60 protein-coding genes, 1 other RNA gene and 1 pseudogene (1 of these 62 running past the window's edge) are annotated in these 57,351 nt (G+C 41.0%); 45 read left to right on the forward strand and 17 right to left on the reverse strand.

Annotated elements, in window-relative coordinates; genetic code table 11:
* Positions 1-14 precede the first annotated feature (14 nt).
* The 10 genes from B7E06_RS11005 (at position 15) to B7E06_RS11045 (ending at position 7,282) form a co-directional block, all read left to right on the forward strand.
* Positions 15-578: an SLOG family protein gene (locus tag B7E06_RS11005; RefSeq protein ID WP_082234029.1), complete on the forward strand. Its 564-nt coding sequence runs from the start codon at positions 15-17 to the stop codon at positions 576-578.
* Between the two features lie 36 nt (positions 579-614).
* A complete protein-coding gene (gene gpsB, locus B7E06_RS11010) occupies positions 615-947 on the forward strand; it encodes a cell division regulator GpsB (RefSeq protein ID WP_082234030.1) in 333 nt (110 codons plus the stop codon).
* Between the two features lie 78 nt (positions 948-1,025).
* Positions 1,026-1,410, forward strand: an RNA gene (rnpB, locus tag B7E06_RS11015) — RNase P RNA component class B.
* Between the two features lie 103 nt (positions 1,411-1,513).
* Complete coding sequence (locus B7E06_RS11020; protein ID WP_082234031.1) at positions 1,514-2,650, forward strand: THUMP domain-containing class I SAM-dependent RNA methyltransferase; 1,137 nt, start codon at positions 1,514-1,516, stop codon at positions 2,648-2,650.
* A 14-nt stretch (positions 2,651-2,664) separates the two neighbouring features.
* A complete protein-coding gene (locus B7E06_RS11025; RefSeq protein ID WP_082234032.1) occupies positions 2,665-4,155 on the forward strand; it encodes a carboxypeptidase M32 in 1,491 nt (496 codons plus the stop codon).
* Between the two features lie 102 nt (positions 4,156-4,257).
* Positions 4,258-5,025, forward strand: a complete 768-nt coding sequence (locus tag B7E06_RS11030) for an SDR family NAD(P)-dependent oxidoreductase (RefSeq protein WP_082234033.1) — start codon at positions 4,258-4,260, stop codon at positions 5,023-5,025.
* Between the two features lie 59 nt (positions 5,026-5,084).
* Positions 5,085-6,167, forward strand: coding sequence for a type III polyketide synthase (locus B7E06_RS11035; RefSeq protein WP_082234034.1), 1,083 nt, complete (start codon positions 5,085-5,087; stop codon positions 6,165-6,167).
* Positions 6,167-6,667 (forward strand): isoprenylcysteine carboxyl methyltransferase family protein, encoded by a 501-nt coding sequence (locus B7E06_RS11040; protein ID WP_245807722.1) that lies wholly within the window; start codon positions 6,167-6,169, stop codon positions 6,665-6,667. The genes B7E06_RS11035 and B7E06_RS11040 overlap by 1 nt, the downstream gene beginning before the upstream one ends.
* Positions 6,668-6,746: 79 nt before the next feature.
* Entirely contained in the window at positions 6,747-6,920 is a 174-nt protein-coding gene (locus B7E06_RS21875) for a hypothetical protein (protein ID WP_179134038.1), read from the forward strand.
* 92 nt (positions 6,921-7,012) lie between these two features.
* Complete coding sequence (locus B7E06_RS11045) at positions 7,013-7,282, forward strand: DUF6123 family protein (protein WP_082234036.1); 270 nt, start codon at positions 7,013-7,015, stop codon at positions 7,280-7,282.
* Between the two features lie 115 nt (positions 7,283-7,397).
* Here the strand turns inward: B7E06_RS11045 and B7E06_RS11050 are convergent, their stop codons facing one another.
* Positions 7,398-7,790 (reverse strand): reverse transcriptase-like protein, encoded by a 393-nt coding sequence (locus B7E06_RS11050; RefSeq protein ID WP_082234037.1) that lies wholly within the window; start codon positions 7,788-7,790, stop codon positions 7,398-7,400.
* Between the two features lie 12 nt (positions 7,791-7,802).
* The gene (locus B7E06_RS11055) at positions 7,803-8,474 is read right to left on the reverse strand and encodes a queuosine precursor transporter (RefSeq protein ID WP_082234038.1); all 672 of its coding nucleotides are present in this window, start codon (positions 8,472-8,474) and stop codon (positions 7,803-7,805) included.
* 164 nt (positions 8,475-8,638) lie between these two features.
* Between B7E06_RS11055 and B7E06_RS11060 the strand changes: the two are divergent.
* The 17 genes and pseudogenes from B7E06_RS11060 to B7E06_RS11140 all read left to right on the forward strand — a co-directional run bounded on the left by B7E06_RS11060 (position 8,639) and on the right by B7E06_RS11140 (position 23,309).
* A pseudogene (locus B7E06_RS11060) lies at positions 8,639-10,305 on the forward strand (formate--tetrahydrofolate ligase).
* Positions 10,306-10,325: 20 nt separating this feature from the next.
* Positions 10,326-11,180 carry a DUF72 domain-containing protein gene (locus B7E06_RS11065; RefSeq protein ID WP_082234039.1) on the forward strand — a complete coding sequence of 285 codons (855 nt, stop codon included), beginning with the start codon at positions 10,326-10,328 and terminating at the stop codon, positions 11,178-11,180.
* Between the two features lie 9 nt (positions 11,181-11,189).
* Positions 11,190-11,813, forward strand: a complete 624-nt coding sequence (locus B7E06_RS11070) for an HD domain-containing protein (protein ID WP_082234040.1) — start codon at positions 11,190-11,192, stop codon at positions 11,811-11,813.
* On the forward strand, positions 11,803-12,759 hold the full coding sequence (locus B7E06_RS11075; RefSeq protein WP_082234041.1) for a thymidylate synthase: 957 nt from the start codon (positions 11,803-11,805) through the stop codon (positions 12,757-12,759). Before B7E06_RS11070 ends, B7E06_RS11075 begins: the two co-directional genes overlap by 11 nt.
* A gap of 30 nt (positions 12,760-12,789) precedes the next feature.
* Positions 12,790-13,284: a dihydrofolate reductase gene (locus B7E06_RS11080; protein ID WP_082234042.1), complete on the forward strand. Its 495-nt coding sequence runs from the start codon at positions 12,790-12,792 to the stop codon at positions 13,282-13,284.
* Positions 13,284-13,880 carry a molybdenum cofactor guanylyltransferase gene (gene mobA / locus B7E06_RS11085; protein WP_082234043.1) on the forward strand — a complete coding sequence of 199 codons (597 nt, stop codon included), beginning with the start codon at positions 13,284-13,286 and terminating at the stop codon, positions 13,878-13,880. The genes B7E06_RS11080 and mobA overlap by 1 nt, the downstream gene beginning before the upstream one ends.
* A 94-nt stretch (positions 13,881-13,974) precedes the next feature.
* Positions 13,975-14,175 carry a twin-arginine translocase TatA/TatE family subunit gene (locus B7E06_RS11090; RefSeq protein ID WP_082234044.1) on the forward strand — a complete coding sequence of 67 codons (201 nt, stop codon included), beginning with the start codon at positions 13,975-13,977 and terminating at the stop codon, positions 14,173-14,175.
* A gap of 24 nt (positions 14,176-14,199) precedes the next feature.
* Positions 14,200-14,388: a twin-arginine translocase TatA/TatE family subunit gene (locus tag B7E06_RS11095; protein WP_082234045.1), complete on the forward strand. Its 189-nt coding sequence runs from the start codon at positions 14,200-14,202 to the stop codon at positions 14,386-14,388.
* Positions 14,389-14,460: 72 nt separating this feature from the next.
* The gene (tatC, locus tag B7E06_RS11100) at positions 14,461-15,225 is read left to right on the forward strand and encodes a twin-arginine translocase subunit TatC (RefSeq protein WP_082234046.1); all 765 of its coding nucleotides are present in this window, start codon (positions 14,461-14,463) and stop codon (positions 15,223-15,225) included.
* A gap of 16 nt (positions 15,226-15,241) precedes the next feature.
* The gene (locus tag B7E06_RS11105; protein WP_082235985.1) at positions 15,242-15,460 is read left to right on the forward strand and encodes a YozE family protein; all 219 of its coding nucleotides are present in this window, start codon (positions 15,242-15,244) and stop codon (positions 15,458-15,460) included.
* 100 nt (positions 15,461-15,560) lie between these two features.
* A complete protein-coding gene (locus B7E06_RS11110) occupies positions 15,561-16,715 on the forward strand; it encodes an exonuclease SbcCD subunit D (protein ID WP_082234047.1) in 1,155 nt (384 codons plus the stop codon).
* Positions 16,716-16,719: 4 nt separating this feature from the next.
* On the forward strand, positions 16,720-19,824 hold the full coding sequence (locus tag B7E06_RS11115) for an AAA family ATPase (protein WP_082234048.1): 3,105 nt from the start codon (positions 16,720-16,722) through the stop codon (positions 19,822-19,824).
* A gap of 20 nt (positions 19,825-19,844) precedes the next feature.
* Entirely contained in the window at positions 19,845-20,093 is a 249-nt protein-coding gene (locus B7E06_RS11120) for a DUF2584 family protein (RefSeq protein ID WP_082234049.1), read from the forward strand.
* A gap of 100 nt (positions 20,094-20,193) precedes the next feature.
* Positions 20,194-20,865 (forward strand): uracil-DNA glycosylase, encoded by a 672-nt coding sequence (locus B7E06_RS11125; RefSeq protein WP_082234050.1) that lies wholly within the window; start codon positions 20,194-20,196, stop codon positions 20,863-20,865.
* Positions 20,866-20,940: 75 nt separating this feature from the next.
* A complete protein-coding gene (gene vrrA / locus B7E06_RS11130) occupies positions 20,941-21,573 on the forward strand; it encodes a VrrA/YqfQ family protein (RefSeq protein WP_082234051.1) in 633 nt (210 codons plus the stop codon).
* 78 nt (positions 21,574-21,651) lie between these two features.
* Positions 21,652-22,611, forward strand: coding sequence for a peptide-methionine (R)-S-oxide reductase MsrB (gene msrB, locus B7E06_RS11135; RefSeq protein WP_082234052.1), 960 nt, complete (start codon positions 21,652-21,654; stop codon positions 22,609-22,611).
* Between the two features lie 122 nt (positions 22,612-22,733).
* The gene (locus B7E06_RS11140; RefSeq protein ID WP_082234053.1) at positions 22,734-23,309 is read left to right on the forward strand and encodes a TetR/AcrR family transcriptional regulator; all 576 of its coding nucleotides are present in this window, start codon (positions 22,734-22,736) and stop codon (positions 23,307-23,309) included.
* A gap of 90 nt (positions 23,310-23,399) precedes the next feature.
* On the opposite strand, the gene B7E06_RS11145 is transcribed toward B7E06_RS11140, so the two are convergent.
* The gene (locus tag B7E06_RS11145; protein WP_082234054.1) at positions 23,400-24,062 is read right to left on the reverse strand and encodes a GNAT family N-acetyltransferase; all 663 of its coding nucleotides are present in this window, start codon (positions 24,060-24,062) and stop codon (positions 23,400-23,402) included.
* Between the two features lie 138 nt (positions 24,063-24,200).
* Between B7E06_RS11145 and B7E06_RS11150 the strand changes: the two genes are divergently transcribed.
* The 5 genes from B7E06_RS11150 to B7E06_RS11170 all read left to right on the forward strand — a co-directional run bounded on the left by B7E06_RS11150 (position 24,201) and on the right by B7E06_RS11170 (position 27,068).
* Complete coding sequence (locus B7E06_RS11150) at positions 24,201-24,806, forward strand: alpha/beta hydrolase (RefSeq protein ID WP_179134131.1); 606 nt, start codon at positions 24,201-24,203, stop codon at positions 24,804-24,806.
* 66 nt (positions 24,807-24,872) lie between these two features.
* Positions 24,873-25,076 (forward strand): DUF6501 family protein, encoded by a 204-nt coding sequence (locus tag B7E06_RS11155; protein ID WP_082234056.1) that lies wholly within the window; start codon positions 24,873-24,875, stop codon positions 25,074-25,076.
* Between the two features lie 248 nt (positions 25,077-25,324).
* Positions 25,325-25,894 carry a histidine phosphatase family protein gene (locus tag B7E06_RS11160; protein WP_082234057.1) on the forward strand — a complete coding sequence of 190 codons (570 nt, stop codon included), beginning with the start codon at positions 25,325-25,327 and terminating at the stop codon, positions 25,892-25,894.
* A gap of 109 nt (positions 25,895-26,003) precedes the next feature.
* Complete coding sequence (locus B7E06_RS11165; protein WP_082234058.1) at positions 26,004-26,243, forward strand: ferredoxin family protein; 240 nt, start codon at positions 26,004-26,006, stop codon at positions 26,241-26,243.
* Between the two features lie 84 nt (positions 26,244-26,327).
* Positions 26,328-27,068, forward strand: coding sequence for an SDR family oxidoreductase (locus tag B7E06_RS11170; protein WP_082234059.1), 741 nt, complete (start codon positions 26,328-26,330; stop codon positions 27,066-27,068).
* A 32-nt stretch (positions 27,069-27,100) separates the two neighbouring features.
* Here the strand turns inward: B7E06_RS11170 and B7E06_RS11175 are convergent, their stop codons facing one another.
* Positions 27,101-27,376 carry an acylphosphatase gene (locus tag B7E06_RS11175; RefSeq protein WP_082234060.1) on the reverse strand — a complete coding sequence of 92 codons (276 nt, stop codon included), beginning with the start codon at positions 27,374-27,376 and terminating at the stop codon, positions 27,101-27,103.
* Positions 27,377-27,442: 66 nt separating this feature from the next.
* Here B7E06_RS11175 and B7E06_RS11180 point away from each other — a divergent pair, with 66 nt between their 5' ends.
* The 3 genes from B7E06_RS11180 (at position 27,443) to B7E06_RS11190 (ending at position 32,944) form a co-directional block, all read left to right on the forward strand.
* Positions 27,443-28,411, forward strand: coding sequence for a P1 family peptidase (locus B7E06_RS11180; protein ID WP_082234061.1), 969 nt, complete (start codon positions 27,443-27,445; stop codon positions 28,409-28,411).
* A 5-nt stretch (positions 28,412-28,416) separates the two neighbouring features.
* Positions 28,417-29,310: a gamma-glutamylcyclotransferase family protein gene (locus B7E06_RS11185; protein WP_179134039.1), complete on the forward strand. Its 894-nt coding sequence runs from the start codon at positions 28,417-28,419 to the stop codon at positions 29,308-29,310.
* Between the two features lie 67 nt (positions 29,311-29,377).
* Positions 29,378-32,944 carry a dynamin family protein gene (locus B7E06_RS11190; RefSeq protein WP_082234063.1) on the forward strand — a complete coding sequence of 1,189 codons (3,567 nt, stop codon included), beginning with the start codon at positions 29,378-29,380 and terminating at the stop codon, positions 32,942-32,944.
* Positions 32,945-32,982: 38 nt separating this feature from the next.
* Here the strand turns inward: B7E06_RS11190 and B7E06_RS11195 are convergent, their stop codons facing one another.
* The gene (locus tag B7E06_RS11195; RefSeq protein WP_082234064.1) at positions 32,983-33,669 is read right to left on the reverse strand and encodes a SurA N-terminal domain-containing protein; all 687 of its coding nucleotides are present in this window, start codon (positions 33,667-33,669) and stop codon (positions 32,983-32,985) included.
* Positions 33,670-33,792: 123 nt separating this feature from the next.
* Here B7E06_RS11195 and B7E06_RS11200 point away from each other — a divergent pair, with 123 nt between their 5' ends.
* The 9 genes from B7E06_RS11200 (at position 33,793) to B7E06_RS11240 (ending at position 41,089) form a co-directional block, all read left to right on the forward strand.
* Positions 33,793-34,287 (forward strand): superoxide dismutase family protein, encoded by a 495-nt coding sequence (locus B7E06_RS11200; RefSeq protein WP_082234065.1) that lies wholly within the window; start codon positions 33,793-33,795, stop codon positions 34,285-34,287.
* Positions 34,288-34,490: 203 nt separating this feature from the next.
* On the forward strand, positions 34,491-34,691 hold the full coding sequence (locus B7E06_RS11205; RefSeq protein ID WP_082234066.1) for a cold-shock protein: 201 nt from the start codon (positions 34,491-34,493) through the stop codon (positions 34,689-34,691).
* Between the two features lie 81 nt (positions 34,692-34,772).
* Positions 34,773-34,985 (forward strand): cold-shock protein, encoded by a 213-nt coding sequence (locus tag B7E06_RS11210; protein ID WP_179134040.1) that lies wholly within the window; start codon positions 34,773-34,775, stop codon positions 34,983-34,985.
* Positions 34,986-35,142: 157 nt separating this feature from the next.
* On the forward strand, positions 35,143-36,756 hold the full coding sequence (locus B7E06_RS11215) for an ABC-F family ATP-binding cassette domain-containing protein (RefSeq protein ID WP_082234068.1): 1,614 nt from the start codon (positions 35,143-35,145) through the stop codon (positions 36,754-36,756).
* Positions 36,757-37,191: 435 nt separating this feature from the next.
* On the forward strand, positions 37,192-37,995 hold the full coding sequence (locus B7E06_RS11220) for a LysM peptidoglycan-binding domain-containing protein (protein ID WP_082234069.1): 804 nt from the start codon (positions 37,192-37,194) through the stop codon (positions 37,993-37,995).
* A gap of 165 nt (positions 37,996-38,160) precedes the next feature.
* Positions 38,161-38,679 (forward strand): P-loop NTPase family protein, encoded by a 519-nt coding sequence (locus B7E06_RS11225; RefSeq protein ID WP_082234070.1) that lies wholly within the window; start codon positions 38,161-38,163, stop codon positions 38,677-38,679.
* 117 nt (positions 38,680-38,796) lie between these two features.
* Entirely contained in the window at positions 38,797-39,177 is a 381-nt protein-coding gene (locus B7E06_RS11230) for a helix-turn-helix domain-containing protein (protein ID WP_082234071.1), read from the forward strand.
* Positions 39,178-39,195: 18 nt separating this feature from the next.
* A complete protein-coding gene (locus tag B7E06_RS11235; protein WP_082234072.1) occupies positions 39,196-40,203 on the forward strand; it encodes an LLM class flavin-dependent oxidoreductase in 1,008 nt (335 codons plus the stop codon).
* A gap of 19 nt (positions 40,204-40,222) precedes the next feature.
* A complete protein-coding gene (locus B7E06_RS11240) occupies positions 40,223-41,089 on the forward strand; it encodes a CvfB family protein (RefSeq protein ID WP_082234073.1) in 867 nt (288 codons plus the stop codon).
* A 110-nt stretch (positions 41,090-41,199) separates the two neighbouring features.
* Here B7E06_RS11240 and B7E06_RS11245 read toward each other — a convergent pair whose 3' ends face one another.
* The 3 genes from B7E06_RS11245 to B7E06_RS11255 form a co-directional block, all read right to left on the reverse strand.
* Positions 41,200-41,745, reverse strand: a complete 546-nt coding sequence (locus B7E06_RS11245; RefSeq protein ID WP_082234074.1) for a YiiX/YebB-like N1pC/P60 family cysteine hydrolase — start codon at positions 41,743-41,745, stop codon at positions 41,200-41,202.
* 1,157 nt (positions 41,746-42,902) lie between these two features.
* Positions 42,903-44,063, reverse strand: a complete 1,161-nt coding sequence (locus B7E06_RS11250) for a glycosyltransferase family 4 protein (RefSeq protein WP_082234075.1) — start codon at positions 44,061-44,063, stop codon at positions 42,903-42,905.
* A 13-nt stretch (positions 44,064-44,076) separates the two neighbouring features.
* Positions 44,077-45,225 carry an NAD-dependent epimerase/dehydratase family protein gene (locus tag B7E06_RS11255; RefSeq protein ID WP_082234076.1) on the reverse strand — a complete coding sequence of 383 codons (1,149 nt, stop codon included), beginning with the start codon at positions 45,223-45,225 and terminating at the stop codon, positions 44,077-44,079.
* 308 nt (positions 45,226-45,533) lie between these two features.
* Here B7E06_RS11255 and B7E06_RS11260 point away from each other — a divergent pair, with 308 nt between their 5' ends.
* Positions 45,534-47,489, forward strand: coding sequence for an AMP-binding protein (locus tag B7E06_RS11260; protein WP_082234077.1), 1,956 nt, complete (start codon positions 45,534-45,536; stop codon positions 47,487-47,489).
* Positions 47,490-47,596: 107 nt separating this feature from the next.
* Here B7E06_RS11260 and B7E06_RS11265 read toward each other — a convergent pair whose 3' ends face one another.
* From B7E06_RS11265 to parC, 9 genes are all read right to left on the reverse strand, one after another.
* Positions 47,597-49,123 (reverse strand): acyl-CoA carboxylase subunit beta, encoded by a 1,527-nt coding sequence (locus B7E06_RS11265; RefSeq protein WP_082234078.1) that lies wholly within the window; start codon positions 49,121-49,123, stop codon positions 47,597-47,599.
* A 14-nt stretch (positions 49,124-49,137) separates the two neighbouring features.
* Positions 49,138-49,914: an enoyl-CoA hydratase gene (locus tag B7E06_RS11270; RefSeq protein WP_082234079.1), complete on the reverse strand. Its 777-nt coding sequence runs from the start codon at positions 49,912-49,914 to the stop codon at positions 49,138-49,140.
* Positions 49,915-49,921: 7 nt separating this feature from the next.
* Positions 49,922-50,827, reverse strand: coding sequence for a hydroxymethylglutaryl-CoA lyase (locus tag B7E06_RS11275; RefSeq protein ID WP_082234080.1), 906 nt, complete (start codon positions 50,825-50,827; stop codon positions 49,922-49,924).
* 16 nt (positions 50,828-50,843) lie between these two features.
* On the reverse strand, positions 50,844-51,056 hold the full coding sequence (locus B7E06_RS11280) for an acetyl-CoA carboxylase biotin carboxyl carrier protein subunit (RefSeq protein WP_082234081.1): 213 nt from the start codon (positions 51,054-51,056) through the stop codon (positions 50,844-50,846).
* A 12-nt stretch (positions 51,057-51,068) separates the two neighbouring features.
* On the reverse strand, positions 51,069-52,424 hold the full coding sequence (locus B7E06_RS11285; RefSeq protein WP_082234082.1) for an acetyl-CoA carboxylase biotin carboxylase subunit: 1,356 nt from the start codon (positions 52,422-52,424) through the stop codon (positions 51,069-51,071).
* A gap of 13 nt (positions 52,425-52,437) precedes the next feature.
* Positions 52,438-54,078, reverse strand: a complete 1,641-nt coding sequence (locus B7E06_RS11290) for an AMP-binding protein (RefSeq protein WP_082234083.1) — start codon at positions 54,076-54,078, stop codon at positions 52,438-52,440.
* Positions 54,079-54,097: 19 nt separating this feature from the next.
* Positions 54,098-55,240, reverse strand: coding sequence for an acyl-CoA dehydrogenase (locus B7E06_RS11295; protein WP_082234084.1), 1,143 nt, complete (start codon positions 55,238-55,240; stop codon positions 54,098-54,100).
* 75 nt (positions 55,241-55,315) lie between these two features.
* A complete protein-coding gene (locus tag B7E06_RS11300) occupies positions 55,316-55,942 on the reverse strand; it encodes a TetR/AcrR family transcriptional regulator (RefSeq protein ID WP_082234085.1) in 627 nt (208 codons plus the stop codon).
* Positions 55,943-56,102: 160 nt separating this feature from the next.
* A protein-coding gene (gene parC, locus B7E06_RS11305) for a DNA topoisomerase IV subunit A (RefSeq protein ID WP_082234086.1) crosses the window boundary here: on the reverse strand, positions 56,103-57,351 show its 3' portion. It continues 1,208 nt past the right edge of the window; 1,249 of the gene's 2,457 nt are visible here — the last part of the coding sequence; its start codon lies beyond the right edge, outside the window; it ends in the stop codon at positions 56,103-56,105.

The following is a 57,351-nucleotide window of genomic DNA, read 5'->3' on the forward strand; positions in this document are numbered from 1 at the left end:
ATGGAGTGTTGCTTATGAAAACAATAGTAGTTACAGGCTATAAACCGATTGAACTTGGAATTTTTAAACACGATGATCCTAAGATTCAAATCATTAAAGAAGCGATAAAAAAAAGAATTCTATCTTTTATAGATGATGGTGGAGAATGGGTGATTGTTTCCGGCCAAATGGGTGTAGAACTGTGGACAGCGGAGGTTGTGTTAGATTTAAAAAGCGAGTATGATATATTTTTAGGGATTATCCCTCCGTTTCTAAATCAGCAGCAAAGATGGCCGGAGCATCTGCAGGCTATATATGAAGAGACTCGTGAACAGGCTGATTTTTATAAGCCGGTTTATGAAAAAGAATATGAAGGACCGTATCAATTCAGAGCAAGAGATCAATTTCTTGTCGAGCATTCTAATGGCTGCCTGCTGCTTTATGATGAAGATACACCTGGTTCTCCACAGTATTTTTTAAAACTTGTTTATCAATACAAACAGCATCATGATTATTTGGTAAGTTTCATTACTCCTCTCGACCTTGAAGATACGGCAGAAGAGGTAAGGTTAGCCAGCCCGGATTACTGGGAGCAGTAAAGCTTTAATTAAATGTGCCAACAGGGGTGATTAATTATGAGTGAACAGAAGTACAAATTAGACGGCAAGACCATTTTGGAAAAAGACTTTAAGACTTCTATGCGCGGCTATAACCAGGAAGAAGTTGATGAATTTCTTGATTTAATTATCCAAGATTATGAAATGTTTCAAAAGGAAATTGATCACCTGAAACAGGAAAATCAAAGACTGAAGAAACAGCCGGTTAGAGATGATCAGCCGACACAGCGGATGCGCCCAATTGGAAGCAGCAGCAATTCTACTCAGAACCACCAGATTAACTATGATATTTTAAAAAGAGTATCGAATTTGGAGAAAGCTGTGTTTGGCAAAAAATACGCAGAGGAATAATGCTGGAATTTTCCAGTGACATCCTAAGGTTTTTTTGATAGTATTAAGAGACGTGCTTATAACGTACGACACATTTGAATACTCGGGTAATCGCTGTATGGTATTTGCCATACAGAGGAAAGTCCATGCTCGCACAAGCTGAGATGCTTGTAGTGTTCGTGCTTGACGAAATCATAAGTCAAGGTAGCTTTTTAAGCTAACGGCAGAGAAGATCCCTAAGTTCTTTATGAATATGGGATCATACTCTTGAAAGTGCCACAGTGACGGAGCTGAAATAGAAATATTTCAGGTGGAACGAGGTAAACCCCGCGAGCGAGCAACCCAAATTTAGGTAGGGGCACTTTCGAACAGGGAAATGAACCTGAAGAAAGATCGCATTTCATGCGAAAGATAGATGGTTACCACCGGAGTACGAGGTTGACCACCGTTTGCAGTACAATGGCACAGAACATGGCTTACAGAGTATTCAATGGTCATTTAACATCAAAGTAAACCCTTCTAAAAAAGCCAATGCTTTTTAGGAGGGTTTTTGTTTTATAAAAGTGATATTTTGTAGGAGGACAAATATGAAACAGACAGTGACACTGGTAGCCACGGCTGCCATGGGGTTAGAAGCAATAGTGGGTCGAGAAGTAAAAGCATTAGGGTATGAGGATATTCAAGTAGAAAACGGACGTGTCCTCTTTGAGGCCCCTGTATCGGCAATTCCAAGAGCTAACTTATGGCTTCGCACAGCAGATCGTGTGAAGATTCTTATAGGAAAATTCAAAGCCTATAGTTTTGATGAGTTGTTTGAACAGACAAAAGCACTACCGTGGGAACAGTTTATAACAGAAGAAGGAGAGTTTCCTGTTACAGGTAAATCCGTTAAGTCTAAGCTCTATAGTGTTCCGGACTGTCAGTCTATCGTTAAAAAAGCGATAGTCGAACGGTTAAAGCAAAAATATGGGATCGCCTCTTTCCTAAAAGAAACAGGTGCATTTTATCGCGTAGAGGTGGCCATTCATAAAGATGAGGTGCGATTAACATTGGACACCTCTGGAAGCGGTCTTCATAAACGAGGCTATCGTGTGGGACAGGGTGAAGCTCCCTTAAAAGAAACGCTTGCAGCTGCTCTAGTTCAAGTTACAAATTGGCAGGCTGATCATCCGTTTATCGATCCTTTCTGCGGCTCTGGTACCATTGCGATTGAAGCGGCTTTAATAGGACAGAATATCGCCCCGGGTTTCAACAGGGAATTTGCGTCTGAAAACTGGGAGATGATTCCCCGTTCTCATTGGGACACAGCGTTTGAAGAGGCGGAAGACCTGGCGAATTATGATCAGCCGCTCGAAATTATAGGTTCAGATATTAGTCACGATATGATTTCCATTGCCAAACAGAATGCCATGGAGGCGGGGCTGGGAGATCTTGTGGAGTGGAAGCAGATGCAGGTGAAAGATTTGCATCCCCGTAAAGATAATGGCTATCTCGTGTCAAATCCTCCATACGGGGAAAGGATGGGAGAACGCGAGGAAGTCGAAGAGATGTACAGAGATCTTGGGTCCATTATGCGCGATTATCCTTCCTGGAGTGTTTATATCCTTACTTCAAATGAGAAATTTGAGAATTTATATGGCAAGAACGCCACAAAAAAGCGTAAGCTGTTTAATGGGTTTATTAAAACCGATTACTATCAGTATTTTGGCAGGCATATAAAATAGGGGGATGGTTACTTGTGAAAACAACAGAACAAAAATTTTGGGATCATTTAAGAGAACAGACTTCCTTTGGTGAAGCAATTGGACTGATGGCCTGGGATATGAGAACGAAGGCGCCTAAAAAAGGGATGGATCACCGTTCGGAAGTCATAGGATTGCTCTCTCAGAAAGTGCATGATCTTCAAACATCTGAGACTTTAAAAAGTTACATTGATGAATTGAAGCCTCAAACAGAACCTGGACTTCTAAGAGATGCACTTCTGGAAGCTGAGGATACCTATAATAAACAAACAAAAATTCCAACAGAGCTGTACAAAAAATTTGTTACTGTTCAGACGAAAGCAGAATCGGTATGGGTAGAAGCTAAAGAACAAAATGATTTTGAAAGCTTCCGCCCTTACCTTGAACAACTTGTTGATTTTAACCGACAGTTTGCTTCGTACTGGGGCTATGAGAACCATCCTTATGATGCTTTGCTTGATCAATATGAGCCGGGAATTACAGTAGAGAAGCTCGATGAAGTATTTCCGCCGCTTCGTGAATCTTTAACCGCTCTTTTAAATAACATTCAGAACTCTCCTAATCAGCCGGATGCTTCTGTCTTAAAAGGCCATTTTCCAAAAGAAAAACAGGAAGCTTTCAGCGAAGTCGTATTAAAAAGAATGAATTATGATTTTAATGCAGGACGCCTTGATGAAACCGTACACCCTTTTGCAATAGGCCTTAACACTGGAGATGTAAGAGTAACGACTAAATATGATGAAACTGATTTTCGTACAGCGGTATTTGGTACCATTCATGAAGGAGGACATGCGCTTTACGAGCAGAATATAGATCCTCAGCTCGCCTTTACACCACTTGCTACAGGAACTTCTATGGGTATTCATGAATCTCAATCATTGTTCTGGGAAAACTTTGTAGCCAGAAGCCGCTCCTTCTGGCAGAACCATTATCAGCTTTTTCAGGACTATGCTCCCGAGAATTTTAAGCAGCTTGATTTTACAGATTTCTTCCATGCAATCAACGAAGTCAAACCTTCCCTTATACGAATCGAAGCAGATGAACTGACGTATCCTCTTCATATTATGATTCGATATGAGTTGGAAAAGGCTTTAATTAACGGAGATATCGAGGTTCGTGATCTTCCCGATTTGTGGAACCAGAAGATGAAGGATTATTTAGGAATTGTTCCGCCGACAAATTCTGAAGGAGTTCTCCAGGACATTCACTGGGCAGGTGGAGACTTTGGTTATTTTCCTTCTTATGCCCTCGGGTACATGTATGCCGCTCAACTTAACTATGTCCTGCGTCAAGAGCTGAATATGGACGATTTAATGGAAAAAGGAGATTTTGCTCAGATTCAGAAGTGGCTGACAGAGAAAGTACACCGCTTCGGTAAGCGCAAAAAACCGCTTGCTATTCTTCACGATGTAACTGGTGAAGGACTTAATTCAAGTTATCTAGTGGAATACTTAACAGCAAAATATAAGATGATTTATCAGTTTTAAAACTTAAAGCCAGGCCCCCGGTAATTTTATCGGGGGATTTTTTCTTGCTTAAACTTAAAATGGTATAATATTTTTAAAGTTCCAGAAAAAGGCGGGGAGAATATGTATTTACCTAATTTTCGATTAGATGGACAATTATCTGTAGTGACTGGTGGTACGAAAGGAATCGGCCGGGCAATTGCGCTGGCTTTTGCAGAATCCGGTTCGGATATTATCTTAATTGCAAGAAATAAAGAAGCACTCTTACATACGAAAGAAGAAATTCAATCACTCGGAAAAGAAGCAATTATCATTCAGGCTGATGTTGCTGATTACAAAGAAATAATCGATCAAGTCGAAAGTGTCCGAGACGGACGATCTATCGATGTATGGGTTAATAATGCCGGCATGAACATTCGCAGTGAAGCCGAACATGTAACAGAAGGAGAGTGGGAGCAGATAATATCAACCAATATGAAAAGTGCATTTTTCCTTTCCCAATATGCCGCTTCCGTTATGAAAGATCGTAAGAAAGGAAAGATCATTAATATTTCGTCAGTAGGCGGGCATACAGCCCTTCGTACTGGAGTCGTTTATGCAATGACGAAGAGCGCCCTTATTCAAATGACGAAAAACCTGGCGATGGAATGGGGCAAGTATCAGATTAATGTAAATGCCATAGGTCCATGGTATTTTAAAACCTCTCTCACTGAAAAGCTGCTGCAAAACGAGGAGTACGTAGAGGCTATAAAAGAGAGAACACCTTTAAAGCGAATTGGAGAATTAAAAGAATTGACCGGAAGTGCCTTGCTGTTAGCATCAGATGCCGGCAGTTACATGACAGGGCAGACTTTATTTGTTGACGGCGGAATGACGATTTATGGTTTTTAGAAAAGCATAAAATCAAGCAGATAGGTCATCCTATAACTGTTCCAGAAAGGATGGGTTGGATGGCCTACATTATTTCCTGTGGGATAAAAGAAGCAGAATACTCTTACACACAGCAAGAAATACAGAAATTTGTTGAGCAGGTATTTCCTATGAGCAGCAGGGAAAAAAACCGACTGATGCCTGTCTTTGAAAATGCTGATATTACTTCCAGACAATTTGCCTGCCCGCTTGAGTGGTTTGAAAACAGCCATGAACTTGAAGAAGTGAACGAAACTTACCATAAAATTTCCCTTCAGTATGCTAAAGAAGCTGTGGAACGCTGTCTTGCTCATCACAAGCTGATTAATAAAGTGGAAGCTTCGGAAATTGAACATATTATTTTTGTTTCTTCGACAGGGATCGCAACTCCTACAATTGATGCTTATTTGATGGATGAGCTTCAAATGAATGAGTATGTGAAACGGACCCCTATTTTCGGTTTAGGATGTGCTGGTGGTACAAGCGGAGTGGCAAAAGCGTTCGAATGGTTAAAAGGAAACCCAGAGAGCAATGTACTTTTGATAGCGGTTGAGTTATGCAGTCTGACTTTTCAACATAATGATAAAAGTGCCAGTAATGTAGTCGGTGCGGCATTATTTGCTGACGGTGCCGCTGCTGTTCTGCTTGCAGGGGATAACTCACCTCTTGTAAACAGGACAAAAGGTAATCTGCCTTATGTTTTAGAGGCGAGTACGAGAACAAAGCCTCACAGCCAGTCCGTGATGGGATGGAAAGTAGTGAATACAGGCTTCGAAGTGATTTTTAAGAAAAATATTCCAAAGCTCGTCCGAACATTTTGGAAAGAACACATAGAGGACTGCTTATTAAATAGCAGGTGGAAGAAAGAAGACCTTCCCTTTATTATTGCCCATCCCGGCGGTAAAAAAGTGCTCGAATCTTACGTAGAATGTCTGAACTTAAATCCTTCTGTGCTCGAAAAATCAAAAAACATTTTAAATAAACATGGAAATATGTCATCACCGACCGTCCTCTATGTACTCGAGAAAGTAATGCAGGAAGAACATAAAAAAGGTACACGCTCTCTCATGACGTCTTTAGGGCCCGGCTTCACTTCTGAAATTGTTCAATTGGAGTGGGTATGATGTGGTGGTGGCTGTATTTATTTATCATCGCTCAGCGTCTCCTGGAATTGGCCATTGCGAAATACAATGAAAAATGGATGATAGAGCAGGGAGCCGTTAAAGTGGAATGCTCACACTATTTTTTATTTATAATCCTTCATAGTGGTTTTTTATTCTTCATTTTTATAGAATCATTTTTATTGAAAAATGGAGCTTTACTGCTGTCTCCCTTTCTACTTGCAGCATTCATAATATTACAGCTGCTGCGGGTATGGTGTATCACGTCACTGGGGCGAAAGTGGAATACGAAAATCATTGTGCTTCCAAATAGTCCTCTTGTTGCAAAAGGACCTTACCGTTATATAAAACACCCCAATTATTTGATCGTTTTCTTTGAATTGCTAATTATTCCGCTCTTATTTCAAGCTTATGTTACAGCATTACTTTTCCCGGTTCTGCATTTTCTCGTACTAAAAATTAGAATTCCTGCTGAAGAACTAGCCCTAAGCGGAAAATTCTAAAAATTATTGCAACAGGAGAGAACATCTGCTAAAATCTAATTAGTAATGAAAATCGTTATCAATTAAGGTGGGTGTAAGAATGCTCTTGCTTATATTGTTTTTTACGGCCGTATACACAGCCATGGCCGTCTGGATTCTTGCGAAAGTCGGATCTAAGCCGGCACAATCTGTTCAAAGCTCATTGATTCACCCTTTTAAAAAGTCGTCTGCTGACAGGCGAAAAGCATATGAACATTCTATTTCGGCGAGGTGATTCCACCTGGCCGTTTATTTTTGCTATACTGGTGACAGAGAAAGTTAGCGAAGTTTGTCGTTGCTGGATATTAAAGTGATAAGGAGCGTTCTATGAAGCAGACTGATACATTAGCTTATTACTTGGAGGATTTATGGACGAAAGGCTTTAAACTGTCAGATAAAGATGTGCATTTTATCTATTTTGGAAAGTATTCCGCCAATGCTGAGGAATGGAAAGTTATATTAGCACTAAAAGTTACGCTAAAGCTGCAGCAGGCTTTTGACCCGAGCTTTTTTATCAGTGTTCTTGAACATATTTCTTCAGAAGAAATTACAACAAGAAAGCAAGCTTATCTTTCTTTAGAAAAGCAAGGGATTTAAAACTGAGGCTGTGGTACTGGGTATTTTTTAAAAGACTTCGTGAAAAGACCTTTGAAACTTCATCCTAATGCACTAGTATAAGCAATGAAAATAAAAAAAATCAGCAGCATTTCGGCTACTGATTTTTCTTTAATTCGGCCCGTGCTACACGGTCAGCATTCTTGTTTGATTTATCCGGTATCCATTTATAAAAAACCATGGAAAAAGATTCCTGAATTTGAATGATCTGTTCTAGAATAGGGGCAAACCTTGAGTTTTTGCTGTACTGCTGATCAAGTGCATGAACAGCTGATTGAGAATCCGAGCGAACGGATAGTATTTCTCCAGGATATTTATCTTGGCAAATTTTTAACGCATGTAGAATGGCTAGAAATTCTGCTTCGTGATTGGTCATTTCTCCTAGATATACAGCGTATTCATCCGAGGAACGGCCATTCTTTATAATTATCCCCGCGGCACAGGGACCTGGGTTGCCAGCGGCGGCAGCGTCTGTATATACTTCAATCATAGTAGCCCTCCCTTAGCGGTTTATTGATTTGGCCCAGTACATAAACGGTGTATCAAGTGCAGCGACTAAAAATTTAATGAAGTATGTGGTCAAAAAGATTTCCAGCCAAATATCTGCTGGATACGTGCCGTAAAAGGCGATAGCACAGAAAATCGCACTGTCAAGCAGCTGACTGATCATCGTACTGACATTGTTGCGAAGCCAAAGCGTGCGGTCACTTTTAAAGATTTTCCTTATTTTTGTATATATCCACACATCAAAATGCTGACTGACAATATAAGCAGTCAGGCTGCCTAAAGCGATTTGCGGTCCGATGCTGAAAAGTGTCGCCATTGCTTCATGGGCGATATCACCTTCAGCGGGTGTAAATAACAAGGCTCCCTGCATAATTGTTGTCATTACTAATAAAGTAGAAAAACCAATCCAGACAGCTTGTTTGGCTTCTTCTTTACCGTATTTTTCATTTAAGATATCAGTGGCTAGAAACGCTGTCCCATAAAGGATGTTCCCTAGTGTTGCCGTAACTCCAAACAGTTCGATAGTTTTAACAACCTGAATGTTGGCGATAACTGTAGCCATTCCAATCCAGACAAATAATCCGGTTTTTCCAAACAACCGGTACATCCCCAAGAGCAAACAAAAATTTATAAGGGCAAAAATAATCCAAATCCATTCATTACTCATCATGATTCCTCCTTAGTTTTGGTAAAGCGGGAGTTCACGAACCGCTGTCACACAGCCTTTAATTATACGGATTGGCTGTAGAACAATCAAACCTTATTTGTCTTTACCCAAAATATCGGCGATTTATATTACAATAAAGACATAGATCTAAGGGAGATGAGGATATGAAATCAGACATAGAGATTGCTCGTGATGCTAAGATGCTTCCTATTAAAAAAATAGCAGAAATGTTACAGCTGGAGGAAACAGACTGGGAACCATATGGCCATTATAAAGCTAAATTGTCACATGCTCTATTGCAGAAGCTTCAGCATAAAAGCTCTGGTAAGGTTATTTTAACCACGTCAATTAATCCAACACCCGCCGGAGAAGGGAAATCAACAGTAACAGTCGGGCTGGCTCAGGCACTGAATCGTATTGGTCACAAGGCGGTAGTTGCACTGAGAGAGCCTTCACTTGGCCCCGTTATGGGGTTAAAAGGAGGAGCAGCAGGCGGCGGGTACTCTCAAGTGATACCGATGGAGGATATAAACCTTCATTTCACTGGCGATTTGCATGCCCATCAGCGAACAATGCTTTATCTGCTTTTATCGATAACCACATCCATCAAGGAAATGAGTTGAATATAGATCCTAGAAGAATTGTGTGGAAACGCGTCCTCGATATAAATGATCGGGCATTAAGAGAAGTCATTGTCGGACTGGGAGGACCTGCAAAAGGAGTACCGAGGCAGGAAGAATTTATGATTACCGTAGCCTCCGAGATCATGGCCGTACTTTGTCTATCGGACAGCTTAGTCAATCTCAAAGTAAGACTCTCAAGAATGGTAGTCGCCTATACATATGAACAGCTGCCGATAACTGTTAAAGATCTAGGATTTGAAGGTGCTCTAACTCTCTTGCTTAACCAGGCGATGAAGCCAAATTTAGTACAAACCATTGAAAATACACCAGCAATTATTCATGGAGGTCCTTTTGCCAACATTGCCCATGGCTGTAATAGTGTCGTCGCCACAAAATTGGCAGCTAAACTGGGAGATTATGTAGTAACTGAAGCAGGTTTTGGAGCAGACCTGGGGGCAGAGAAATTCATGAACATTAAAGCAAGAGCTGGAAAAATTGAGCCGGATGTTGTCGTGATTGTAGCTACCATACGGGCTCTTAAACTACACGGAGGACTGCCAAAGAGCGACCTTAATGAGGAGAATCTCCCATCTTTAAAGAATGGTGTCGTCAACTTAAAAAAGCATATCGAAACAATACAGCAGTTTGGGATTCCTTTTGTTGTAGCAATTAATCAGTTTCCCTCAGATACATACCCTGAGATTAATTATTTGAAGGAATGGTGCAAGAAACAGGGGATTGAAGCTTCTGTTGCTGACGTGTTTAAAAATGGAGGAGCAGGTGCTGAAGAACTTGCTAACATCGCTGTCTCTGCTTCTAAAGCAAAACAACAGCCTGTCGTTCACACGTATAAACTGACCGATAAGCTTGAAGAGAAAATCTTAAAGATTGCCCAACGAGTATATGGCGCTGACGGGATTTCTTTTACTGGAGCTGCAAAGAAACAGCTGGACCAATTAAAAGCCATGGGATATGATGACCTGCCTGTCTGTATGGCAAAAACTCAATACTCCCTATCTGATGATCCTTCCTTAATCGGCTGGCCTCAAGGCTTCACGGTAACTATAAGAGATCTAAAAGTGTCAGCAGGCGCTGGTTTTATTGTTGTCCTGACAGGGAATGTCATGACAATGCCGGGACTTCCGAAAAAACCAGCAGCATTAAATATGGATATAACAAACAAAGGTCAAATTAAAGGTCTTTTTTAAATAAAACGGGAGGGGAGAAAATGTCAATTCGAATTGGTGTGACGGGATGGGGGGACCATGCGTCCATTTACCCGGATTCTGTTAAATCTGATGAGAAGCTGGAAGTATATGGCGCTCATTTTCCGGTTGTTGAGGTAGACACCGCTTTTTATGCGATTCAGTCTGTCGACCGCTATAAAAAGTGGGTCAGCCAGACACCTGATTCTTTCAAGTTTGTAGTTAAAGCTTTTCAGCAAATGACCGGACATGATCGGGGAACACGCTCTGTTCAGGAAGCGAAGGATTTAGTCAAACGTTATGAAGAATCGATACAGCCGGTGGTCGAAGCCGGAAAACTTCAAAATATACTATTTCAATTTCCGCCATGGTTTGATGTAAAAAAAGAAAATATTAAAAAACTGCGGCTGATTAAAGAGTGGCTGGAAGATTATCCTTTAGCGCTCGAGTTTAGAAACAGAACATGGTTTACAGATGAATATAAAAATCAGACGTTGGAGTTTATGAGAGAACACCAATGGATTCATACAATTTGTGATGAGCCGCAGGCTGGAGAAAGTTCCGTTCCGCTCGTGGAAGAAACCACTCATCCCACCCAGACACTTGTCAGGTTTCACGGCAGGAATGTACATGGCTGGAATAAAAACGGTCGTAAAGACTGGAGAAAAGTCCGGTTTCTCTACCGTTATAACGAAGAAGAACTTCAGGAATGGAAAGAAAGAGTGGAACGAATTAAACAGCAGACACCGGAAGTTACTCTTCTGTTTAACAACAATTCGGGCGGAGATGCTGCTGATAATGCTAAGCAAATGCAGGAGCTGCTTGAAATCGAATACGAAGATCTTAATCCAAGACAAATGGACTTTTTTAATTTCTAGAGGTGGACTATGCAGAAAAATAAATGGCTTAAAGAAATCCGCTTATATATTCAGCCTTTTTTCAAAGATGACCCAACAGGTCATGACTACCAGCATATGAAGCGGGTCGCACACTGGTCCCGCTTCATAGCCGAGGCTGAAGGGGCGGACCCGTTTACAGCGGAGGCAGCCGGATGGCTTCATGACATTGGAGATAAAAAACTTTTTAATGATCCAAAACAGGCTCTTCTTGAAATGTACCGTTTTCTTGAGTCTCTTGAAATGGAGACAGAGACTATTAAAGAAATCCGGCTGGCTGTAAAAGATGTCTCTTTTACTAAAGGAACAGTTCCGACGACTCTTGAAGGGAAAATTGTACAGGACGCGGATCGTCTTGATGCAATTGGGGCTGTAGGTATGGCACGTACTTTTGCTTTTGGGGGAGCGAAAGGGCAGCTTATATATGGGGAAGAGGCAACGTCTATACAGCACTTCTACGATAAGCTTTTGCACTTAGCTTCAGGAATGCACACGAATTATGCCAGAAAGGAAGCAGAAAAACGGCATCAATTTATGTTAAACTATTTGGAGCAATTCTATAGGGAATGGAATATCGACAACAACGAAGGGACGGATATGTCCAATGAGCAATGAACAGCAGTATTTAAATCTTTGTAAACATGTTTTAGATAAAGGAAATGTAAAAAACGATCGAACAGGGACGGGTACATATTCAAAATTTGGCCATCAAATGAGATTCGATTTACAGGAAGGTTTTCCTCTTCTCACAACGAAGAGAGTACCCTTTCGCTTAATTGTCAGCGAATTGCTTTGGTTTATAAACGGCGACACGAACATCAGGTACCTGCTCAAGCACAATAACAACATTTGGAATGAATGGGCATTTGAATCCTATGTAAACAGCGGGGAATATGACGGCCCTGACATGCAGAACTTTGGCATTCGAAGTCAGCAGGATGAGGAATTCAACACCCTCTACCAGCAGCAAATGGAGATATTTAAAGACCGAATTCTTAAGGAAGATGCGTTCAGCGAAAAATTTGGAAACCTCGGTTCCGTTTACGGGAAGCAGTGGAGAGCGTGGGAAACGACCCGCGGGGAAACTATTGACCAGTTAAAGGACGTCATTGAAAATATTAAAAGTAATCCGGATTCCAGGCGCCATATAGTTACCGCCTGGAATCCGGAAGATGTGCCTTCTAACATGGCGCTTCCTCCCTGCCATATGATGTTTCAATTTTACGTGGCAGACGGGAAGCTGTCCTGCCATCTCTACCAGCGAAGCGGCGATATCTTCCTTGGTGTTCCATTTAATATTGCAAGCTATGCGTTACTGACCCACTTAATCGCACAGGAATGCGGACTAGAACCGGGAGACTTTGTTCATACTTTAGGGGACGCCCACATTTATCAAAACCATATCAGCCAGGTGGAAAAACAATTGGGACGTACTCCTAAAGATCCGCCGAAGCTGTGGCTGAATAAAGAAAAAGAGAGTGTTTTTGACTTTGAAATGGACGATATAAAAATCGAGGGCTATGAACCTCACCCGGGTATAAAAGCACCTGTTGCCGTTTAAGTTATTTGAAAATATAGAAGAGGTGTAGAGATGATTTCATTTGTATTTGCAATGGACAAAAACCAGTTAATTGGAAAAGACAATGATTTGCCATGGTATATTCCAAGAGACTTTAAGTTCTTTAAGGATGTGACATGGGGAGAGACAATTGTTATGGGAAGAAAGACGTTTGAATCATTCGGAAAACCTCTTCCTAACCGGCGGCATATTATTCTAACTTCCAACAGAGATTATGAGGTGGAAGGCTGTGAAATCATCCATACCTCAGATGAAATTATTCGGCTGAATGAAACCTATCCAGAGAAAGAATGGTTTGTGATCGGCGGCAGTGTCCTTTTTGAAAAAATGATGCCGTACGCGGACCGCATGTATATGACATATATCGATCATGAATTTGAAGGCGATACGTATTTTCCGGAGTTTGAAGAAGTGGAATGGAACCTAATAGAAGAGACTAAAGGGATAAAAGATGAAAAGAATCCGTATGACTATTACTTTAGAATCTATGACCGAGTGAGAGCCTGATGCAGAATATTAGCGGTGCTATTTTGGCTGGCGGCCATTCAAGGAGAATGGGGGAAGACAAAGCCCTTCTTCCTTTAAGTCATGATATTGTCGCTGGTCACATCTATAAGAAAATGAAAGAAATGTTTGAGCAGGTCACTGTGAACCGTCCGGAAAAGCTCCCTGGAATTAATACTATCTATATAGAAGATATCTATAAAGACTGTGGTCCTTTAGGCGGGCTTCATGCTGTTTTGAAAAAAGCGGATACTGCTTTTACGGCTCTTGCCGCTTGTGATATGCCTTTTATTGAACCTGCTGTTATCCGGCAGCTCGCTTTAACAATCGATAAAGATACTGAAGCGGTGGTTCCTGTATTTAATGGCCGCAATCAGCCGCTCTCTGGCATTTATCATAAGTCTCTTGCATCTCAAGCGGAACAACTTCTTCAAAATGACGAGAGAAAAATGCAAAGTCTGCTTGATAATGTTTGTGTAAGGTACGTAAGAAATTTTGACAGCATAGATCCCTCTGCTGTAGAGTGGCACTTTTTTAATATGAACACAAAAACAGATTATGAAATGGCCCTTTCTCATTTTAACGACTCAGAAAAGTAGAGGATTACCAGTTATTTTTGATAAAACGTTTACGAAGTCTCTCCGATGATAGTATAATCATAGATAGGCATTATCTAAAAGGACGGTGAGAATTATGCTGACAAATATAGGCATCCCTGGCCTGATCTTAATCTTAGTCATTGCACTGGTCATTTTCGGCCCGAAGAAGCTTCCGGAAATTGGAAAAGCAACAGGAGAAACGCTTAGAGAATTTAAAAAATCTGCCCGTGATTTAACAGGAGAGGAAACGGTTTCATCTAAAGATGAGACTAAAGAATCCAACCCGCAAAAATAATTTTACAATCAGGAGTGTTGCTGCATGCTTTCTAATATCGGCGTGCCAGGTCTGATCCTTATTTTAGTCATTGCATTAGTCATCTTTGGTCCTGCGAAGCTTCCCGAAATCGGGAAAGCTTTCGGAAGTTCTTTAAAAGAATTTAAAAGAGCTGCTGGAGACTTAATGTCTGACGATACTAGTAAAAACAAAGATGATCAAAAACATAAATAGAGAAGATGTAAGGGAGCCCCCCTTACATCTTCTTTATGTCAGGCGTATGATTCGTCTGCTGGAGGTATCCTAATGTCAGAAATGAAACAAACAACGCAAGACGTCGAAATGAATATGACTGACCACTTAAGTGAGCTGCGCAGGCGGATTATCTGGTCGCTTGTCGCTTTTATTCTCTTTTTTATTCTTGGATTTGTTTTTATTCAGGATATCTATTCTTTTCTTGAAGCTGATATTCCCATTAAACTGAATGTAACGAGTCCTGGCGAAATCATTTGGATTTATTTTACCATTGCCAGCTTAGTAGCTATTATCGGCTCTCTGCCTTTTTTATGCCTGCAGCTTTGGCTGTTTATTAAACCAGCGTTAACAGCGAAAGAAAGAAAAGCCTCTTTAGGTTATATTCCGGCAATTTTTCTGCTTTTTGTAGCTGGATTATCTTTTGGTTATATTATTTTCGTACAGCTGATCCTGCCGTTTCTCCTTTCATTAAACGATGGCATGTTTAATGAACTGTTTACGGTAGAACGCTATTTTCGTTTTGTATTCAGGGTAACCATTCCGTTTGCTATTTTGTTTGAGATTCCTATTATTACTATGTTTTTAACCAGCTTAGGTGTAGTTAACCCCGAATTGCTAGTAAAAATTCGGAAATATGCTTACTTTGTATTAATCATCGTAGGGGCGATGGTTACGCCGCCTGATTTTATCCTGCAAATAGTCGTTGCGATTCCGCTTATAGTGCTATATGAAGTCAGTATTATTCTTTCGCGCATTGTTTATCGAAGAAAATTAAAAGCTCACCAGGAGTTTATGGAGAAAAATGAGCTTTCGTAAAAAGGAGGTAATTATTATTCGTTCCTTTTATCACTACATGATGAGATACCGGGGAAACAAGCAGCCTGATGAGGAAAAGCAGCTGGCTGACTGGATGTTTGAAGATCATGATTTCCCAAAACAAGCCACCACATATGATGAAGTCAGCCGCTATCTCGAATGGAATATTCCTTTTCCAAATGCTCTGGCTGTTTTTGATCGTTTGTTTGAAGATTATCAAATAAATGAAGAATAGCTTGCAAAAGGTACCTGTAAAAAGGTATCTTTTTATTTTTTTCAATCCAGTAAAATTTAGTATAATGAAACTAGTATAACAAGAAAGTTGGGCGTGTAATATGAAGATTTTGCATACAGCCGATTGGCATCTCGGTAAAATCGTGAACAATGTGTATATGACTGAAGACCAGGAAGATATTTTACATAAACTGCTTGAGATTGTGAAAACTTATCAGCCTGATGTCATCATTATCGCAGGCGACTTATATGACCGTTCCATACCTCCAAAAGAAGCTGTCGATCTGTTGAACCGTACGTTAACCACTTTGATTCAGGAATATAATATCCCTGTACTTGCGATTTCAGGAAACCACGATAGTGCGGACCGTCTCGAATTTGGATCAAAGATTTTCCGCTCGCAGGGATTATATTTGGAAACGAAATTGTCCAAGTCCTATGAGCCGGTAACTTTACAAGACGAACACGGGCCTGTCCATTTTCATTTAATTCCATATGTAGAGCCGGCAGAAGTAGCCTATTGGCTGGATGACAGCACGATAAAAACGCACCATCAGGCGGCGGAAGGGATCATCAGCTATATTCGCACACATTTCGATATGACTGAACGGCACATCTGGGTCGGCCACGCCTTTATCGCTGGCGGAATGGAGTCAGAGTCAGAAGAAAGGTTATCTATGATCGGCGGATCGCCTTATGTAGAAGCTTCTCTATTTGACGACTTTTCATATGTGGCTTTAGGACACCTGCATCAGGCACAAAAAATAAAAAGAGATGAAGTGCGGTATTCTGGTTCCATCCTTAAGTATTCCTTTTCCGAGGTTAATCATAATAAATCGGTCACGATGGTACATTTGGATGAAGAAAAAGTGGCTTACTTTGAAAAGCTGCCTCTTTATCCAAGAAGAGATTTTGAAATCGTAGAAGGCTATTTTAATGAACTTTTAGAAGGTTTACATGCAGCAAACAAAGAAAATTATTTGTATGTCCGCTTGCTCGATGATGGTCAGATTCTAGATCCTATGGGAAAACTTCGTAAGGTTTACCCTAATATTCTTCATTTAGAGCGCGCACGATTTACTCCGGACACTACATCAAAGAGCAGAGAAGAGTTAAAAGAGAGGCAGAAAATGGAGCCTGTTGATCTATTTGTCTCCTTTTACAGAGACATCAAAGGAGAAGAGCTTCCAGAGCACCGGCGGGAACTGATTGAAGCAGCCGTAGATACGTTAAGAAAAGAAGACAGGGAGAGGTAACATTATGAGAGCACTGCGACTGACGATGAATGCGTTTGGTCCATTTAAGCATAAGCAGCAAGTTGACTTTACAGAGCTCGGAAATGAAGCGATTTTTTTAATTACCGGTCCTACGGGAGCAGGGAAAACTTCGATATTTGATGCGATCTGCTTTGCGTTATATGGGAAGGCAAGCGGAACAGATCGTGATCAGGATACGTTAAAAAGCCATTTTGCCACCCCGGAAGAAACGACTTACGTGGAATTTGAATTTCTGCTGCGCGGCAAACACTACCGGATCGTTCGTCATCCAAAGCAGCTGAAAAAAAAGGAACGAGGCGAAGGACTTAAAGAGGAGCCGACGAGAGCCGATCTCTATATGATTCAAAATGGAGAAGATCGTCTGATGGCTTCTAAAATTAAAGAAGTGAATGAAGTAGTGGAGGAATTACTGCGGCTCGACTATGACCAATTCAGAAAAATGATTATGATCCCACAAGGAGAATTCAGACGGTTGATCTCTGAAAACAGTAAAGAGCGTGAAGAGATTTTACAAAAGATTTTTCGTACTTATTTTTACTCCGAACTGAGTGATCATTTCAGAAATGCTGCCAAAGGGCTTGAGGGAAAAATGAAAGAGTTCGAATGGAAAATCAATCAGGAAATTGAGAATGTAACATGGGAAGAACATGTGGAAGAAGAAAGGCTCCCAGCTGCCGCTGTAAAGGATCTAAAATCTTTAATTAAAAAGCAGAAAGACACAGTGAAAGAGACAGAAAAACAACAGGCCGTTCTTCAAGCTGAAACAGAAAAAGCCTACGATGCTTATCATACAGGCCTTGGAATTGAAGAATTATTTAAGGAGAAGAATACTCTTCTGGAAGAACAAAGGACACTTGCTGGCAAGGCGCCTGATATAAAACAGCTGGATAATAAAATAGAGGCTTCCCAAAAAGCATTCCAAGTGCAGCCTTTTGAAAGAGAATTTAAAGAACGCCTGGAAGAAAAAAGAAAGCTTAAGGTTTTAGTTGAGAAGCGGTCAGAGCTTCGCAGGGAACTTGAGAAAAAAGGTGAAAAGACAGCAGAAGTTTACAAAGAAGAACAGCAGAAGGAAACCGTACGGGAATCTTTAAAAGAGGATCTTAAACATAAGCTTGAGTTAAAAGAAAAGCTTAGTGAATACTTAGAACTTAAAAGACAGGAGAAAAAAACAGAGCAGACGCTTAAAACCTTTGAGCAGCAAAAGCAGCAGCTGGCAGAAAGTAGGGAAGTGCTTTTGAGTAAAAAGGAAAAAATGACCGAAGAAATGGCTCAGGAGCGAGAGGTTACCAAAGCTCTCTACGAAGAGAAGCAAAAGCTGACAGAGTTGGAAAGAACATTAAAGACAACAGAGCGGCTGATTTCCGAGTGGCGTAAGCTTATTGAACTGCGTAAACACTTTGAGAATTTAAGAAAAGAAGCGGTACAACAGGAAAAAATGAGAAATTCGGCAAAGTCTGCGTATGATCAGGCGATAGAAGCCTTGCAAAAACATCACGCCTACCATCTCGCACTGGAACTCTCTGAAGGTGATTCTTGTCCCGTCTGCGGTTCCAACAGCCATCCCCAGCTTGCCAAAAAGCCTGCTGAGCTCCCTTCCAATAGCGATATAAATGAATTAAAAAAGAAATACGAAGACTATGATGAAATATATTTGAAAAAGAATGAACAGATGACCTCAGCAAAAGTACGAGGGACATCACAGCGGGAGCTTGTGGATGCCATTCAAAAAGAGGAGAAAGACTTAGCCGGTCAAGAGTTTGATACCGAACAAATCAAGAAGAGATGGGAAGAACTGCGGCACAGATATGAACAATCGAAACAAACAGCTGAAAGCTTGGAGAAAAAGCTTGCTCGTATAGAGGAAACTGGAAAAAAACTGAAAGAAACGGAAAGCCAGTTGAACGAAGTTGTTAATAAAGAAGAAGCCTGCATGCAAGAGCTTTTAAAGGTGAAAGAGCAGAAGGTTACTCTTCAAACCCATTTGACTCACTATGTGAATCAATATGATTTTCCTGAAGCAGGCAAAATGGATCAAATCGTTTACGAGGCAAAAGAGAAGCTGAACAAGGCTGTGGAACAATGGGAAACTATTCAACAGCAGTACCAGGAAACGAATGAAAAGCTGCAGCGGGCGTTAACAGAAGAAAGAGAAAGTGAACGTCAATTAAAGCAGTCTGTATCGACATGTGAAGACAAAAAAACAGCATTTAATCAAACGCTCGACCAATTCGGCTTCTCTAACGAAGAAGCTTACAAGCAGGCATTGCTGGAACAATCAGAACTTCAGCGTTTAAAAGAACAAAGCGAGCAATATTACCGCAGGAAAACAGCAGTTGAAGATCAGTTGTCATTGCTAGATGAGAAACTTAAAACGTCCAGTCGTCCAAATCTAGAAAGCCTTTATGAAAAATGGCAGCAGTTGAAAAAGCAATCCACTGATATTCAGCAGGAAGTCAGTGAACAGCAGCTGAAAATCAAACATCATGAAGCCATAAGCGAAAAATTAGAAAACTATATAAATGAACAGGATAAGGTCGCCAAAGATTATTATGATTTAGCAGAAATATCTAATTTGGCAAGAGGGGATAATTCCCTCAGACTTTCATTGGAGCGCTATGTATTAGCTTCATACCTGGATGAAATTCTACTTCATGCAAATGTGCGATTTGACCAAATGAGTGATCATCGCTATCAGCTGATCCGAAGTGAACAGATTGCCAAGCGGGGAGCACAAAGCGGTCTTGATCTTGAGGTGACTGACCATCATACCGGACAGACGAGATCTGTAAGAACTCTCTCTGGTGGAGAAGGCTTTAAGGCAAGCTTAAGTCTTGCCCTAGGGATGGCAGACGTCGTGCAGGCCCATTCAGGCGGTGTTCAGCTCGATACTCTATTTATTGATGAAGGCTTTGGTACGCTTGATGAGATTTCGCTGGAGCAGGCGATTAACTGTTTGAGAACTCTTCAGGATGGAAACCGTATGTTAGGAGTCATTTCCCATGTGCAGCAGCTAAAAGAAGAAATACCTGCCAAGCTTCACGTAAATCCAAGCTCCTCTGGTTCAAGTGTTCAGTTTAAGTTCCAATAAAAGAAAGGAGAGGTGGCTGTATGTCTACACCGCTTTCCATGGAATGGACAATAATTACGAATGGCAAAGAAAAAAGAGTGTTCCCTAATGATAACCTGTTTGAAATAACGTTTGAAGGCTATAAAATATTTCCCCTAAATGAGAGAATTGAAATTAAGCGGAATCCGCGTGCTGATCAAATCGGTTCAGGGCAGATCGAAGAACTGATTCTTAAAGAAAATTCTACCGTCTGCAAATATCGGTTAATTTCTTTACATTCCGTCAATTAACCCCCGGGGAAAGAGATAATTTATGTCACTTTATGCGCTTTCCCGGGAAATATCATGAAACCATTTTCAGATAATAACAGAGACGACAAAGGAGTATTATATGAATGTTTTTGAAAATGATTGGGCTGACGTCCTAAAAGAAGAAATGGAAAAGCCTTATTATCTGGCATTACGGGAAAAACTTAAATCTGAATATAACAGTGAAAAAATATTTCCCGATATGTATGATATATTCGCGGCTTTTCACCATACATCTTTTGAAAATACGAAAGTCGTCATTATTGGACAAGACCCCTACCATGGGGAAGGACAGGCCCACGGGTTAAGCTTTTCTGTACGCAAAGAGGCAGCCATTCCCCCATCTCTTAGAAATATTTATAAAGAGCTTGAGGATGATTTAGGCATTCATACGCCAGCACATGGAGACTTATCTTACTGGGCCAGTCAAGGTGTTCTGCTGCTTAACAATGTATTAACAGTAAGAGCTCATCAGGCCCATTCTCATCGGAATTTAGGATGGGAGCGATTTACTGACCATGTGATTGATGTGCTTAATAAAAGAGAACGGCCCGCTGTATTTATGCTTTGGGGAAAGCCAGCACAGAAAAAAGCAGCTTCTGTGGATGCTGCAAAGCACTGTGTGATTGAGTCAGCGCATCCAAGTCCGCTTGCAGCTTATAAAGGTTTTTTCGGCAGCCGTCCCTTTTCTAAAGCCAATCGATTTCTCAAATCTAAAGGTGAAGACCCGATTGACTGGGAGATTAAGGATTAAAAGTTAGTGGATGGCCCATACCTGACCTATAGCTCATGCATAGGCTACCGTAAGAAATATTACGGAGGGTCTGCTATGTTTCAAAATCAATATCCTTTCAATGGCCCTGGGAGAAACTTTCCAGGAGGTTTTCAGACGCCTGGAACAAACACGCGAGGCATCTTATCCAACTTCTTTCAACAGGGTGGACCTCCAGCCGGAGGATTCCCATTTTCCGGCGGGGCCCCCTTCCAAGGACCGGCAGCTTCCACGGGAGGAGGAGCCGGCTGGCTGGGCAATATTCAAGGCGCCTTAAATGCCATGCAGAAAGCCGCGCCAATGATTCAGCAGTATGGACCAATGATGAAAAACATTCCTGCCATGTTAAATATGGTTAAGCTCATGAATATGGATGACGACGACGATGACGAGGATGATGGCGAAGAATCAGAAAACGAGAATATAGAAAGCAGTTCACTGGAAAGCCTGAATGTAAATAAAAAACAAAATAAAGATAAAAAGAAACAAAAGCCTCAGGCAGAGAAGAAAAAAAGAAAGCCTCATAAGCATCATTCAAATGATAAAAGAAGAGAGTTTGAATCTTCGGATGGAGGATCACGTCCTAAAAAAAGGCATGACGAATCTTCTAATAAGAAAACGAAGCAGCGGCCAAAAGCAAAGCCGCAAACAAAAAGACAAGGAACATCACAGCCTAAGTTATTTATTTAGGTAGTGCATGTTGCTTGATTTTTTTTTGTTTTTTAGAAAGAATAAGTTACATGACTTACTTTTGGGAGGTCCCAACGTATGAATAAACAAACAAAAATAGCTACATTTGCAGGCGGATGCTTTTGGTGTATGGTAGAACCTTTTGAAGAAAGACCAGGCATTATCTCCGTATCTTCCGGATATACAGGGGGCCATACCGAAAACCCGACATATATGTCCGTGATTACGGAAACGACTGGCCACCGTGAAGCCGTTCAGATCGAATATGATCCAGAGATATTTCCATATGAGCGGCTTTTAGAGCTCTTCTGGCAGCAAATCGACCCGACCGATGCCGGCGGGCAGTTTGCCGATCGAGGAGAATCTTATACGACGGCTGTGTATTACCATGATGAGGAACAGAAAAAGGCTGCCGAAGAAAGTAAAGCAGAGCTTGCGGCTTCCAATAAATTCAGCAATCCGATCGTAACCGATATTCTTCCGGCTGAAACTTTTTATCAGGCAGAAGAAAAGCATCAGGATTATCATAGGAAAAATTCTTATCACTACAAGCGCTATAAAAAAGGTTCGGGACGTCAGGACTTTATTAAAAGAACTTGGGGCGTTAAGAAGGATTATAAAGAATTGAGAGAAAAGCTTTCCCCTATTCAATATCAAGTCACACAAGAAAATGGAACAGAACGGCCATATCAAAATGAATATTATGACCATGAAGAGGAAGGCATCTATGTTGATATTGTTTCCAAAGAACCTCTGTTCAGTTCCAAAGATAAATATGATGCCGGCTGTGGCTGGCCGAGTTTTACGAAGCCGATTGAAAAGCAGCAGGTAAATGAAAATACGGATATGACCCACGGGATGATACGCACAGAAGTAAGAAGCGATAAGGGAGATTCTCACCTGGGGCACGTTTTTGATGATGGTCCTCGGGACAAGGGCGGATTGAGGTATTGTATCAACTCAGCTGCACTCGAATTTATTCCAAAAGGCGAAATGGAAGAAAAAGGATACGGTTATTTAAAACACTTATTTCAATAAGAAATATTCAAACTGCCGGCTTTATACCGGCAGTTTTTTTGTTAGAGTAGATATTTTTTAAAACCTATTGGAAGGGAGAGGTTAAGGATTTGTTATACTGGAGGTAGAAAGAAGGGTGAGTAATGGGCAGAAAAAAACTGCTGACAAAAAAAGAACTATTTAACGCTACCGGAGAACTGCTGCTAAAGGAAGGCATCCACGGGTTTCATTTTAAAAAGCTTGCTGAAGAACTGGAAGTGGGACGCAGCACACTTTATGAATACTATCGTAATAAAGAGGATCTCCTCGTTGCCTACTTTAAAGAGCTTATGAAAGCTATGAACGAACGGATTGAAGCCATACCTAAAAATCTCCCTGCTAATTTAAGACTCAAAGAGTTTCTTTATATTTTACTTAATCATGATGAAATTCACCAGGTGGAGCGCATGATCCGAGATATACAGACGAGTGATCAAGAGCTTGTGGCCTATTATTTAAAGGAACTGGCGAGTGAACAGCAAAAGACCTACACGATGTTGACCGCATGTATTGAAATAGCGAAGATGGAGAAAATTTGGAGCGATGATGTGGATACACAGCTGATTGCCGACATCATTTTTCATGCCATTTTGTTTCGATATAAGAAAACGATTGGAACCGAGCAAATGACTCATCAATTATTCAGACTGTTTGAAAACGGACTTCTACACAAAGAATAACCTGTATATAAGAGGTTTAAATGAAGATAGGATCAATCGTAGCGTGAAAGCTGAAAAGGCTGCCGAATTTTTCGCGGCAGCCATCAACCTTTATAGAAACGGGTTTTTCCACTCGGTTAAGAGGCCATAGTGACAGGACTCTTCGTCTTCAATGTAGTTTTTCACCGGACGGACAGGGGACCGACCTGCTTTAAATAAAAAGGTCAGAATGGGATCTTCCAAATCACCCTGCAGTACGGCATTTACATATTGACCCGGTGAAAGCTCGTCTGCATGTTTATGATACCCCGGCATTCTTCCGCCGCCCACTAAACGGTCTATGTTTAAGTGAACAACCGTTTCGTACATAGCCTGGGTCAGCTGCCTCCCGATTCCAAGAGACCGATAGGCAGGGTCCACGCAGATATCTACGACATACAAATCTTTTCCGTCCTTATTATGAGTATGTATCGTACCATTAGCCGTTATTTCTTCCCAAGTATGATCTTGTTCATCCGTAATATTTGTCCGCATCGCTGTCATAGAACCGGCTACAATACCCTCCACTTCAATACAAATACAGCCTTCAGGGAAGATCGTGATATGATCATTTAATTGCCCCTCATCCCATAGCAGCTCTGAGGGAAAGGGCGGGGGAAACGCTTCTTTTTGGATTTCAATTAATCGCCTAAAGTCCTGTTCCTTATAATTGCGTATATACAGGTGATGAAAAGGATGGCCTTTTTTCTCAAAACCATAAATCCATTTGTCCATAAATCACTGACCTCCCGTTAATTGATTTATTTTGAGTATAGCATAAGAGGGGAGAAATCGAAGTTTTTGACATTATCTCGAATTAAAGATAAAATGCGGATAAATGCACACACAATTTAGGAGGATGGTTTTATGAATATGAAGCACATTTACAAAGAAGGGGCTGCGAAACAATCTCCGGTACTCCTCCTGCTTCACGGTACAGGAGGAACAGAAGAAGATTTATTACCGATTGCTGAATTAATTGATCGCGATGCAGCGATACTATCCGTTAGAGGAAACGTATTAGAGAATGGAATGCCGCGTTATTTTAGAAGAATTCGCGAGGGAGTTTTTGATGAGGAAGATTTAAAACACCGGACAAAAGAACTGCATGATTTTCTCGATCAGGCTGCTTTAGAATACGGTTTCGATCGGGGCCAAGTAATCGGTGTAGGATATTCCAATGGAGCTAATATTGCGGCAAGTCTGCTGTTTCACTATCAAGAAAGCTTGAAATCAGCGATCCTTTACCATCCGATGGTACCACTGAGAAATGTGCCGCTTCCTGAGCATTCCTCATTAAAAGTCTTTATTGGAGCTGGCGAAAATGATCCGATTTGTCCACCAGAAGAAACAAGTGAACTTAAAGGGCTATTGGAAAAAGCCGGTGTTGCTGTAGAGGTTCAATGGGAACGTATGGGCCATCGCCTGACAGAACAAGAAGTACAGGCATCTGCCCGGTGGTATAAACGTCAATTTTAAGATTCTTATTTGAAGGGCATCACTATTTAATTGTATGATAGGAAGAGCAAAAGGAGGTAGAGGTAAATGATTCATAAAACATGGGAAACAACGGATCCAATAAAAAAAGTAGAATGTGTCCATAATGAAGCGGCAAAATTTGTTGTTAAAAATGTATTAACCCCGGGAAAGACGTATGATGTGCAAAACGAAAGCGAAGAATTTTATTTTATTATTGATAATTCCGGCCGTATCGGCGGATTTTATAAGGATTACTTTAAAGAAGTATAGTCACTTCAATTTTCTTCTTTGCTTTTGTTAAGTAATACAGGTGCTGAAAAAGTGTAAGGAGACCTGCTTTCTTTTAAAATACGAGGGGCTTGACAGCTTGACTGGAGTTTTGATAACTCCAGTTTTTTTATATTCGCATGTCTCCACAAATTGAGGATAGAATAGAAAGGAAGATATTAAAAATCTTGTCAAGAGGCTATTGATCATTGATAATAGTAATAAGGCTAAAGTATGGAGGGGGAGTCAATTTGGACAAACTAATCTTAGTACGTCACAGTGAGACAGAAGGTCAGCATGAAGACTCACCATTAACGAAGCTTGGTGTTCGACAAGCCCAGGTACTCGCTTCTTTTCTCGATCATTCCGGCTATGAAGTCAGCCGAATCATTTCGAGTCCTTTTTTAAGGGCGATGGAGACCATTAAGCCTTTTGCCCGGATGAAGGGAATCGAAATTGAAAAAGATGAGCGTCTTGAGGAAAGAGTATTAAGCCATACACCGCTTGATGATTGGGAAGAAGTGCTTTACGATACTTTTGCAGATCCAGAGCTTAAGTTAACAGGCGGAGAATCCTCAAGAGAGGCGAAACAAAGAGTCTTAAGCCTGATCGATGAACTGGAACAGCAGGAAGGTAACGTAATTCTTGTCACTCATGGAAATTTGCTTGCTCTGCTCCTCCAGAAGTACAAAAGGGAATTTGGATTTAACGAGTGGAAACGCCTTTCACGCCCGGATATTTTTCTCGTACAGAAACAGGGCGGGGAGTATACAGTTGAACGGATCTGGGATGATCCGGCCGATTATAAAATTAACGTCTAACAATTGCGAAATTCCTCGAAAATCGTTATTATATAGGATGGAGTTTAAGACTTCATTGAGAAGTGTATAAAATATACAGGACTAATACTTTGTAAAGGAGGAAATTCACTTGGCATTTGTAATCACTTCCCCTTGTAAAGATGAAAAAGCTGGAGAATGTGTAGAAGTTTGTCCAGTAGATTGTATCGAAGAGGGTAAAGATATGTTTTATATTGATCCTGCCATCTGCATTGACTGCGGAGCGTGTGAAGCGGTCTGCCCGGTCGAGGCTATTTATATTGAAGATGAGGTACCAGAAGCAGAAACGAAATACATCGATATCAACCGTAAGTACTTTGAAGAGCAATAATTTATGACATAACCAAAAAAGCCATTCCTAATTTTATAGGAGTGGCTTTCTTTTAAATTTGGAAATAATTAGGAGGTAATCATTATGGGAAAATTAGCGAACAAGACAGCCGTGATCACGGGAGCAAGCAGTGGGATCGGAAAAGCAGCGGCCCATCATTTAGCGAAAGAAGGAGCCCGTGTCGTTTTAGCAGCAAGACGCTCGGAGCGTTTGCAGGAACTGGCGGACGAGATTATAAATCATTATGGTGTGGAGGCATTAGTAGTAGAGACAGATGTAACAAAACGGGAAGATGTTGAAAACCTGGTCAAAAAAACAAAAGACTCGTTTGGCAGCGTTGATTACTATGTAAACAATGCGGGCGTCATGCTTCTTTCTTTCTTAAAAAATGACCATATCGATGAATGGGAACAAATGGTCGATGTCAATATTAAAGGGGTCTTATACGGCATACATGCGGCTCTGCCTGTCATGCTTGAACAGAATTCCGGGCATATGATCAACGTGTCTTCCGTAGCGGGACATGAAGTCTTTCCATCAAGTACCGTATACAGTGCGACAAAATATGCGGTTAAAGCTCTTTCGATGGGAATGGAAAAAGAACTTTCCGGCACAGGCGTCCGTGTTACTAACATTTCACCGGGGGCAGTGGATACGGAATTAACAGACCATATTACAGATGGAGATGTTGTGGAAATGTTTAAAGACCGCAAGATGACCCCGCTTCATTCCGAGGATATCGCCGAGGCCATTTCTTATGCGATTACTCAGCCTGAGAATGTTAATGTGAACGAAGTGATCGTCCGGCCGATGCATAAAAAATAAAACATCACCGCAGGCTTTCTGCGGTGATCTCTTTAGTATTTAATCTTAAAGTCGGCATGGCCTTCTTCTTCTGAAAAGGTTTCTTCATCCACATGTTGGACTTTTATAAAGGGGCTGGGGCCTGCTTTTAGTTCTTTTAGCAATGCTTGCAGGTCTTCCTGTGAGCCTTCCCCTTCGACGATTACTGTCCCATTTTCTTTGTTTTTCACCCATCCATTGATATTATGCTGCTTGGCAATTCCCTGGGCGGTCGCACGAAAGCCAACACCTTGAACTCGTCCGTGAAATGTCCAGCGTTTTCTTGTCATAAAAGCACCTCCGTAGTGTATTTACCTTCTTCTAAAAGAACAGAAACATGAAAGTGAGGGAAAGGTATGAAGGAAATTTCAATTGATCAGTTGAACGGCTTTACGATAGGGCATGACGTCAACCAGTCTGGAGCCACTGGCTGTACGGTTATTTTGAGTCCAAAAGGTGCTGTAGCCGGTGTGGATGTCCGTGGGGGTGCACCGGGAACACGAGAAACCGATCTTCTGCGCTCAGAGAATCTTGTCGAACAGGTTCATGCAGTGTTTTTTGCCGGCGGAAGTGCTTTCGGTCTCCAGGCAGCAGGAGGGGTTATGCATGTTCTAGAAGAAGAGGGCATAGGTTTTAATACGGATGGAGGAATTGTACCCATTGTGCCGGGTGCGATTCTTTATGATTTAATGACAGAGAAATCGGCTAAACCAGATGCCGACATGGGCAGAAGAGCCGCCCAAAAAGCTCTGATAGCTTCTTCTGTTCAGCAGGGGAATATCGGGGCAGGAATCGGAGCGGCTGTCGGCAAATGTCTCGGAATGAACTATGCAATGAAAGGCGGTTTTGGCCATTATGCGGTGCAAATCGGTGATCTGCAAGTGGGTGCCGCCGTGGTTAATAGTTTTGGGGATATTATCAACCCCCACACCGGGGAAAGAATAGCCGGTGCTTATGATAAAAAAGAGAGAAGGTTCTTAAAAACAGAAGAGTTGTTAATAAAACAAATCCATCAAGCCAAGACGAACCGTTTCAGCAATAATACTTCCCTGGCTGCTGTCATGACAAATGCAAAGCTGCAGAAGGCAGAAGCAAATAAGCTGGCCTCTATCGCTCATGATGGATTTGCACGGACGATGAGGCCTTCTCATACATTGGTAGATGGAGATACTATTTTTATGATGAGCACGAATCAAGTACGTGCCGATTTGAACAGTTTAAGCTTTTTAGTGACACATGTAATCGAACAGGCCGTGATTAACGCTGTGACTTCGGCGGAATCCTTAGGACAGCTGCCGGCCTATAAAGATATAAAGAAGGAGTGACCCTGGTGTTTTTATTTGTCTATGGATCATTATGCAAGAATCAAAGGAACCACCATTTCTTAAAAGAGGCACAGCTCGTAAGCGAACAGGCCTGGATCAATGGAAGCTTATACAGTGGTAAATCGTACTACCCGCTTCTTGTAAAAAACGAAGACGAACTCGTTTATGGAGAACTATATAATGTTGATGAAACTAAATTAAAGGAAATTGATAAACTGGAAGGCTATCATCCTTCAGACCCCTCCTCTTTATTTACTCGGGAAAAAGTAAAAGTATCTTCAGAGTATTTTACTAATGAAGCTTTTACTTACTTCGCCAGCCCTCATGTAGAAAAAGTAAAAAAGATCGATCATGGAGATTGGAAAGTGGAACAACAGCTTAAGCGTGACAAGCTGTATTACTTTGCTTTTGGATCCTGTATGGATCAAGAAAGGTTTATTCAAGGGAAAGTGGAACATCATTTTCAGAACGTCGCCGGCTCTGCTGTCTTAAAAGGCTATCAGCTTGCTTTTGGCCATCACTTAAAGGATGGAGCGCGAGCAGATGTCAGAGAGAATCGCAAGGAGGAAGTGGAAGGAGTTCTTTACCATATAGAAATTGACGCAGTTGATTATCTATACATGCGTGAAGGCGTTAATAAACAGCATTACCGGCCGACGATTGTAGATGTTGAATATAATGACGAAACCATACAGGCTTTGACGTTTACGGTGCTGGAGAAAAAAGAAGATATGGCCGTTCCTTTGCATTACGCAAAAGAAATATACAGGGGAGCGTCTAAATATTTGTCTTCTGCATATGTTGATCGAATTGTCCAGAAATTTACGATTGATAACCCGGTAGAAGGCTTTACAGCTTTCTTATCAGAAGATAAAGAAAAAAAGACTGTAAAAAACTGAAAAAATATGTAGTTTTGCTATAATAGACTTACGATGAGGAGACGAACTAAAGGAGAATCAATATCAGATGGCGATTTCTACAACAACCGAAGATCAGCTTTTAGCAAAACTAGCTTCCCTTTATAAAGCATTAGAGCAAAATTATCCAGTACAGGCTGAAAAGCTTCTGGACTTAATAAACAAAAAGCAAAGTGAGCGGGTCATGATAGGGTTTGCTGGTCATTTCTCGGCAGGTAAATCAACGATGATTAACCAGCTAATGGAAAACGATATCCTGCCATCAAGTCCAATCCCTACAAGTGCTAATATTGTTCATTTAAGCAGTGGAGGTCCTAAGACTGTCATATATTACAACGATGCCTCTCCTGAGGAGTATGATGGGGAAATCGATATAGAGACAGTTAAAGCTCTCTGCCGTGATGGGGACAGTATTAAAGAATTGGAAATCCTGAGGCCGATTGAAAGGCTGCCTGATAATGTGAGCGTACTCGACACACCAGGTGTTGATTCAACGAATGACGCTGATCGAGTCATTACTGAATCTTCTTTGCATTTAATGGATTATCTCTATTATGTGATGGACTATAACCATGTTCAGTCAGAAGTAAATTTAGGGTTCCTGCTGGAAATGCAGAAACGGACGACCCCTTTTTCCATCATTGTTAATATGGTTGATAAACACAATGAGGAAGAACTGAGTTTTGAAGAGTTTAAAACCAGTGTCCGTCAATCTTTATCTGTATGGGGGATTGACCCTGAAGCTATTTTTTATACGTCTCTTATTGACAAACAGCATACCCACAGCCAATTTGAGCAGCTTCAGATTGATTTTCAGAAAAAAATGTATCCCGAGAAACAGGAACAAAGCATTTATGGTCATACGTATTCTTTGATTGAAGAAGCGATAACCGAACTCGAAGATCACTATAGTGAGCAAAAAGAGGAACTTACTGAAAAGATCGAGGCCGCAGAAGAAACGATGGAAGAACAGAAACCTCATCATCAAGGGACTGTCTCTTTAAAAGATACAGAAGACAGGTTTCAGGAGCGGGTCTTAAGTTTTATTTCCAATGCTTATTTAATGCCAAGTGATGTACGTGAAGAAGCGCGGCAGTTTTTAGAAGCAAAGCAGTCGAATTTTAAAGTAGGCTGGCTCGGCTCTAAAAAGAAAACAGAAGAGGAAAGAGAACGAAGGCGCGAAAGGTTCCATGAGGTGTTACAGGAAACTTTAGAGAAAAATCTCATATGGCCGCTAAAGGAACGATTGAGTTCGCTGCTGGAAGAACAGAAAATTAATGATGAAGCTCTTTTACAGAAAGTGCAGGCGTTTTCGCCAGAATATCCAGACGAGCGATTGGATTCACTTATCGAGTCAGGAGCTTCCGTTACAGGGGAATATCTTCTAAGATATACGGACGCATTGGCAAAAGATATTCAAAAAACTTTCCGCCTCAAAATGCAGGATTATTGGGCTGAGATTAAGAGTTATTCAGCAGCAGATGAAAAAGATGATAAAGAACGAAACGCAGCGTATTATCAGGCGGCTGAAGAGAGAGAAAAATTAAATACAGCTCTCACACAGATTGAAAATCAAATTGAGAAAGAACGCGAGCGTTTGGAAGAGGCATTTACCCAAGGCAGTGCAGATGAGTCTGTTTTTGATCAAATAAATCAGTCCCTATTAGAAAGAAAGCAGAACGTACAGCAATTAAACCATCAAGACTTAGTTGTCCGCACGAAAGAGACAGTGTTAGAACCAGAAGAAGAAGCTGACCATCCACCTGTATCTGTAACTAAAGGAATGAAAGAGAAGGCTGAGAAGGCCATTGATATTCTGGACTCAGTCAATGGCCTTGAAAGTTTACGCCGGCAGCTTATAGATAAGAAGGAGCGGCTTGAAGATCGTTCCTATACGATTGCCCTCTTTGGCGCCTTTAGTGCCGGTAAATCATCATTTGCCAATGCTCTTCTTGGAGAGTCTATTCTGCCTGTTTCGCCAAATCCGACAACGGCCACAATAAATAAAATTTCCGCACCGACCGAAAACTATGGTCATCAGTCGGTTGTCGTTAAAGTAAAGTCTGAAGAGAATTTGCTTGAAGATCTCTATAATGCGTCGGATATGGCGCTTGAAGCAGCGTCTCTCAAAGAAGCTTATGACGTTTTAAACAGCTGGCGGGAAAAAGACATGGATCAGCTGGAGCATAAGAAGCGGTCATTTATTACAGCATTTGTTCAAGGATATGAAAAAATGGGAGCAGTCATTGATGAGGAAACGACCATACCATGGGACGATTTGGCCTCCTTTGTTTCAGAAGAGAAAACATCCTGTTTTATAGAATGGGTCCATATATATTTTGAATGTGAATGGACGAAAGCAGGGGTTACATTAGTAGATACGCCAGGGGCAGACTCGGTGAACGCCCGTCATACAGATGTATCCTTTGAATACATTAAAGACGCGGATGCTATTTTGTTTGTAACTTATTATAATCATCCCTTCTCAAGAGCAGATCAGTCTTTCTTAAAACAGCTGGGAAGAGTCAAAGATTCATTTGAAATGGACAAAATGTTTTTCATCATTAATGCTGCAGATTTAGCAGCTTCTGAAGAAGAACTTCATACTGTAGAAAGCTATTTACAGGAGCAGCTGCTGCAATTCCAAATTAGAAAACCAAGAATTTATTCTTTATCCAGTTTAAACGCCATCCGTTATCCAAAAGAGCGGGAGGTAGGCTTTACTGATTTTGAAGCAAGGTTCTCCAGTTTCTTAAAGGAAGAATTAACCGAAATGCTTCATCATTCTATGCACCAGGATATAAAAGAAGCGGAACAGACGATGGAATCGTTCATTGAGCAGGCGTCGCTTGATGAAGTTCAAAAACAGAAAGAAATTAAAAGAATTCAAGAAGACCACCAGGAAGCGGAAAACGTATTAAACAGAGTGGCTATTGAACGAAATCAACAGGCTGTTGATAATAAAACAAAAAAACAGCTTCACTATGTAAGTGAACGATTGATGCTGAATTTCCATGATTATTTTAAAAACCAAATGAATCCTGCCGTCATTAAAGGAACAAAGGCGGAAGCGAAAAAGAACTTAAGAAAAGCAGCCAGACAGCTTCTTGAGGAAATTGAATTTGAAATGAATCAGGAAATCCGTGCTGTTTCGATTCGTATGGAAAGCTATGTGAAGGAGCGGCTCGTTCAGCAGCAAAACGAATTGCAATATGAGCTTCAAAAGATAGAGCCTGTCAGTTTATCGTATTATGAATGGGAGCGGCTTATAGCTCCGGCTGTCAATTATACACTGCCCGTGAAGGCAGACGATCTTTCCTCCATTCTTAATCAATTTAAAGGGACTAAGTCCTTTTTTGAACAAAATGAAAAAGAAAAAATGAAAGATCAAATAGCCGATTATATCAACGCGCCTCTTAAAGAAGTCGTTGAATCAGCAGACCGTCCGATTGCGGAGCATTATCAGTCTCTTCTTAAAGAAGGGCTTACAGAGGCCTTAAGCCAATGGAAAGAAGATGTTAAGCAGGCGTATGACCGTAAGCTGTACGGCCTGCAGCATTCCGCAGATACAGACCAGCTTAATGAACAGTTGAGGCAGATAAAAGCAATTGTTTAAAAAAGTCCCCTGGGTGAGAACTCCAGGGGACTTTTTTATTAAATGTTTCTTTTAATATCTGCATCTTTTTTTAATTGATCAACGAGATCAAGAAGCTGGTCATTCTCTTTTCGATTGATAACCTGCCGCTTGATATCATCTTTAATCTTTTCATAACCAGGCATTTTCTGGCCATCGCCGCGCTGATCTTTCATCGTTTCATATTCTTTTTTCAGTTCTTTTTCAGTAAGTTTGACTTCTTCTGTATTTTCATCTACGTATTTGTTAATAAGCAGGCTTTTGTTAAGTTCTTCTTTTACTTTTTCCTCATCCAGGTTACTATCTTTAAAAGCCTTATCTTTAGCGTCATCACTTTCAAACTGAGAAATGAATTCCTCGTACCGTTTGTTTAGCTCATCTTCGGAAACTTCATATCCTTTCTTTTCTGCTTCCTGTTTTAAAAGTTCAAGCCTGATCATCTGCTCAGCAATACTTTCTTTCATTGTATCTTCCTGGCCATCTAAATTCATTCCCATTTCCTCATACTGTTTCTTCGTCCCGTTCACTTGACTTTCAAATTCTTCCCTTGAAATTTCCTTACCATTTACAATCGCTACAGGGCCGGTTTTATTCTTATCCTTATTATTTGTATCCTTATTTACATCAGCCTGCTCATTATTGCTGCAGGCCGCTAGTAATAAAGCTGCCAGGACAAAAGTAAGCGTTGTAAGTGCTAACTTTTTCATAGGTCCATCTCCTTTGGATTCTTTCAATCGGAGTTTAGCACATTGATTATGTGAAAGTAAAACCTTGTTGGTATATTTCCACAATTTTTACATAGAATTGTTTAGAAGGGAGTTGAGGGGCGAATGCTTCCCGTTCTATATGACGGCACGATTCGTTATGAAAGTATCGCATATGCTCAGTTTCACAGCAGTCCTCTTGCACCCGATCTTAAGGGTGTGGTAAATTTTCTTCAATTGCCATATGGGGTGGAGGTTATTATACAATTAGAAGGACTTCCTGAATTTGAACAGAAACCGAATGGGACACAGGTAGGACCGCACGCCTTTCATATTCATGAAAAAGGTGTATGTGAAATAGGCGATGGGGAAAAACCTTTTGAAACGGCAGGCGGCCATTGGAATCCTAATCAGCAGCCTCACGGAAATCACGCAGGAGATTTTCCGGTTATTTTTTCGAATACAGGAAGAGCGAGAATGATCTTCTTTACGGATCGCTTTAAAATTAAAGAGATATTAGGAAAATCAGTCATCATTCATCAAGGCCCGGATGATTACATCTCCCAGCCGAGCGGAAATGCAGGTCTGCGAATGGCATGCGGCCTCATAGTGCAGGGATAGAATTTTTAAGCGCATCTTGACTTCATAGGCGAATTCGTGTATAGTTATACGTGTATATAAATTCCTCACAAAGACGTAACTCTAAAAAAATCATTTATTATAAAGAGTTATCAGCAGGGATTGGTACTTTTTATAATATGTGATTTTTTTCATGGAACATGGAACACATATTAATTTTTAGAAACATTGGAGGACCCATTTTTATGAAAACTGGTACAGTAAAATGGTTTAACGCTGAAAAAGGATTTGGATTTATCGAAGTTGAAGGTGGAGAAGATGTATTCGTACACTTCAGCGCTATTCAAGAAGAAGGATTCAAGGCCCTAGAAGAAGGTCAAGCTGTAGAATTTGAAATTACAGAAGGCGACCGTGGACCTCAAGCTGCTAATGTAGTTAAATTATAAGGTTTTTAAAAGAGACTGGCTTCACAGGAGTCAGTCTCTTTTACATATTTTATTTCATGTCCAAAGGAGGTTTCGATACAAATGGCATTCGGTAAAAAGAATCAACCGGAAATAGTTGAAGAAGAAACAAAAATTTGGGTATGTTCATCAGAAGACTGTAACTGTTGGATGCGTGACAACTTTAAATCTGACGAAAAGCCAGTTTGTCCTATATGTAAAAGCGAAATGGAAGCCACTTCCAAAGTATTGCAGGTCGTGACAAACAACAGTCTTTATTATAAAGAGAATCAGTAAAACAAATACGATGAGTATGAAAAACCGGCTTCTCTCCATAAGGAAGCCGGTTTTTTTGATGATGATTATAGGAGTTCATGGATAACCCCTATTCTATAAGCTTAATGAGTGATATAATTTGAATGTTATACACTTATGTACGGGAGGATTATGAAATATGTTAAATGCAACTAATGTAAGTCTTCGTTACGGTGATCAAAAGCTGTTCGAAGATGTGAATATAAAATTTACTCCAGGAAACTGTTATGGACTCATCGGGGCAAACGGAGCCGGGAAGTCTACGTTTCTTAAAATTTTGAGCGGGGAAATTGAACCTCAAACTGGAGACGTATCCATGAAAAATGATCAGAGGCTGGCCGTGTTAAAACAGAACCATTTCGAGTACGATGAGTACCCTGTACTTGAAACAGTTATTATGGGCCACAGCCGTTTATATGAAGTGATGCAGGAGAAAGACGCGATCTACATGAAGGGAGACTTCACTGAGGAAGATGGCATGAGAGCTGCAGAGCTTGAAGGTGAATTTGCCGAAATGAACGGCTGGGAAGCAGAATCGGAAGCCGCTCGACTTTTAACAGGGCTTGGAATTACAGAGGACCTTCATGATAAAAAGATGCAGGAGTTACCAGGCGCTGAGAAAGTAAAAGTATTACTAGCACAGGCTTTATTTGGAAGCCCGGATGTGCTGCTGCTCGATGAGCCGACAAACCACCTTGATATCCGTGCTATTCAGTGGCTGGAAGACTTTCTGATCGACTTTGAAAACACTGTCATCGTTGTTTCACACGACCGACACTTTTTAAATAACGTATGTACTCATATTGCCGATCTTGACTTCGGAAAGATTCAGGTTTATGTTGGAAATTATGATTTCTGGTATGAATCCAGTCAGCTGGCACAAAGAATGGCTGAAGAGCAGAACAAGAAAAAAGAAGAAAAAATTAAAGACTTAAAAGAATTTGTTGCGCGCTTTAGTGCTAACGCGTCAAAATCTAAACAGGCGACCTCCCGTAAGAAGTTATTGGAGAAAATTACGCTCGATGATATTCAGCCGTCTTCAAGAAAATACCCCTATATCGCTTTCAAAGCTGACCGGGAGATCGGAAACGATCTGCTGGAAGTAAAGAACCTTAGCAAAACAATTGATGGGGTAAAAGTATTAAATAATGTCAGCTTTCGTTTAAATAAAGACGATAAAGTCGCGTTAGTAGGCAGCAGTGAAGTTGCCAAAACAACATTATTCCAAATTTTAATGGGAGAAATCGAGCCGGATGAAGGTACCTTTAAGTGGGGGATTACTACTTCACAAAGCTATTTCCCTAAAGATAACTCGAAGTTTTTTGAGCGTGATGATATCAACCTTGTAGAATGGCTGCGTCAATACTCTCCTGAAGATGAAACAGAAACCTTCCTTCGCGGATTTCTTGGAAGAATGCTTTTCTCAGGGGAAGAAGCACTCAAGAAATCTAATGTACTTTCTGGAGGAGAGAAAGTACGCTGCATGCTTTCTAAAATGATGTTGTCTGGTTCAAACGTTCTGCTCCTCGATGAGCCGACAAACCACCTGGATCTAGAATCAATCACTTCTCTTAACAAAGGATTGATCAATTTTAAAGGTTCCATTATTTTTGCGTCCCATGACCATGAATTTATTCAGACGATAGCTAATCGTATCATTGAAATTACTCCTCAGGGAATTATTGATAAAGAATTGACTTACGATGAGTATCTTGAAGATCCAGAAGTAAAAAAACAGTTAGCCAGTTTATAATAATATTTTAAAAAAGGCTGTCGAATAATCGGCAGCCTTTTTTGTTTTTATATTTCTTAATTTAAGTTGAAAAGAAAAATTAGAATGACTTTACGGTGAATTAGAGGAAACTCAAGGCTGGAAAGATCTTTTTTAAATCTTTGCTTTTATAAAAACTTTAAAAAAGAAGAAAGCCTAAATGAAGAATTATTAAGATATTTCTATTGAAATATAATTCTTATCTAGCTGTGAAGGCGAATTCACTCGAATTTCATGTATAAAATTGGAGATCCATGGTAACATAGGCCTAATTTGTAAACTCAGTGAAAAATAAGCGTCATAGTTGAAATCTAACTGTTAGCTGTTTGTTCTTAAAATTTATAGATAATCTGTTAATCTTGTAATTGTGGTTAAAACAAACAAACTCATCCATTTTAGAGGAGGACTCGACTGAATATGAAAAAAACAGCTTTCTCATTAGCAGCAACAGCAGCCTTAACTGGAGCCTTCGCAACTAGCGTTAGCGCTTCTGAATATACAGTAGATAAAGGTGATACTCTTTGGGGCATTTCTCAAGAAAACAATACATCAGTAGAAAAGCTTAAAGAATTAAACAACTTAGATTCAGACCTAATTTTCATAAACCAAACAATTAAAGTTTCCGGTGAAGCAGAAGCACAGCAGGCCGAAACTTATGAAGTTAAAAAAGGTGATACTCTCTACGGAATTGGTAAACAGCACGGTGTTTCTGTAGACGAGCTTATGAGCTGGAATGGTCTATCTAGCTCTCTAATTTACCCTGGTGATGAACTTTCTGTTTCTGGTCAATCATCTGCTCCAGCAGAAGAAGCACCGAAGGAAGAAACACAAACTGAAGCCCCTGCAGAAGAAACAACTCAGGAGGCGAGTGCTGAAGAACCAGCTGAAGAAACATCTAATGAATCAAATGATACAAGCAATGACGTTATTAAAGAATTTACTGCAGAAGCAACTGCTTATACAGCAAGCTGCACAGGCTGCACAGGCGTGACTGCAACAGGTATTGATTTAAATGCAAATCCTGATCAAAAAGTTATAGCTGTAGACCCTGATGTTGTTCCACTAGGATCTAAAGTTTATGTAGAAGGTTATGGAACTGCAATTGCCGGAGATACTGGCGGAGCTATTGACGGAAATAGAATTGACCTTTATATGCCGAACCGCGGTGACGCATTAGACTTTGGACGTCAAGACGTTAAAGTACAAGTACTTGCTGAATAATAAAAGAGGTAAATAAAAGCCTGCTATTGCCCCTGCAATAGCGGGCTTTTTTATGTCCGTATTATTAGACGATCCTTCATATGTTCGAGTTTCAGGTAAATGGCTTCCTTTTGATAGAAAGGATTGATAAACTATGAAAGTGTCTTAAATTCTGTGAGGTGGATTATGAAAAAAATTGCGGTTATCGGATCGCCCGGCTCAGGAAAATCTACTTTAGCAAGAATGCTTGGAGAAATTTTGAAGATTGAAGTCGTACATATGGATCGTTTGTTTTGGAACCCTGGATGGTTACAGTGTACCCAGGAAGAGCTGCAGGCTAAACAAGATTTTTATTTGAAAATGGGCAGCTGGATTATCGAAGGGAATTACAGCAAGATTTGGAATGAAAGGCTGGCCCAGGCAGATACTATCATTATGATTGATCTTAACCGTTATACGTGTGTTTATCGTGTGATTAAACGCTTTATAAAGAATTATGGCCGTACAAGGTTTGATTTGGGAGAAGACTGTATAGAAAAGCTTGATAAAGAATTTTTACGTTATGTCTGGCAGTTTTCCAAGAAGAAGAGAACAAAGTTGTTAAACGCTCAAATAAAGCACTGCTCTCATGCGCAAATCGTTATTCTGCCAAACAGGAAATCTGTAGAGAAGTTTGCAAACCAATTAATTCGACTTCAAACTTAGTAGTAACTCCAAATTCAAATAAAAAAACATAAATCAAGCGAACAAATGTGCTTATTGTTAGACAAAACCTCTGGTTTATATTGTAAAATAGAAGAAAAGCCAGAGGGAGAGGATACGATGTCTCACAAAAATAATCCGAAAAAATTTGCTCTAAATATGAGTGCGGCTCAATTCACTAAATTTTATGTTATGCACCTGCTTCAGGTAAGTGAGCCTTTAATAAGTGAACATTTTAAAGCTGAATTCAGAAAGCTTACAACGAACTGGATTCCGGCACCCTCCACATTACTTGATACCCTTCATGAAATGACAGAAGAAGGACTGCTCTACCGAAAAGAAGATTATAAATCCCATGAAAAAAGACGGCAGAAGGTATATTGGTATTACTTGACTGATCAAGGTAAAGAAGAATTCGATGTACTAAAGAAAAAGTATAAGATTTTATTTGAAGAACAGCAAGCTATTTTGTCTCAGATTATGAGAGAAGTCTACAAATAAGAGAGGGTTTTCATTAAAGTGAAATTAAGTGTACTTGATCAAAGCCCGATATCAAAAGGAAGCACGGCCGAGCTAGCCTTAAGAAACACACTTGAGCTGGCACAGTTTACAGAAAGGCTCGGATTTCACCGTTACTGGGTGGCTGAGCATCATAATACAAATGGATTAGCAAGCAGTTCTCCTGAGCTTTTAATCGCAAGGATAGCCTCCGTTACGACACGTATCAAAGTCGGTTCAGGAGGGGTGCTACTGCCGCAGTACAGTCCGCTTAAAGTCGCCGAAAACTTTAAAATGCTGGAGGCTATGTTCCCTGGACGAATTGATTTAGGTCTTGGACGTTCACCAGGCGGAGGAAAAAGAACGCGAGCTGCCTTAACAGACGGCTGTAATAAACCGCTGAGCTCTTTTTCCCGCCAGGTTAAAGAAGTTAAACAGTTTTTGACAGGAAGTATTCCTAAAGAACATGATTATTTTGGTGTAGCTGCTAAACCTGAGACACCTGCAAATCCAGATGTTTGGATTCTAGGTTTAACGGAAAGAGGAGCACGTCATGCCGCCATTAACTCTACTGGATTTACGTTTGGTCATTTTATCAACCCTGAGTATGCGGAAGATGCACTAACAGCTTATCGCGAAAAGTTTAAACCTTCGGATGGGTTAAAAAAACCCCTTGTTAACGTTTGTATTTTCATCGTTTGTGGAGAAACTGATGAAGCAGCAGAAGAATTGGCCATAAGCCAGGATATGTGGCTTCTTCAGGCAGCCAAAGGACTGGATACAAGAGTTCTATCCGTTGAAGAAGTAAAAGAGCGAGGGTTTACTGATGAACAGCTTACAGAAGTTAAGAAAAACAGAAAAAGGTGCCTGATTGGCAGTCCGGCTACAGTATATAAAGGGCTAAAAGAATTAGAGGAAAAGTATGGAACAGATGAGTTTCTCGTAATAACAAATATTTATTCACATGAAGAAAAACTTACTTCCTATCAGCTGCTTGCAAACTATGTAAAAGAGCAGGAAAGTAAATAATTAAGAAAGTTGGAGATTAATGAACAAAAGTGTAATTGGCAGTATTCGAAAGGTTAAAGTTACGAAGAAAAAAACTGACGGCTTTATTGTTGCGGATGAAAATGAAGAATATTTTCTGCCTCATGATCTTACAGAAGAAGAAAATTTTGACCAGGACCAGGAAATTGATGTATTTATTTATGAAAACCGCGACAAGAAGATCGTCGCCACCACTACAATTCCAGAAATTACGCTCGAATCATATGGCTGGGCTGAAGTGGAAGAAGTCGTTCCTCATTTAGGTGCTTTTGTTAATATTGGCCTTGATAAAGCGTTCCTCGTTTCAAAAGACCACATGCCTAGTTTAAAGAGCGTTTGGCCAAAGGAAGGGGATGCCCTGTTCGTTAGTCTGGAAAAGGACAAGAAAGGGAGAATTTTTGCTGAGCCCATTACAGAAGGAGAAGTTCAGGAAGATATAATCTCAGCTCCTTCTTCTATGCTGCACCAGGAAGTCATTGCACGTGTTTATCGATCAACAAAAGCAGGTTCTTTTATTTTGACAGGGGAAGGGTACCGTGGGTTTATACACCCTAATGAGAGAATAGAAGAACCAAGGCTTGGTGAACAGGTCGAAGGCAGAGTAATCGACGTAAAAGAAGACGGGACGATAAATATCAGTTTAAGACCTTTAAAGCAGGAAGCAATGGGGGAAGATGCTGTGAACATATACAATTATCTTATTGAAAATGACGGCATTATGAATTTTACGGATAAAAGTGATCCAGACGAGATCCGCGAGACTTTTCAAATTAGTAAAGCTGCTTTTAAACGGGCCATCGGCAGACTTTTAAAAGAGAAAAAAATCATTCAGGAAAACGGCCAAACAAGAATCAACCATAATGATTAAACGTTCTTTCTTCAAACTTAGTAGCAACTCCGAAGTCAAAACAAAAAAACACAATAAAAAATCAAAAGTCCTATAAAACAGAAGTCCGCCTTATACAAGAGGGCGGGCTTTCACTTTTTCACTAAATACTTTCTGTCTTTTAACAGTTGTGGATGAATCGCCCGACTGATCTTTGGAAGACTTCCAAGGTTAATGCCAGCTCCATAAAAGTAAGCCTGCCATACAAGCTTAGAACAATATTGCTCTACACTCAGAGAGTGAAGGGGGGTGAAAACACGGTACGGACTTTTATATTGCTTTGTCCAATAACTATCTGCATACCTCGCTGCTTTTACTCCATGTGAAGGATCCTTGGAAGAGTAAATGGATACTCGACGAAACTTTTGAAAATATTTTTCAATGCAATCTTTAATTATGCCAGAAGGGACCGAATGAATAACCTCATTTTTTTCTGTGACGATTCCAACATGGCCTACGTATTTGGACTCACTTTTTCCGATAGGTGAGAACAGTAGATCTCCGGGGGTAATGGAAATATTTGAATTTGGATAAGTCATATACTCATCACTCTTAACAGGGGCGACCACCTTTTTAGGTCGCATAAAAAAAGCAGTAAACCCGGCCGCAGCCGCCGAAAGAAGTATAAAACGTTTCATTACGCGCTCATCCTTTTTATGTAGTCGTCTTATTTAAAATAGAAGTGGTGCTGTATACAAGTTATCAAAAATGCCCCTTGAATAACAGGAATTAGTTTATACTGAGCCTGTATTGAAAAAAATAAATAGCCTGCCATTATATGCAGCGATTTGGAGAGATCTCATCGTTTAAGAAACGATGAGTAAATTTTTACATAGGATGATAATCTACACAGCTAATATAGCAGCAGTTTCATTGGCGATGGATTATTTTGTTGCTGAGAACTTATGATCTATAAAATCTGAATATATTTGAGACCAGACTAAATTATATATTTTACGGATGTAGCAGCAAATTCATTTGTAATGAATTACAGAGATCTGTATGATAATTAAGATATTTCGAAATGAGATAGGGGGTTAAAAACGTTTTAAATTAAAATTAATTTCTTAGTTTACATAATATATATTATAGGAAGTCATGATTACAATTTAAATTATGTCTCATTTACTAAGTATACTTATGATAGTGAGACATAATTAATTTTAATCCATGATTTTTTAAATGCCTTAACTTTATCTCATTTAATTACTTCTATAATTATTTATAAATCTTAACTATGCTATTCAATTTTTATCAAGTATATTTTTTCAACTATACTCCTGTCCTTTCATTTTTAATTTGTAATAGGACTTTTTGCATTTTATTGTTTTGTTTTTATGTTATCAGTTGGAGTTGCTACTATCTATTAAGTGCGATTATAAATTTAATTTGTCGCCAATAGGATCATTTTTAAAATATTAATTGCGAATTTTCTTTCCAGCCAGTTTTCTCCACAAATTTGCACATTTAGTATTATCCTTAGTCCTATTATCCTAAGAACATTTACAATTTATTGGTTTTTTTATTATTTAATACGGAGTTGCTACTATGTATTAAGCGCAATTATATTGGCATCATAGCTCCACTATTCTTCTATGTAGTCTAAACACCACTATTGGCAGCCTGGTTTATTTTCTTCCTTGCTGATCCGGCTTTTCTCGTGTATTTCTTTCACCAGCTGCTTAAAAGGCTTGTTTCTCTCGCCTGACTGTTGCTTTTTTTTTATTTTATAAGTTCGGAGTTGCTACTAAGTTTAAAGTAGGAACAAAAATAAAAATTAAAGCCACAGATATTCTTACTCTGTGGCTTTAACTCGGGATTTAGCTGATTTAGATGGACTTTCCTGATAGATCTTAAGAGTTTCATAATAATACTCTAAAATTTGTTGTGAAGGTTTTTGCCAGCTGTATTTTTCAGCTTCTTTTCTGGCATTTTCGCATAGATCCTTATACAAATCTTTATCTTCCAGTCTGTTTATTGCGGTAATCATGCTGTCTGTATCTTCGTTCTCAAACAACAATCCCGTCTTTCCATCTTCAACCTGTTCCATAGTTGGTCCACTTTTTGCTGCGATGACCGGTAAACCAGATGCCATAGCTTCGAGTATAACAAGTCCCAGCGTTTCGGTAACGGATGGGAATATTAAAGCATCAGACGAAGCAAAAGCCTGAGCCAGTTCTTCTCCATGAAGAAGCCCTGTAAATGTCGTTTTGGTGCCGGAGAAGGTCTTTTCAAGCGATTCTCTTTCCGGTCCATCACCTACAATTGCAAGTGAGATGTCATTTCTGGCATTAAGTAAGGATTTCAGTTTATGAATCTCTTTCTCTGCAGCCAGTCTTCCAACAAACACTAATAGTTTATTGGAAGGTTCTCCACCAGATAAACGGTTGCGCATATCTTCGTTCCTGTGATGAGGATGGTAATGATCAATCGCTACCCCTCTGTCCCATACATGCACATTATGGAACTTCTTCTCACTTAATTCTTTCTGAACTGCTTTAGAAGTACATAGATTTAAATGTGCAAAGTTATGCAGCTTTTTAAAATACCACCAGCAAGCAGACATAAGTGGATATAGCCTGTAATACTCAAAATATTTTGGTACATGGGTATGATAGGAAGCAATTAGAGGATAACCTAATTTATCCGCGTAATAAACTCCAGCGACTCCGACTATGGCCGGATTCACCACATGGACCAAATCAGGATTGTGTTTCTCAAGCAGTGTTTTCACTTTTTTTTGCGGAAGTGAAAACTGCTTGTACCTGTAAAACGGCATAGTCGTAGCTTTGACACCTTCAACAATCGCACCTTCATATTCTTTTACACCCAGGTCCGGAGCTATTACGACAACCTCATGCTCTTGTTTCCTGAGATATTTAATGGCTTCTTTTAGTCTTGTTACTACTCCGTCTGTTGATGGCAGAAAAGTTTCTGTAATAATGGCGATTTTCAAGGCGATAAACTCCTTACTTCCAAGTAATAGATGGCAGCACGTTTTCCTTAATAATCCGGTCTTTGTTTTCTACAGCTACTTTCAAGATATCACGGATAACGTCATCTGTTAACAAATGAGGCTCCAACCCAAGATCACGAAGCTTCGTATTTTTCGCATGATAGTAATGATCTTCATTTTCAATACGAGGATTCTCAATTTTCTTAACTTCTGTACTGAAGCCTTCTTCCCTGGCAATTTTTTGAACTCTTTCAGCCAGCTGATTTACTGAGAACCATTCGGTAAACTGGTTAAACACACGGAATTCCCCGCGGTCTGCCGGGTTTTCTGCTGCAATTTCCACACAGCGAACCGTATCCTCAATATTTAAGAAAGCTCTTGTCTGGCCGCCGGATCCGTAAACCGTAATGTCATGCCCGATTGCCGCCTGGTTGACGAAACGGTTGAGTGCTGTACCAAAAACACCGTCATAATCGACACGGTTGAACAACACGGGATCAAGCTGAGTATCTTTCGTATGTAACCCATAAACGATCCCCTGGTTCAAGTCTGTGGCACGGATACCCCAGATCTTGCATGCAAACATAATATTATGAGAGTCATGTACTTTTGATAAATGATAAAAAGAACCCGGCTGTTTAGGATATGGAAGTGTATCCTTACGGCCATTATGTTCAATTTCAATATAACCTTCTTCGATATCAATATTAGGTGTACCATACTCTCCCATTGTACCGAGCTTGATAAGGTGGCAGTCAGGGGCCATTTCTTTAATGGCGTACAGCACATTAAGATTGCCTATTACATTATTTGACTGAGTATAAACGGCATGCTCTCTATCAATCATTGAATATGGAGCCGAACGCTGCTCAGCAAAGTGCACAAATGCTTCAGGTTCTGTCTGACGGAATACTTCACGAAGAAAATCGTAGTGATTTAAATCTCCAATAAATGTTTTTATTTCTTTTCCTGTCAGCTCTTTCCATTTAGCTACCCGCTCTTCTAAAGAAGCGATCGGCGTAACGGAATTTGAGTGCAATTCTTCATCAATTTTTCTTCTCGCTAAATTATCTACAATTGAGACATCGTGTCCCTGCTTTGATAAATGGAGTGCCGTTGGCCATCCGCAGAAACCGTCTCCCCCTGCTACTATAATTCTCATAGTCTACCTCCTAGTTACATGTAAGCATTTTTACCCCATAGATAGAATAACATTATTTTTTCTCTAATAGGTAGTAAAAACAAGCAAAGCCCTTCTGCTTGCTTATACGGTGTTGACTTTACCATTATTGAAAGGAAAACTCAATTATGGTGGGGATAAAAATACACCTAACTTACATACCCTTAACATTCTAAGTTTAACCCTTATTGATTAATTTCTCTCTCTACTTGTTTATCATCTGCTGCAAATTCAGTTATACTATAATTAGCATTATTTTGAATATTAAAAGTCTTTAAGGAGGATGTTACATGAGTACATATGAAATCGCCTGGACTCCCGATGACAAAATGAAAGAAAGCACGAGACTTTATCAATGGATGAAAAAACATGGCTATGAAAACTACGATGAATTTCACAATAAATCAATCGAAGATATTGAATGGCTCTGGGATGAGGCCTGCTCTGTATTGGGGATAGAATGGTATAAACCTTACGAACAAGTCATCGATCTTTCCCGCGGCCCTCTTTATCCTAAGTGGTTCAGCGGCGCTGAAATAAACGTTGCTCACAACGCTCTTGATAAGTGGGCGGATCATAAAGATACGATGAATAAAACGGCTTTATACTGGGAGGGAGATAACGGGGACAAAACCTCCCTTACCTTTAAAAATCTGCAGAAAAAAGTAAACGCTTTCTCGAACGGTTTAGAGGAGCATGGTGTGACTAAAGGAGATATCGTTACACTATTTATGCCGATGCTTCCTGAAACTCTCATATCTATGCTCGCTATCGCAAAAATCGGCGCCGTCGCCTGTCCTACATTTTCCGGGTACAAAGCTGATGCAATTGCCACTCGTCTTGAAGCCTCCCGATCAAAAGTATTGATAACAGCCGATGGATTTTACCGCCGCGGCAAAACAGTGCCCATGAAGCAGGAGGCCGATCTTGCTGCTGATCGCAGCGAATACCTGCAACATATGATTGTCGTCGAGCGTACAGGCGATAAAAAAGACTGGAACTCAAAAAGAGATATCAGTTTTGAAAAGCTGTTAAACAGCTCCTCTGATTATAAATCGAAGCATACGAAAGCTGATGATCCTTGTATGCTGATTTATACTTCCGGAACGACCGGGAAGCCGAAAGGAGTACTTCATTCACATGCTGGTTTCCCGATTAAAGCAGCTTTCGATGCCGGGATTTGTATGGATTTACATCAGGAAGATACTCTCTTCTGGTATACCGATATGGGATGGATGATGGGGCCTTTTCTTGTATACGGCGGACTGTTAAACGGCTCCTCCATCGTCATGTTCGAAGGTACACCGGATTATCCTAATCCTGACCGGCTGTGGCAGATGGTTGATGAATACAAGGTGACCCACCTCGGAATTTCGCCGACTCTCGTAAGATCAATGATGAAATACGGCGAAGAATGGATAAACAAACATGATTTATCTTCATTAAGGCTATTTGGGTCTACAGGTGAACCGTGGAACCCTGAGCCGTGGAACTGGCTGTTTAAAAAGGTTGGGCAGTCGAAAGTTCCGATTTTCAATTATTCCGGCGGCACTGAAATATCGGGAGGTATCTTTGGCAATGTCCTCGTCAAACCTATTCAGCCTGTAACGTTTAATGCGGCGCTCCCGGGAATGGATGCTGATGTATTTGATGATAAGGGGACTCCCTTAAGGAACGAAGTAGGAGAACTCGTCATAAAACAGCCATGGGTAGGAATGACAAATGGCTTCTTCGAAGATAAGGAGAGGTATGAGGATACTTACTGGTCACGTTTTGAAAATACCTGGGTCCACGGTGACTGGGTCATTGCTGATGATGAGGGATACTATACAATTACAGGGCGTTCGGATGATGTTCTGAATGTTGCCGGAAAGCGCCTTGGCCCTGCTGAAGTCGAGTCTTTACTCGTCGGCCATGAAGCAGTTGTTGAGGCAGGAGTAATTGGGGTCCCTCACCATATTAAAGGAGAAGAGCCCGTAGCTTTCATCGTATTAAAGCAGGAGACGAGTGAACAGCTGATGGATGAAATTCGTGAGTTCTTAGCACAGAAGCTTGGTAAAGCTCTGGCGCCTAAGCGCATCTTTTCCGTCTCGGATCTTCCAAAAACGAGAAATGCCAAAGTGATGCGCCGTGCCATCAAGTCTGCTTTTTTAAACGAACCTGCCGGCGACTTAAGTGCACTTGAAAACCCGGAAACCGTAGAAGAAATTCGCAGTATCGGTCAATCCCAAGCGCTGCAGAACTAAAACTTTTTGTTAGAACTGCTGTGATTCACCTTTTTTATAAATTTCCACGCTATCTAAATTAATAAGCCTGGAGGGAAATCTCCCTCCAGGCTTATTAATTATTTACTTTACACAGGATAAACGCCATGCTTTCTTTCAGTGAATTTCACATTCTTCGATTGATACGCTTCAAATCTTCTCACAAGCTGACTTCTTAAATGCTCAGGCTGAACAATATCATCAATGACCATTTCAGACGCTAACCTGTATAAATCAATATTCTCTTTATATTCTTCCTGCTTCTCTTTAATAAAAGCCGGACGCTCAGATTCATCAAGCGCAGCAATTTTGTTCGCATAAACAGCGTTGACAGCCGCTTCCGGTCCCATTACCGCGATCTGCGCTGTTGGCAGAGCTATACAGGCATCCGGTTCAAACGCCGGTCCTGCCATCGCGTAAAGACCGGCTCCATATGCCTTTCTAACGATCACAGATATCTTTGGAACGGTTGCTTCACTCATTGCAGAGAGCATCTTCGCCCCGTGCCTGATAATACCCGCTCGTTCCACCCTTGTACCAATCATGAACCCTGGTATATCAACGAGGAAGAGCAGCGGAATGTTAAAGGCATCACACAGCTGCATAAACTTAGCTGCTTTATCAGCCGAATCCGGAAACAGAACTCCCCCTTTAGCCCGTGGCTGGTTAGCAATAATACCAACAACTCGCCCATCGATCCTTGAAAGACCTGTAATTAATTCAGGTGCAAATTTCTTTTTGATTTCACAAAAACTGCCTTCATCAATCAGTCTGTCAATTAACTGGTACATATCAAAGGGAGCATTTTGATTTTTAGGAATCAGTTCAGAAATATCTTTTTCAAATTCTGGCGGCAGTTTGGCTTCTTCTCGTTTTGGCAGGTGACGGTAGTTGGATGGAAAATAACTTAAGTATTTACGGGCAAAATCAATCGCTTCTTTTTCATCAGCAGCAAGCACATCTCCACACCCGGATACGGAACAGTGCATGGAGGCACCACCCATTTCCTCCAAGCTTACTTTCTCCCCAATAACTTTTTCCGCCATTCGAGGAGATCCCAGGTACATGGAAGCATTGCCATCCACCATAACGACAATATCACAGAAAGCCGGGATATAGGCCCCTCCCGCTGCTGATGGTCCAAATAACAAACAGACTTGAGGCACACGGCCGGATAACTTAATCTGGTTATGGAAAATCCGTCCGGCCCCTCGGCGGTTAGGGAACATTTCCACCTGATCGGTAATTCGTGCTCCCGCTGAATCTACGAGATAAAGCATAGGCAGTTCAAGCCTCATGGCTGTTTCCTGAATTCGTATGATTTTCTCAACGGTTCTCGCCCCCCAGGAACCAGCTTTTACCGTCGAATCATTCGCCATCACACATACTTGTTCACCATTAATTTTGCCAATACCCGTTACAACTCCATCGGCAGGCAGGGAGTCCTCCATGTTATTAGCAAAAAAAGCATCCTCTATATTTAAATCATCATCAAAGAGAAGCTCAAGCCTTTCCCGGACAAACATCTTCCCTTTCTTCCGGTTGCTTTCATGGTATTTCTCCGCACCCCCTGAAGCTATTTTTTCTTTTTTAGTCTGCAGCGTTTCATCCAGCATAATAGTCCTCCTTTTTATTCCCCTTTATAATTCGGGGAACGCTTTTCTTTAAATGCCTGCAGCCCTTCGATCCGGTCATTTGTTGGAATCGTAAATTTGTAGCATTCATGTTCAAATGCAAGGCCGGATAGAAGGTTCATTTGAAGACCGTTATTAATCGCCTGTTTTGCTTGTTTTAAAGCGATCGGACCGTTGCCTGCCATCTGTTTCGCTAAAGCAATGGTTTCTTCTTCTAACTGATCAGAGCTGTATATATTTTCTACAAGTGCAAGACGCAGAGCTTCTTCGCCCGATACCGGCTTTCCTGTGAAAATTAACCGCTTTGCCTGTCCCGGACCGATTAACCGGGGAAGACGCTGAGTTCCCCCTGCGCCCGGAATAATAGCTAAAGAGGTTTCCGTAAGACCTGCTTTAGCATGGTCACCCATTACTCTGATGTCACATGCTAAAGCAAGCTCAAGACCTCCGCCATAAGCAGCACCGTTCATCATGGCAATGACAGGAATCGGCAGCTGTTCAATTTTTAAAATTGTTTCCCCTATCTTTTTTACAGCCGCCACGACTTCTTTTTCTGTCATACCGGCGCGTTCTTTTAAATCTGCTCCAGCACAGAAGGCTTTTTTGCCTGCACCTGTTAAGATCACCACCCGGGCTTCTGACTCCTTGATTTCTTCTGTTTTGGACTGAAGTTCTTCAAGCAGATCCTGTGATAAGCTGTTGGCTGCCTCCTCGCGGTTAAGTGTAAGTATCGCAATATAATCTTCTAAGTAATCGAGTGTCACTAATGACATAAAAGACCTATCCTCCCCGATTTAATATTTGCATTTGATGACTTGGAAGCTCTTTGCCAAGAGCCTTTTGAATAAAAAGAGCCGCTTCTTTCAGCTTTTCTTCATTCAGTCCAGTTTTAATGCCCATGCCATGAAGCATGTGAACGAGATCATCAGTGGCCAAGTTGCCTGAAGCTCCTTGAGCATATGGGCAGCCCCCAAGACCTCCAAGCGCACTATCATATGTCGTAATGCCGTGCTGTAAGGAAACAAGCACATTGGCCAGTGCCATTCCCTGTGTATTATGAAAATGCATCGCTATTTTATCTTTACTTATGTTCTCTAATACTTTTTGGAGCACTTCATCGACCTGTCGGGGGTTCGCTACACCAATCGTATCTCCAAGTGATAGCTCGTCTACTCCCATATCGAGAAGACGACGGGAGATGGTGATCACATTTTCTGCAGGGATGTCCCCGGCATAAGGACAGCCGAATACTGTCGATAAATAACCGCGCACTCTCATCCCCTGCTGCTTAGCTTTTTGGACTACTTCCTCTAAGACAGGAAATGTTTCATCAATGGTTTTGTTAATGTTTTTTTTGTTATGGGTTTCACTTGCTGACATAAAAACAGCCGCTTCATCGACTTTTGTTTCAATTGCTGCTTCCAGTCCTTTTGCATTAGGAACGAGAGCAGCATACATAATACCAGGTTTACGTTTAATGTGCCCGGCGACTTCCCGGGCATCTTTTAATTGCGGAATCCATTTAGGATGAACAAACGAACTGAATTCAATCGACTGAAAACCTGCTTCAGACAGCATATCGATCCAATGGATCTTATCTTCGGTCGCTACTTGAATGGCTTCATTTTGAAGTCCATCCCTCGGCCCCACTTCCTTAATGGTGACGGCTGACGGCCAGTTATTCATACATATCCGCTCCTCATTATTCAATGATTGCGATCGTATCTCCTTCATTTACAAAGTCTCCCTCAGAGACTTTAAGCTCTTTAATAGTCCCGCTTTTTTCAGCTGGAATGGGAATTTCCATTTTCATAGATTCCAAGATAACAATGTCATCTCCGTCATTAACACTGTCCCCCTGGCTAACAACAATTTTCCATACACTTCCTGCCATAGATGCTTTTACTTCGTTCATTTCATTTCCTCCTTATTGGTTCGTAACAGTTGGGATATAGTAATCTGGTACAAATGAAGTCGTTGTATCACCTGCTATAAATTTTTCATGGGTAACGACTCGCTTTAGCATGGTTATATTTGATTTAATGCCTTCGATTTCATATTGATGAAGAGCTTTTGTCATGTGTTCTATAGCTTCTTCACGGCTAGGCGCATGAACGACCAGCTTTGCTATCATTGGGTCATAAAACGGGGTGACCTGCGAATTTTTATGGACGGCAAGCTCATGGCGAATACCTTTACCTTCTGGAAGCTTAAGCTTTGTCAGCTGACCCGGAGAAGGATAAAACGTGTTGGGATCTTCGGCATAAATTCTCGCTTCTATCGCATGGCCGTTTATTGAAAGGTCTTCTTGTGTAAAGGAAAGCTTTTCTCCGTGTGCCACCCTCAGCTGCTGTTCCACTAAATCGATCCCTGTAATTTCCTCGGTCACCGGGTGTTCGACTTGAAGCCTTGTATTCATTTCCAGGAAGTAGAAGTTTTCTTTCTCATCTACTAAGAATTCCATCGTGCCGGCGTTTACATAATTAAGCGCATTCACCGCCTTTAAAGCAGCTTCTCCCATCTTTTTCCTTGTTTCTTCTGAAAGGAACGGAGACGGAGCCTCTTCAATAACTTTCTGATGACGCCGCTGAATCGAGCACTCTCTCTCAAACAGATAGACAGCATTCCCATGTTCATCGGCAAGCACCTGGATTTCAATATGGCGCGGGTTTACAATTAGCTTTTCAATGAACATATCGCCGTTTCCAAAAAACGTCTTTGCACGTTTTTGATTGCCTTCAAAGGCTTTTTCTAATTCTTCCGCAGTAGAAACGGCCTGCATGCCAATCCCGCCGCCGCCTGCCGCGGCTTTGAGCATCACCGGATAACCAAAGGTTTCAGCTTTCTCTTTGGCCGCCTCTACATCAGCCATCGATTCCATCGTTCCTGGAACAACAGGTACTCCTGCCTTTTCCATATGTTTTCTTGCCGCAATTTTATCACCCATTGTAGAAATGACCTCTGCGGACGGGCCGATGAAAGTAAGGCCAGACTCTCTTACTTTCTCTGCAAATCCACCATGTTCACTCAACAGGCCGTACCCTGGATGAATGGCCTCAGCGCCTGAATCTTTAGCGGCTTTAAGAATTTTTTCAATGTTTAAATACGATTCATTTACACGCGGTTTACCGATTAAATAGCTTTCATCCGCTTCTTTTACAAAAGGAGCGTCCTGATCCGCTTCTGAATAAACGGCTACCGATTGGATATTCATCTTTTTACAAGTGCGGATGATACGGGATGCGATTTCCCCCCGGTTGGCGATTAAAACTTTAGAAAACATACATATAGCCCCCTTATTGATTCGTTTCCACCTGTTCGATCGCTTCTTCTTTCAGCCTGAATTTTTGTATTTTGCCGCTCGCCGTCATTGGGTATTCATCAATAAAGCGGATATAGCGCGGGATTTTATGTTTTGAAATCTTTCCATCACAAAACTCCCGAATATCTTGTGGAGAGACCTCTGTTCCTTCCTTCTTGATGATGAAAGCGACGATTTCTTCCCCCAGTTTTTTATCAGGGACCCCTACCACCTGCACATCAAGGACGCCGGGGTGCTGATAAAGGAATTCTTCAATTTCCCTCGGATAGACATTCTCTCCGCCCCGAATAATCATGTCTTTCATCCGTCCGGTAATTTCTACATATCCATTCTCATCCATAACAGCAATGTCTCCTGTATGAAGCCATCCTTCTGAATCAATTGCCGTTTGGGTGGCTTCTTCATTTTTATAATACCCTTGCATGACGAGATATCCTCTTGTGCAAAGCTCTCCAGGAATGCCAGGAGGGTTTTCTTCCCCTGTGGCCGGTTCAATGACTTTTACTTCCACATTGGGGTGGGCTCTTCCGACACTTCTTACACGCAGTTCTACTGGATCATCCGTCTTTGTCTGGGTAATAACCGGCGAAGATTCGGTCTGACCATAAGCTATCGTGATTTCTTCTATCCCCATTTTATTCATCACATCTTTCATCACTTCCATCGGACAGATTGATCCTGCCATAATCCCTGTTCTAAGAGTTGTCGGACGGTTTTCCTCAAAGCTCGGATCATTCATTTCGGCAATAAACATGGTCGGTACTCCATGAAGAGCGGTGCACGCTTCTTCTTTCACTGCGCGCAGTACTTTCTCAGGATGAAACTGTTCTAACACGACCATTGTGGCTCCTTTAGATACTGAAGCGATCGTTCCCATTACACAGCCGAAGCAGTGGAAAAAAGGAACGGGAATACAGAGACGATCCTCTTCTGTAAGCTTAATGCACTCGGCAACCTGTTTTCCGTTGTTCACGATATTATTGTGACTCAGCATCACGCCTTTAGGAAAGCCAGTAGTTCCTGAAGTGTACTGCATATTGATCACTTCACTGGCATCGAGGGATTGAAGACGCTCTTTCAGCTTTTGGTCATTGACATTTTTTCCGGCTTTCTGTACATCGTTCCATGAATAGCAGCCCGGGTAGTCTTTTTCGCTTAATATAATGACGTTCTTAAGGTTAGGCAGCTTTTCACTCTGTAAATCACCTTTTTCAGAGTATTCCAGTTCGGGACAGATTTCTTTTAGGATATCAATATAAGATACGCCTCTAAAATCCTCCGCTAAAATTAACGTAGAGGCATCCGACTGCTTTAGCAGATACTCAAGCTCCTGTGCCCGGTAATTTGTGTTTACCGTAACAAGGACGCCTCCCATTTTCCCACTGGCAAATTGAGAAATGAGCCATTCCGGCTTATTATCAGACCAAATGGCCATATGGCCCCCTTTTTCAATACCTAAGGCCATAAAACCTTTGGCTGCTTCATCCACCATCTGGTTAAACTCTCTGTAGGTTTTTCTAAGGTTATGTTCCGGGTAAACCATTGCTTCATGATCAGGAAGCTGCTGTGCCTGTTTCTCTAACAATTCACCTATCGTTACATGTAATAGACTCATCCTATTCCTCCTTTACCTATTAGCACCCAAGCTGACGGGCAATAACCATGCGCTGAATTTCAGAAGTTCCTTCCCCTATTTCAAGAAGCTTAGCATCCCGCAGGAAACGTTCCACTTCATATTCCCTCATATAGCCGTAGCCGCCGTGAATTTGAATGGCCTGGTTCGCGCTTCGAAAAGCCGTTTCAGAGGCATAAAGCTTAGCAAACGCCGCTTCTTTTGAAAAAGGTTTGCCCTGATCCTTTAGCCATGCCGCTTTAAAAACCATGTTTCTCGCAAGCTCTACCTCCATCGCGATATCCGCAAGTTTAAACTGAATCGCCTGGAATTTAGATATCGGCTGACCAAACTGTTTTCTTTCTTTCGCATAAGCAAGTGCTTTATCTAAAGAAGCCTGGGCAATCCCTAGAGCCAGAGCAGCGATCGAGATCCTCCCGCCGTCTAATGTATAAAGAAACTGCTTAAATCCGCCATTTGGGTCTCCTAATACATTTTCTTTAGGAATTTCAACATCTTCTAAAATAATTTCTGACGTATTTGAGCCCCGGACTCCCATCTTTTCGTAAGGACTGGTTATCCTCATTCCCGGTGTATCTTTTGGCACGATAAAGGCCGAAATGATGTTTTTCCCATCCTCACGTTTGCCGCTGACTGCCGTTACCGTAATCGAACGTGCGTATTCGGCATTCGTAATCCAGCATTTCTCACCATTTATTACATATTGATCCCCTTTTAGTTCCGCGCGGGTCTGAGTTCCCCCGGCATCCGAACCTGCGTTCGGTTCCGTCAATCCAAAGGAAGCTAATCCTTCTCCTTTTGCTAAAGGGACGAGGTATTTCTGCTTTTGTTCCTCAGTACCAAAGTAGTAAATCGGGCTTGCGCCAAGTGAAACAGCTGCCGCGTAACTCAGTCCTGTAGAACCACACACCTTTCCAATTTCCTCTACAGCAAGAGCATATGTCAGGGTATCACCGCCAGAGCCGCCATATTCTTCAGGAAAAGGAATACCGAGAAGGCCAAGTTTGCCCATTTCATCAAATATATCCTTTGGAAACTCTGCCTTTTCATCAATTTCAACCGCCCGCGGGCGGATAACTCCGTCGGCAAAATCCCGGACCATTTTTTTCGTCATTTCCTGTTCTTTCGTTAATTCAAAATTCATTCATACTCCTCCTTTCAAATGAGACCGACTGGTTGGTCTGTTCAAGACAAAAATAAAAGTTGCAAGCGCTTACTTTCAGTTGTAAAAAAAAGGAGCTTTCAGCATCTTCCCCTGATAGTAATCTTCATCCTCAGTGATTAGCAGCGAATGAAGAACAAGATCGATAAATACGTCGGCTATTTCATCAATCGAGAATTCACCATGCGGATCGTACCATTTGTAAATCCAGTTAACCATTCCAAGTATACTCATCGTTCCAAGGATCGGTGGAACTTCTTTACGGAAATGTCCAGCCTTCTGGCCATCTTCAATCACTTGAAGCACCATTTGCTTGAATTCATCGCGTTTTTCTTTAATCTGCTTTTCATAAGCTGGTTTTAAATACTTGCTTTCCTGATAAAACACAGAAATGTGAGGTTTATAAAGATCAAAAACTTTAATAAACGACCTTATGATCGCCTGGATTTGATTCACGGGTGAAGAATGAGTCGCAATGGCGTCTTTTGCTTCCTTTGATACGTATGTAATGAATGAATCATGAATGACAAAAAGAAGCTCTTCTTTGGAGTAAAAATAGTGATAAAATCCTCCTTTTGAAGTGTTAGACGCCTCCACAATCTGTTTGACCGTTACCCCGTGAAAGCCGTGTTGTTCAAATAACGTCAGTGAAGTATTAATAATTTTTTCCCGAAGATTATTCATACACCATCCCCTCGAAATTACTGAATATACATTCATCTTATCATAATTTTCATAAAATACAATCGAATAAAAAAGACTTCCCTTAGGAAGGGAAGCCTTATATTCTATTTAACCTTGGGAGTCTGTAACCCTAAGAATTTTGCTCACTTAGGAATTCAAGTTATCCCAGGTCTTCTGTTTTTTTAAACGGAGCTTCATAGACCCTCTGGACCCAGGATTCTATTACATCTCCGCTTTGTTCTATATCAAGCACGTAAGAACCGTTGCTGTACCGGTCGCTGGCTTTAAAATCCATCGGCTGGACTGTCGTCAGTTTATCTTTGTTCGTTTTTATAATAACTTCATCTTTATTTGTAACGACATGTAAATCAATGATTCGGTGTGGGTTTTTCTTCAATTCACGCAGCATGATTACTCCTCGTTTTGCACGTGAGGTCCGCTCAAATTCTTTGAGTCTCATTCGTTTTACTGCTGCACGGTGTGTAGTGATCATTAGGGAAGGATCCTGCTCCTGAGAAAAGACCTGTCCGGAAACCACCTGTTCTCCTTCTTTTAACTGAATAGCTTTCACACCAGCCGCTCTTTGTCCGACAACACTCACTTCTGCTTCTTCATACCATAATCCATAAGCTTTATTTGAAGCTATGAAAATTTGCGATTGACCGTCTGTCACGTGGACATCTACGACTTCATCATCTGCTTTTAAATTAATCGCAACAAGCGCTTTGGAGTGGCGGGTTGCCTTATACAGCTGAAGTTCACTTTTCTTAACCAGTCCGTTTTTTGTAAAAAAGAGGAGATACTGATCCTCTTTGAATTCACGCACTGGAATAGCATCTACTAGAAATTCATCTTTTTCAATGGAAACAATATTAGCGATATGTTGCCCTAAATCCTTCCAGCGGATATCTGGAAGCTTGTGAACTGGCAGGAAGAGATATTTTCCAAGATTTGTAAATAGAAGAATGGTATCGGTCGTATTGATTTCAAGCAGTCTTAACAAATGATCGCCGTCTTTCATGGCGAGATCCTGTCCATTAGAGGCGCCGTACGAACGGAGGCTTGTCCGCTTGATATATCCGTCTTTTGTTACAGAAAGTACAATATCTTCGCTTGCTACCGTAACCTCTAAATCTACTTTAAGCTCTTCTACTTTTTCCTCGATTTGAGACAGGCGCTCATTCTGATACTTTTTCTTAATGGAGCGAAGATCTGCTTTAATAACCTTTAGCAGTTCTTTCTCATTGCCGAGCAGCTTTTGCAGGTAATTTATTCTCTCAGCAAGTTCTGCTGCCTCTTTTTGCAGTTCAGTAATATCTGTATTTGTTAGTCTGTAAAGCTGAAGCATGACGATGGCTTCGGCCTGCTCTTCTGTAAAACTGTATTTAGCGATCAGCTGCTGCTTCGCA

Origin of the sequence: Halobacillus massiliensis (genome assembly GCF_900166625.1) — a bacterium.
GTDB classification, from domain to species: Bacteria; Bacillota; Bacilli; order Bacillales; family Halobacillaceae; genus Halobacillus_A; species Halobacillus_A massiliensis.

Coding starts and splice junctions, on each gene's coding strand:
- B7E06_RS11005 (WP_082234029.1), top strand. CDS start 15: ATGAAAACAATAGTAGTTACAGGCTATAAACCGATTGAACTTGGAATT.
- gpsB (WP_082234030.1), top strand. CDS start 615: ATGAGTGAACAGAAGTACAAATTAGACGGCAAGACCATTTTGGAAAAA.
- B7E06_RS11020 (WP_082234031.1), top strand. CDS start 1,514: ATGAAACAGACAGTGACACTGGTAGCCACGGCTGCCATGGGGTTAGAA.
- B7E06_RS11030 (WP_082234033.1), top strand. CDS start 4,258: ATGTATTTACCTAATTTTCGATTAGATGGACAATTATCTGTAGTGACT.
- B7E06_RS11035 (WP_082234034.1), top strand. CDS start 5,085: ATGGCCTACATTATTTCCTGTGGGATAAAAGAAGCAGAATACTCTTAC.
- B7E06_RS11040 (WP_245807722.1), top strand. CDS start 6,167: ATGTGGTGGTGGCTGTATTTATTTATCATCGCTCAGCGTCTCCTGGAA.
- B7E06_RS21875 (WP_179134038.1), top strand. CDS start 6,747: ATGCTCTTGCTTATATTGTTTTTTACGGCCGTATACACAGCCATGGCC.
- B7E06_RS11045 (WP_082234036.1), top strand. CDS start 7,013: ATGAAGCAGACTGATACATTAGCTTATTACTTGGAGGATTTATGGACG.
- B7E06_RS11050 (WP_082234037.1), bottom strand. CDS start 7,790: ATGATTGAAGTATATACAGACGCTGCCGCCGCTGGCAACCCAGGTCCC.
- B7E06_RS11055 (WP_082234038.1), bottom strand. CDS start 8,474: ATGAGTAATGAATGGATTTGGATTATTTTTGCCCTTATAAATTTTTGT.
- B7E06_RS11065 (WP_082234039.1), top strand. CDS start 10,326: ATGTCAATTCGAATTGGTGTGACGGGATGGGGGGACCATGCGTCCATT.
- B7E06_RS11070 (WP_082234040.1), top strand. CDS start 11,190: ATGCAGAAAAATAAATGGCTTAAAGAAATCCGCTTATATATTCAGCCT.
- B7E06_RS11075 (WP_082234041.1), top strand. CDS start 11,803: ATGAGCAATGAACAGCAGTATTTAAATCTTTGTAAACATGTTTTAGAT.
- B7E06_RS11080 (WP_082234042.1), top strand. CDS start 12,790: ATGATTTCATTTGTATTTGCAATGGACAAAAACCAGTTAATTGGAAAA.
- mobA (WP_082234043.1), top strand. CDS start 13,284: ATGCAGAATATTAGCGGTGCTATTTTGGCTGGCGGCCATTCAAGGAGA.
- B7E06_RS11090 (WP_082234044.1), top strand. CDS start 13,975: ATGCTGACAAATATAGGCATCCCTGGCCTGATCTTAATCTTAGTCATT.
- B7E06_RS11095 (WP_082234045.1), top strand. CDS start 14,200: ATGCTTTCTAATATCGGCGTGCCAGGTCTGATCCTTATTTTAGTCATT.
- tatC (WP_082234046.1), top strand. CDS start 14,461: ATGTCAGAAATGAAACAAACAACGCAAGACGTCGAAATGAATATGACT.
- B7E06_RS11110 (WP_082234047.1), top strand. CDS start 15,561: ATGAAGATTTTGCATACAGCCGATTGGCATCTCGGTAAAATCGTGAAC.
- B7E06_RS11115 (WP_082234048.1), top strand. CDS start 16,720: ATGAGAGCACTGCGACTGACGATGAATGCGTTTGGTCCATTTAAGCAT.
- B7E06_RS11120 (WP_082234049.1), top strand. CDS start 19,845: ATGTCTACACCGCTTTCCATGGAATGGACAATAATTACGAATGGCAAA.
- B7E06_RS11125 (WP_082234050.1), top strand. CDS start 20,194: ATGAATGTTTTTGAAAATGATTGGGCTGACGTCCTAAAAGAAGAAATG.
- vrrA (WP_082234051.1), top strand. CDS start 20,941: ATGTTTCAAAATCAATATCCTTTCAATGGCCCTGGGAGAAACTTTCCA.
- msrB (WP_082234052.1), top strand. CDS start 21,652: ATGAATAAACAAACAAAAATAGCTACATTTGCAGGCGGATGCTTTTGG.
- B7E06_RS11140 (WP_082234053.1), top strand. CDS start 22,734: ATGGGCAGAAAAAAACTGCTGACAAAAAAAGAACTATTTAACGCTACC.
- B7E06_RS11145 (WP_082234054.1), bottom strand. CDS start 24,062: ATGGACAAATGGATTTATGGTTTTGAGAAAAAAGGCCATCCTTTTCAT.
- B7E06_RS11150 (WP_179134131.1), top strand. CDS start 24,201: ATGAAGCACATTTACAAAGAAGGGGCTGCGAAACAATCTCCGGTACTC.
- B7E06_RS11155 (WP_082234056.1), top strand. CDS start 24,873: ATGATTCATAAAACATGGGAAACAACGGATCCAATAAAAAAAGTAGAA.
- B7E06_RS11170 (WP_082234059.1), top strand. CDS start 26,328: ATGGGAAAATTAGCGAACAAGACAGCCGTGATCACGGGAGCAAGCAGT.
- B7E06_RS11175 (WP_082234060.1), bottom strand. CDS start 27,376: ATGACAAGAAAACGCTGGACATTTCACGGACGAGTTCAAGGTGTTGGC.
- B7E06_RS11180 (WP_082234061.1), top strand. CDS start 27,443: ATGAAGGAAATTTCAATTGATCAGTTGAACGGCTTTACGATAGGGCAT.
- B7E06_RS11190 (WP_082234063.1), top strand. CDS start 29,378: ATGGCGATTTCTACAACAACCGAAGATCAGCTTTTAGCAAAACTAGCT.
- B7E06_RS11195 (WP_082234064.1), bottom strand. CDS start 33,669: ATGAAAAAGTTAGCACTTACAACGCTTACTTTTGTCCTGGCAGCTTTA.
- B7E06_RS11200 (WP_082234065.1), top strand. CDS start 33,793: ATGCTTCCCGTTCTATATGACGGCACGATTCGTTATGAAAGTATCGCA.
- B7E06_RS11205 (WP_082234066.1), top strand. CDS start 34,491: ATGAAAACTGGTACAGTAAAATGGTTTAACGCTGAAAAAGGATTTGGA.
- B7E06_RS11210 (WP_179134040.1), top strand. CDS start 34,773: ATGGCATTCGGTAAAAAGAATCAACCGGAAATAGTTGAAGAAGAAACA.
- B7E06_RS11215 (WP_082234068.1), top strand. CDS start 35,143: ATGTTAAATGCAACTAATGTAAGTCTTCGTTACGGTGATCAAAAGCTG.
- B7E06_RS11220 (WP_082234069.1), top strand. CDS start 37,192: ATGAAAAAAACAGCTTTCTCATTAGCAGCAACAGCAGCCTTAACTGGA.
- B7E06_RS11225 (WP_082234070.1), top strand. CDS start 38,161: ATGAAAAAAATTGCGGTTATCGGATCGCCCGGCTCAGGAAAATCTACT.
- B7E06_RS11230 (WP_082234071.1), top strand. CDS start 38,797: ATGTCTCACAAAAATAATCCGAAAAAATTTGCTCTAAATATGAGTGCG.
- B7E06_RS11240 (WP_082234073.1), top strand. CDS start 40,223: ATGAACAAAAGTGTAATTGGCAGTATTCGAAAGGTTAAAGTTACGAAG.
- B7E06_RS11245 (WP_082234074.1), bottom strand. CDS start 41,745: ATGAAACGTTTTATACTTCTTTCGGCGGCTGCGGCCGGGTTTACTGCT.
- B7E06_RS11255 (WP_082234076.1), bottom strand. CDS start 45,225: ATGAGAATTATAGTAGCAGGGGGAGACGGTTTCTGCGGATGGCCAACG.
- B7E06_RS11260 (WP_082234077.1), top strand. CDS start 45,534: ATGAGTACATATGAAATCGCCTGGACTCCCGATGACAAAATGAAAGAA.
- B7E06_RS11265 (WP_082234078.1), bottom strand. CDS start 49,123: ATGCTGGATGAAACGCTGCAGACTAAAAAAGAAAAAATAGCTTCAGGG.
- B7E06_RS11270 (WP_082234079.1), bottom strand. CDS start 49,914: ATGTCATTAGTGACACTCGATTACTTAGAAGATTATATTGCGATACTT.
- B7E06_RS11275 (WP_082234080.1), bottom strand. CDS start 50,827: ATGAATAACTGGCCGTCAGCCGTCACCATTAAGGAAGTGGGGCCGAGG.
- B7E06_RS11280 (WP_082234081.1), bottom strand. CDS start 51,056: ATGAACGAAGTAAAAGCATCTATGGCAGGAAGTGTATGGAAAATTGTT.
- B7E06_RS11285 (WP_082234082.1), bottom strand. CDS start 52,424: ATGTTTTCTAAAGTTTTAATCGCCAACCGGGGGGAAATCGCATCCCGT.
- B7E06_RS11290 (WP_082234083.1), bottom strand. CDS start 54,078: ATGAGTCTATTACATGTAACGATAGGTGAATTGTTAGAGAAACAGGCA.
- B7E06_RS11295 (WP_082234084.1), bottom strand. CDS start 55,240: ATGAATTTTGAATTAACGAAAGAACAGGAAATGACGAAAAAAATGGTC.
- B7E06_RS11300 (WP_082234085.1), bottom strand. CDS start 55,942: ATGAATAATCTTCGGGAAAAAATTATTAATACTTCACTGACGTTATTT.